49 protein-coding genes and 2 pseudogenes (1 of these 51 running past the window's edge) are annotated in these 57,671 nt (G+C 71.3%); 23 read left to right on the top strand and 28 right to left on the bottom strand.

Features of this window, described 5'->3' with window-relative positions; genetic code table 11:
* Both RB614_RS39060 and RB614_RS39055 read right to left on the bottom strand, forming a co-directional pair.
* Positions 1–399, bottom strand: the 5' portion of a protein-coding gene (locus RB614_RS39060) for an LOG family protein (protein WP_308717755.1). 192 nt of this gene lie to the left of the window's left edge; the window shows 399 of its 591 coding nt (coding positions 1–399); it begins with the start codon at positions 397–399; the stop codon falls past the left edge of the window.
* Between the two features lies 1 nt (position 400).
* Positions 401–1,252 carry an LOG family protein gene (locus RB614_RS39055; protein ID WP_308717754.1) on the bottom strand — a complete coding sequence of 284 codons (852 nt, stop codon included), beginning with the start codon at positions 1,250–1,252 and terminating at the stop codon, positions 401–403.
* 114 nt (positions 1,253–1,366) lie between these two features.
* On the opposite strand from RB614_RS39055, the gene RB614_RS39050 reads away from it, so the two are divergent.
* The gene (locus RB614_RS39050) at positions 1,367–1,507 is read left to right on the top strand and encodes a hypothetical protein (protein ID WP_308717753.1); all 141 of its coding nucleotides are present in this window, start codon (positions 1,367–1,369) and stop codon (positions 1,505–1,507) included.
* Here the strand turns inward: RB614_RS39050 and dapE are convergent.
* Positions 1,504–2,571: a succinyl-diaminopimelate desuccinylase gene (gene dapE / locus RB614_RS39045; protein WP_308717752.1), complete on the bottom strand. Its 1,068-nt coding sequence runs from the start codon at positions 2,569–2,571 to the stop codon at positions 1,504–1,506. The genes RB614_RS39050 and dapE overlap by 4 nt on opposite strands.
* A gap of 23 nt (positions 2,572–2,594) precedes the next feature.
* Between dapE and dapD the strand changes: the two genes are divergently transcribed.
* Positions 2,595–3,524: a 2,3,4,5-tetrahydropyridine-2,6-dicarboxylate N-succinyltransferase gene (dapD, locus tag RB614_RS39040; protein ID WP_308717751.1), complete on the top strand. Its 930-nt coding sequence runs from the start codon at positions 2,595–2,597 to the stop codon at positions 3,522–3,524.
* A 47-nt stretch (positions 3,525–3,571) separates the two neighbouring features.
* On the opposite strand, the gene RB614_RS39035 is transcribed toward dapD, so the two are convergent.
* From RB614_RS39035 to fdxA, 4 genes are all read right to left on the bottom strand, one after another.
* Entirely contained in the window at positions 3,572–6,886 is a 3,315-nt protein-coding gene (locus RB614_RS39035) for a S8 family serine peptidase (RefSeq protein WP_308717750.1), read from the bottom strand.
* A 278-nt stretch (positions 6,887–7,164) separates the two neighbouring features.
* A complete protein-coding gene (locus RB614_RS39030; RefSeq protein WP_308717749.1) occupies positions 7,165–10,254 on the bottom strand; it encodes an EAL domain-containing protein in 3,090 nt (1,029 codons plus the stop codon).
* Between the two features lie 177 nt (positions 10,255–10,431).
* The gene (gene dapC / locus RB614_RS39025) at positions 10,432–11,574 is read right to left on the bottom strand and encodes a succinyldiaminopimelate transaminase (protein ID WP_308717748.1); all 1,143 of its coding nucleotides are present in this window, start codon (positions 11,572–11,574) and stop codon (positions 10,432–10,434) included.
* Positions 11,575–11,576: 2 nt separating this feature from the next.
* Positions 11,577–11,903: a ferredoxin gene (gene fdxA / locus RB614_RS39020; protein ID WP_308717747.1), complete on the bottom strand. Its 327-nt coding sequence runs from the start codon at positions 11,901–11,903 to the stop codon at positions 11,577–11,579.
* 101 nt (positions 11,904–12,004) lie between these two features.
* On the opposite strand from fdxA, the gene RB614_RS39015 reads away from it, so the two are divergent.
* Entirely contained in the window at positions 12,005–12,958 is a 954-nt protein-coding gene (locus RB614_RS39015) for a GNAT family N-acetyltransferase (RefSeq protein WP_308717746.1), read from the top strand.
* On the opposite strand, the gene RB614_RS39010 is transcribed toward RB614_RS39015, so the two are convergent.
* The 3 genes from RB614_RS39010 to mshB all read right to left on the bottom strand — a co-directional run bounded on the left by RB614_RS39010 (position 12,955) and on the right by mshB (position 15,032).
* The gene (locus RB614_RS39010; protein ID WP_308717745.1) at positions 12,955–13,419 is read right to left on the bottom strand and encodes a hypothetical protein; all 465 of its coding nucleotides are present in this window, start codon (positions 13,417–13,419) and stop codon (positions 12,955–12,957) included. The two genes, RB614_RS39015 and RB614_RS39010, sit on opposite strands and share 4 nt — an antisense overlap.
* A 67-nt stretch (positions 13,420–13,486) precedes the next feature.
* On the bottom strand, positions 13,487–14,050 hold the full coding sequence (locus tag RB614_RS39005; RefSeq protein WP_428983199.1) for a hypothetical protein: 564 nt from the start codon (positions 14,048–14,050) through the stop codon (positions 13,487–13,489).
* 136 nt (positions 14,051–14,186) lie between these two features.
* Positions 14,187–15,032 (bottom strand): N-acetyl-1-D-myo-inositol-2-amino-2-deoxy-alpha-D-glucopyranoside deacetylase, encoded by an 846-nt coding sequence (mshB, locus tag RB614_RS39000; RefSeq protein ID WP_308717764.1) that lies wholly within the window; start codon positions 15,030–15,032, stop codon positions 14,187–14,189.
* Between the two features lie 143 nt (positions 15,033–15,175).
* Between mshB and RB614_RS38995 the strand changes: the two genes are divergently transcribed.
* Positions 15,176–17,293 (top strand): S9 family peptidase, encoded by a 2,118-nt coding sequence (locus RB614_RS38995; protein ID WP_308717743.1) that lies wholly within the window; start codon positions 15,176–15,178, stop codon positions 17,291–17,293.
* 180 nt (positions 17,294–17,473) lie between these two features.
* Here the strand turns inward: RB614_RS38995 and RB614_RS38990 are convergent, their stop codons facing one another.
* The 5 genes from RB614_RS38990 to RB614_RS38970 form a co-directional block, all read right to left on the bottom strand.
* Positions 17,474–19,198: an ABC transporter substrate-binding protein gene (locus RB614_RS38990; protein WP_308717742.1), complete on the bottom strand. Its 1,725-nt coding sequence runs from the start codon at positions 19,196–19,198 to the stop codon at positions 17,474–17,476.
* Positions 19,199–19,262: 64 nt separating this feature from the next.
* Positions 19,263–20,249, bottom strand: a complete 987-nt coding sequence (locus RB614_RS38985) for an ABC transporter permease (RefSeq protein ID WP_308717741.1) — start codon at positions 20,247–20,249, stop codon at positions 19,263–19,265.
* A 9-nt stretch (positions 20,250–20,258) separates the two neighbouring features.
* Positions 20,259–21,260, bottom strand: coding sequence for an ABC transporter permease (locus tag RB614_RS38980; RefSeq protein ID WP_308717740.1), 1,002 nt, complete (start codon positions 21,258–21,260; stop codon positions 20,259–20,261).
* On the bottom strand, positions 21,257–22,201 hold the full coding sequence (locus RB614_RS38975) for an ABC transporter ATP-binding protein (protein ID WP_308717739.1): 945 nt from the start codon (positions 22,199–22,201) through the stop codon (positions 21,257–21,259). Before RB614_RS38975 ends, RB614_RS38980 begins: the two co-directional genes overlap by 4 nt.
* Positions 22,198–23,202, bottom strand: coding sequence for an ABC transporter ATP-binding protein (locus RB614_RS38970; RefSeq protein WP_428983196.1), 1,005 nt, complete (start codon positions 23,200–23,202; stop codon positions 22,198–22,200). Before RB614_RS38970 ends, RB614_RS38975 begins: the two co-directional genes overlap by 4 nt.
* A 178-nt stretch (positions 23,203–23,380) precedes the next feature.
* Between RB614_RS38970 and RB614_RS38965 the strand changes: the two genes are divergently transcribed.
* The 8 genes and pseudogenes from RB614_RS38965 to RB614_RS44535 form a co-directional block, all read left to right on the top strand.
* Entirely contained in the window at positions 23,381–23,938 is a 558-nt protein-coding gene (locus tag RB614_RS38965) for a Uma2 family endonuclease (RefSeq protein WP_308717738.1), read from the top strand.
* A gap of 22 nt (positions 23,939–23,960) precedes the next feature.
* A complete protein-coding gene (locus RB614_RS38960; RefSeq protein WP_308717737.1) occupies positions 23,961–25,397 on the top strand; it encodes a TldD/PmbA family protein in 1,437 nt (478 codons plus the stop codon).
* A 57-nt stretch (positions 25,398–25,454) separates the two neighbouring features.
* Positions 25,455–26,819, top strand: a complete 1,365-nt coding sequence (locus tag RB614_RS38955) for a TldD/PmbA family protein (RefSeq protein ID WP_428983195.1) — start codon at positions 25,455–25,457, stop codon at positions 26,817–26,819.
* A gap of 179 nt (positions 26,820–26,998) precedes the next feature.
* Positions 26,999–27,595 carry a hypothetical protein gene (locus RB614_RS38950; protein WP_308717736.1) on the top strand — a complete coding sequence of 199 codons (597 nt, stop codon included), beginning with the start codon at positions 26,999–27,001 and terminating at the stop codon, positions 27,593–27,595.
* A gap of 155 nt (positions 27,596–27,750) precedes the next feature.
* Positions 27,751–28,554: a hypothetical protein gene (locus RB614_RS38945; RefSeq protein ID WP_308717735.1), complete on the top strand. Its 804-nt coding sequence runs from the start codon at positions 27,751–27,753 to the stop codon at positions 28,552–28,554.
* 12 nt (positions 28,555–28,566) lie between these two features.
* Positions 28,567–30,477, top strand: a complete 1,911-nt coding sequence (locus RB614_RS38940; protein WP_308717734.1) for a fumarate reductase/succinate dehydrogenase flavoprotein subunit — start codon at positions 28,567–28,569, stop codon at positions 30,475–30,477.
* Positions 30,477–31,229, top strand: a pseudogene (locus RB614_RS38935) (succinate dehydrogenase/fumarate reductase iron-sulfur subunit); the annotation flags it as partial. The gene RB614_RS38940 and the pseudogene RB614_RS38935, both read left to right, overlap by 1 nt.
* Positions 31,230–31,310: 81 nt before the next feature.
* Positions 31,311–31,490, top strand: a pseudogene (locus tag RB614_RS44535) (succinate dehydrogenase/fumarate reductase iron-sulfur subunit); the annotation flags it as partial.
* A 108-nt stretch (positions 31,491–31,598) separates the two neighbouring features.
* On the opposite strand, the gene RB614_RS38930 reads toward RB614_RS44535, so the two are convergent.
* Complete coding sequence (locus RB614_RS38930) at positions 31,599–31,982, bottom strand: (deoxy)nucleoside triphosphate pyrophosphohydrolase (protein ID WP_428983198.1); 384 nt, start codon at positions 31,980–31,982, stop codon at positions 31,599–31,601.
* Between the two features lie 203 nt (positions 31,983–32,185).
* Here RB614_RS38930 and RB614_RS38925 point away from each other — a divergent pair, with 203 nt between their 5' ends.
* Positions 32,186–32,506, top strand: a complete 321-nt coding sequence (locus RB614_RS38925) for a 4a-hydroxytetrahydrobiopterin dehydratase (RefSeq protein ID WP_428983197.1) — start codon at positions 32,186–32,188, stop codon at positions 32,504–32,506.
* A gap of 8 nt (positions 32,507–32,514) precedes the next feature.
* Here the strand turns inward: RB614_RS38925 and ychF are convergent, their stop codons facing one another.
* Positions 32,515–33,600: a redox-regulated ATPase YchF gene (gene ychF, locus RB614_RS38920; protein WP_308717732.1), complete on the bottom strand. Its 1,086-nt coding sequence runs from the start codon at positions 33,598–33,600 to the stop codon at positions 32,515–32,517.
* A 98-nt stretch (positions 33,601–33,698) separates the two neighbouring features.
* Here ychF and RB614_RS38915 point away from each other — a divergent pair, with 98 nt between their 5' ends.
* The 5 genes from RB614_RS38915 (at position 33,699) to valS (ending at position 41,887) form a co-directional block, all read left to right on the top strand.
* Entirely contained in the window at positions 33,699–35,102 is a 1,404-nt protein-coding gene (locus RB614_RS38915; RefSeq protein ID WP_308717731.1) for an AlkA N-terminal domain-containing protein, read from the top strand.
* Complete coding sequence (locus RB614_RS38910; RefSeq protein ID WP_308717730.1) at positions 35,099–35,599, top strand: methylated-DNA--[protein]-cysteine S-methyltransferase; 501 nt, start codon at positions 35,099–35,101, stop codon at positions 35,597–35,599. The genes RB614_RS38915 and RB614_RS38910 overlap by 4 nt, the downstream gene beginning before the upstream one ends.
* 110 nt (positions 35,600–35,709) lie before the next feature.
* Positions 35,710–37,461, top strand: a complete 1,752-nt coding sequence (locus tag RB614_RS38905) for an ABC transporter ATP-binding protein (RefSeq protein WP_308717759.1) — start codon at positions 35,710–35,712, stop codon at positions 37,459–37,461.
* Positions 37,445–39,277: an ABC transporter ATP-binding protein gene (locus RB614_RS38900; RefSeq protein ID WP_308717729.1), complete on the top strand. Its 1,833-nt coding sequence runs from the start codon at positions 37,445–37,447 to the stop codon at positions 39,275–39,277. The genes RB614_RS38905 and RB614_RS38900 overlap by 17 nt, the downstream gene beginning before the upstream one ends.
* Positions 39,278–39,358: 81 nt before the next feature.
* Positions 39,359–41,887 (top strand): valine--tRNA ligase, encoded by a 2,529-nt coding sequence (gene valS / locus RB614_RS38895; protein WP_308717728.1) that lies wholly within the window; start codon positions 39,359–39,361, stop codon positions 41,885–41,887.
* Positions 41,888–42,509: 622 nt separating this feature from the next.
* On the opposite strand, the gene RB614_RS38890 is transcribed toward valS, so the two are convergent.
* Entirely contained in the window at positions 42,510–43,121 is a 612-nt protein-coding gene (locus RB614_RS38890) for a hypothetical protein (RefSeq protein ID WP_308717727.1), read from the bottom strand.
* Between the two features lie 147 nt (positions 43,122–43,268).
* On the bottom strand, positions 43,269–44,030 hold the full coding sequence (locus tag RB614_RS38885) for a hypothetical protein (protein WP_308717726.1): 762 nt from the start codon (positions 44,028–44,030) through the stop codon (positions 43,269–43,271).
* Between the two features lie 53 nt (positions 44,031–44,083).
* On the opposite strand from RB614_RS38885, the gene RB614_RS38880 reads away from it, so the two are divergent.
* Positions 44,084–45,223 (top strand): DNA recombination protein RmuC, encoded by a 1,140-nt coding sequence (locus RB614_RS38880; protein ID WP_308717725.1) that lies wholly within the window; start codon positions 44,084–44,086, stop codon positions 45,221–45,223.
* Here the strand turns inward: RB614_RS38880 and RB614_RS38875 are convergent.
* Positions 45,215–46,180 carry a 4-hydroxy-3-methylbut-2-enyl diphosphate reductase gene (locus RB614_RS38875; RefSeq protein WP_308717724.1) on the bottom strand — a complete coding sequence of 322 codons (966 nt, stop codon included), beginning with the start codon at positions 46,178–46,180 and terminating at the stop codon, positions 45,215–45,217. The genes RB614_RS38880 and RB614_RS38875 overlap by 9 nt on opposite strands.
* Before the next feature lie 68 nt (positions 46,181–46,248).
* Between RB614_RS38875 and xseA the strand changes: the two genes are divergently transcribed.
* A complete protein-coding gene (gene xseA / locus RB614_RS38870; RefSeq protein WP_308717723.1) occupies positions 46,249–47,478 on the top strand; it encodes an exodeoxyribonuclease VII large subunit in 1,230 nt (409 codons plus the stop codon).
* 43 nt (positions 47,479–47,521) lie between these two features.
* Positions 47,522–47,725: an exodeoxyribonuclease VII small subunit gene (locus tag RB614_RS38865; RefSeq protein ID WP_308717722.1), complete on the top strand. Its 204-nt coding sequence runs from the start codon at positions 47,522–47,524 to the stop codon at positions 47,723–47,725.
* 20 nt (positions 47,726–47,745) lie between these two features.
* Here RB614_RS38865 and hpxZ read toward each other — a convergent pair whose 3' ends face one another.
* From hpxZ to RB614_RS38835, 6 genes are all read right to left on the bottom strand, one after another.
* The gene (gene hpxZ / locus RB614_RS38860) at positions 47,746–48,186 is read right to left on the bottom strand and encodes an oxalurate catabolism protein HpxZ (RefSeq protein ID WP_308717721.1); all 441 of its coding nucleotides are present in this window, start codon (positions 48,184–48,186) and stop codon (positions 47,746–47,748) included.
* Positions 48,187–48,233: 47 nt separating this feature from the next.
* On the bottom strand, positions 48,234–49,787 hold the full coding sequence (locus RB614_RS38855; protein ID WP_308717720.1) for a regulator: 1,554 nt from the start codon (positions 49,785–49,787) through the stop codon (positions 48,234–48,236).
* Positions 49,784–50,455 (bottom strand): cysteine hydrolase family protein, encoded by a 672-nt coding sequence (locus RB614_RS38850; RefSeq protein WP_308717719.1) that lies wholly within the window; start codon positions 50,453–50,455, stop codon positions 49,784–49,786. Before RB614_RS38850 ends, RB614_RS38855 begins: the two co-directional genes overlap by 4 nt.
* The gene (gene biuH / locus RB614_RS38845; RefSeq protein WP_308717718.1) at positions 50,452–51,144 is read right to left on the bottom strand and encodes a biuret amidohydrolase; all 693 of its coding nucleotides are present in this window, start codon (positions 51,142–51,144) and stop codon (positions 50,452–50,454) included. Before biuH ends, RB614_RS38850 begins: the two co-directional genes overlap by 4 nt.
* Positions 51,145–51,246: 102 nt before the next feature.
* A complete protein-coding gene (locus RB614_RS38840; RefSeq protein WP_308717717.1) occupies positions 51,247–51,912 on the bottom strand; it encodes a GntR family transcriptional regulator in 666 nt (221 codons plus the stop codon).
* Between the two features lie 5 nt (positions 51,913–51,917).
* Complete coding sequence (locus RB614_RS38835; RefSeq protein ID WP_308717716.1) at positions 51,918–52,451, bottom strand: DUF4245 domain-containing protein; 534 nt, start codon at positions 52,449–52,451, stop codon at positions 51,918–51,920.
* A gap of 147 nt (positions 52,452–52,598) precedes the next feature.
* Here RB614_RS38835 and glpX point away from each other — a divergent pair, with 147 nt between their 5' ends.
* Positions 52,599–53,624: a class II fructose-bisphosphatase gene (gene glpX, locus RB614_RS38830; protein ID WP_308717715.1), complete on the top strand. Its 1,026-nt coding sequence runs from the start codon at positions 52,599–52,601 to the stop codon at positions 53,622–53,624.
* Between the two features lie 515 nt (positions 53,625–54,139).
* Here the strand turns inward: glpX and RB614_RS38825 are convergent.
* Together RB614_RS38825 and RB614_RS38820 are read right to left on the bottom strand one after the other, a co-directional pair.
* A complete protein-coding gene (locus RB614_RS38825; protein ID WP_308717714.1) occupies positions 54,140–54,982 on the bottom strand; it encodes a phosphatidylinositol-specific phospholipase C/glycerophosphodiester phosphodiesterase family protein in 843 nt (280 codons plus the stop codon).
* 75 nt (positions 54,983–55,057) lie between these two features.
* Complete coding sequence (locus tag RB614_RS38820) at positions 55,058–56,026, bottom strand: NAD(P)/FAD-dependent oxidoreductase (RefSeq protein WP_308717713.1); 969 nt, start codon at positions 56,024–56,026, stop codon at positions 55,058–55,060.
* A 180-nt stretch (positions 56,027–56,206) separates the two neighbouring features.
* Between RB614_RS38820 and RB614_RS38815 the strand changes: the two genes are divergently transcribed.
* Positions 56,207–57,550 carry an IS701 family transposase gene (locus RB614_RS38815; RefSeq protein ID WP_308714810.1) on the top strand — a complete coding sequence of 448 codons (1,344 nt, stop codon included), beginning with the start codon at positions 56,207–56,209 and terminating at the stop codon, positions 57,548–57,550.
* Positions 57,551–57,671: the final 121 nt, after the last annotated feature.

Raw genomic sequence — 57,671 nt, 5'->3', positions numbered from 1 at the left:
CACGATCGCCACCGGCTTGCGGTGCAGGCCGAGCATCGCCGTGGTCCAGACCTCGAAGAGCTCGTCCAGCGTGCCAAGTCCACCCGGGAGGGTGAGGAACGCGTCCGACTTTTCGATCATCATCGCCTTGCGGTCGAACATGTCGTCGGTGACCACCAGTTCGTCGGCGGCCAGGTCCGCGATCTCGCGGTCGACCAGCGTCTGCGGGATCACGCCGAGCGTGTGCGCCCCGCCGGCCCGGGCCCCCTCCGCCACCGCGCCCATCATGCCGACCCGGCCGCCGCCGGAGACCAGCGTGTGGCCGCGCCGGGCGATCTCCCGGCCGGTGGCGTCGGCGAGGTCCAGCCACCGCTGCTCCAGCCGGCGGGACGACGCGCAGAAGACACAGATCGCCGCCACGTCAGGCCTCCGCCGCCTCGGCCTGGGCGGCCGCCGCCTCTTTCAGGGCCTCCTGCTCGGCGGCGAGCGCCGCGTCGGCGTCGACGATGTACTGCACGGCCTCGTCGACGTCGTCGGTCACGCACATCAGCTCGATGTCGGCCAGGCTGATCTTGCTCTCCGCCGCCATCGTGTCGCGCAGCCAGTCGAGCAGCCCGCTCCAGTACGCCGAGCCCATCAGCACCACCGGGAAGCGGGTCACCTTGCCGGTCTGCACCAGCGTCAGCGCCTCGAACAGCTCGTCCATCGTGCCGAACCCGCCGGGGAGCACGACGAACGCCTGCGCGTACTTCACGAACATCGTCTTGCGGGCGAAGAAGTACCGGAAGTCGATGCCCATGTCGACCCACTCGTTGATGCCCTGCTCGAACGGAAGCTCGATGCCGAGCCCCACGGAGAGCCCGCCCGCCTCGGTCGCCCCCCGGTTGGCCGCCTCCATCACGCCCGGCCCACCGCCGGTGATCACCGCGTAACCGGCCCGGGCCAGCGCGGCACCCAACCGCTGGGCCAGCTCGCACTCCGGGCTGTCCGGCTTGCTCCGCGCCGAGCCGAAGACGCTGATCGCCGGCGGAAGGTCGGCGAGTGTGTCGAAACCCTCCACAAACTCGGACAGAATCCGCAACGCTCGCCACGCGTCCTTCGTTTTCCAGTCGGCACGCTGGCGCGAGTCCAGAAGCCGCTCATCAGCAGTACTCCGGGGAATCGCCTCGCGACGCAGCGTGACCGCTCCCCGGTGATGTTCCGGGCTCCGCCGATCGGCGCTCAACGCGTTCGCGCTCGCGCCGGGAATGCGGCCACGGTTTATGTGGTTCATGGAATCAACCGTAGTGGTCCAGGACTCGTACTAACTGATGCAACCAAACCCGCGTGCGGGGCGTCATAGCTAACACATACTGGGTATCCACGGAACGGGGAGGGGACTACCGTGATGACCCGCAACGAGATGATCCGGCTCCGCCGGCAGATGCAGCGGCGGATCCAGGAGGTGGTGGCCGAGCGCCGCCTGGCCGCCAACCAGCGCGCCGCGGGGGCGTCCGAGACCGAGGGCTCGCCGGTCAAGGCCGCCTAGCTCAGCCAGCGGTGCAGCGTGGCGGCGCCATCGCGGATCTTACCGATCTCGACGTGCTCGTCCGGCGCGTGCGCCAGGTTGGGGTCGCCGGGGCCGAAGTTCAGCGCCGGTATCCCAAGCGCGGCAAACCGCGACACGTCCGTCCAGCCCAGCTTCGCCACCGGCGCCTCGCCGACGGCGGCGAGAAACTCCCGCGCGGGGGGCGCGGAGAGACCGGGCAGCGCGCCACCGGCCGAGTCGGCCACCTCGATCTCGAAGCCGTCGAAGACCTCGCGTAGGTGGGCGAGCGCCTCGGCCTCGCTCCGGTCCGGCGCGAACCGGTAGTTGACCTCGATCTCGCACAGGTCGGGCACCACGTTGCCGGCCACTCCGCCGCGGATTCGTACGGCGTTGAGCCCTTCCCGGTACGTGCAGGCGTCGATCGACACGGTCCGCGGCTCGTACGCCTGGAGCCGCCGCAGCACCTCGCCGGCCCCGTGGATCGCGTTGATCCCCCGCCACGAACGCGCCGAGTGCGCCCGCCGCCCGGTGATGCGCACCACTACCCGCATGGTGCCCTGGCAGCCCGCCTCGACCACCCCGTACGTCGGCTCGAGCAGCACCGCGAAGTCGGCCGTGAGCCACTCCGGATGCGCGTTGGCGACCAGGTTGAGGCCGTTGTACTGGGAGTCGACCTCCTCGGCCTCGTAGAAGAAGTACGTCACGTCGAACCGCGGCTCCGGCACGCTCACCGCCAGGTGCAGTGCGAACGCCACGCCCGCCTTCATGTCCGAGGTGCCGCAGCCGTAGATGAGGTCGCCCTGCAACGTCGCCGGGAAGTTGTCGTTGAGCGGCACGGTGTCGAGGTGGCCGGCGAGCACGACCCGCTGGGCCCGGCCGAGGTCGGTGCGGGCCATCACCGTGTTGCCGTACCGCTGGACCGACAGGTGAGGCGCCGCCCGCAGTACCTCCTCCACGCAGTCGGCGATCTCCTTCTCGTGCAGGGAGACGGACTCGATGTCGACCAGCGCGCGGGTAAGCGCGACCGGGTCGGCCATGACGTCGGGGGTCAGCGGGTTCGCCATGTCAGGCACGGTACCTTTTCGTCATGCAGAGTTTGCCGGCCTGGGGCCTCGGACTTGCCACCGTTACGACCGATGACCAGGTCCTCGACGCTTGGTACCCCGCAGGCAAGCTCGGCCTGAGCGTCGCGCCGGCGGACGAGACACCCGTCACCGTCGTCGGCGAGCGGTCACTCCCGCTGCTGCGCACTGTGACGATCCGCACTGAGATCGGCTCGCTGGAAGACCCGCCCAAGGACACCGCCGACGCCTACCTCCGGCTGCATCTGCTCTCGCACCGCCAGGTCCAGCCCAACGACATCAACCTCGACGGCATCTTCGGGGTGCTGCCCAACGTGGCGTGGACCTCGGCCGGCCCCTGCCCGCCGGACTGGGTCGACGAGCTGCGCCTGATCGAGCGCTCGGCCGGTCGCCATCTCACGATCTACGGGATCGACAAGTTTCCCCGCATGATCGACTATGTGATCCCCTCCGGCGTGCGGATCGCCGACGCCGACCGGGTGCGCCTCGGCGCCCACCTGGCGGCCGGGACGACGGTCATGCACGAGGGCTTCGTCAACTTCAACGCCGGCACGCTCGGCGCCTCGATGGTGGAGGGGCGGATCAGCGCGGGCGTCGTCGTCGGCGACGGCTCCGACGTGGGTGGCGGCGCCTCCATCATGGGTACGCTCTCCGGCGGCGGCAAGGAGCGCATCCGCATCGGCGAGCGCTGCCTCATCGGGGCGAACGCGGGCATCGGCATCTCGCTCGGCGACGACTGCGTGGTGGAGGCGGGCTGCTACGTGACCGCCGGGTCAAAGGTGACCTTGCCCACCGGCGAGATCGTCAAGGCGGCCGCGCTCTCCGGCCGGTCCGGCCTGCTCTTCCTGCGCAACTCGGTGACCGGCGCCCTGGAGGCCCGACCCCGCAAGGGCACCGGCATCGAGCTCAACGCCGCCCTGCACGCGAACGACTGAGCCGGCCGTTCCCCCGGACCCGGCGACGGTCCGGGGGAACGCTCACCTCACTTCAGCCGGTACGCGTGCACGACCGTCTGGGTGGCCGTGTTGCCGCCCGCGTCGGTCCCGCTGGCCCGCAGCGAGACGAAGCCGGCCGCGTCCGGGTGCTTCACCGTGGCCACCCATCCGCTGCCGTCCCGCCGTACCTGCGCCTTCTGCCAGGTCTTGCCGTCGTCGTACGACACGTCGACGGCCAGCGACCTGACCTTGCCGCCCGGCGCCCCGGCCGACCCCTGCACGGTGACCGGGATCTGGAACGACCGGCCCGCCGGAGCCGCGTTGTCGACGTCCAGGCGCGGCGTGAACCGGAACACCGACAGCGGCAGCGGGGTCAGCTCGTCTTCGTCGGGCACGTGCGCCGACTGGAACGTCCACACACCGCGCACCTCGGTCGTCAGGTCACCGACGCTCCTGGTGTCGGCCACCTCCACGCGGTAGTCGGCCGGCTCCGGCGGCACCTCGAAGAAGCCGTAGGCCGACTCCTCCGTCTCGCCGACGAGCTCGCCGCCCCGGTAGAGCGCGGTGCGGGACGTATCCGTGCGCGAGAACCCGGCGTGTCCGGCCCGGTCTCCGTAGAGCGGGACGTCGACGACGATCGTGTCGCCGGTGCGCCCCGCCGTAGGCAGCGCCGGGCCGAACGGCGCCGTGTACCAGGCGTCCTTGTACACCTGGCCCGGCCGGTACTTCACCGCCGGCTGGAAGAGCAGCGCCTGGACCTCCGGGAACCCCTCCGGATCCTCGCTCGGCTTGCTGATGTCCAGCTCCTGAGACCACCGGGCGCCGCGGGCGTAGAGATATTCGGAGCGGCTGCCCGGCAGGGCGGTGTCGAGGACGATCGCCGACGCGCCGCTGTCCGGCTCCAGCACGGGGAAGATGATCCGCTCGCCGAAGAGCCCTTCGGCCGCGCTGCCGAACTCCTGCCGTACCGTCGCCAGGTCGCCCCTGCGGACGTGCTTGACGTACCCGTTCGGCAGCCGCCCGACGAAGCTCTCCGCGATGCCGTAGAAGTACGGACTGCCGGCGAACGTACCGTCGGGGTTTTCCTTGGCCCACTGGCTCGCCACGTACGAGCTGAAGCCCTCCGCACGCGGTCCGATGTGGAGCGTGCTCACCTCGTCGAACGATTCCGCCCAGAGCCCGACGCCGTAGCCGAAGTCGCCCTGGTCCTGGGTGAACATGATGTCGACCAGCGCGGGCACCGCCGTACTCTCGGGGACCGTCGTGGTGACCGGCTTGCCGTCGCGCGCGTCGAACATGGCCGAGACGTCGCTCGTCACCTCGAACACCGGCCGCGCCTGGAGCGAAATGGCTGGCGCCACCTCCTCGCCGCGGTCGGTGAGGAGGAGTGCGGAGAGGTTGTAGCGCCCCTTGGGCACGCGCATGGTCGCCGTGCCGTCCTCGTCGTACAGGTCGATCCACCGGAACTCGTCCAGCGAGAGCAGGCTTGCCGAGCTGATCCCGGACGGGTTGCCGTCGTGGTCGACCAACGTGACGCTCACGTTGTAGCTCTCCACCTCCTTGTGCACGCCCAGCGGCGTACGCACGACGGCGGAGCCGCCGGTCGCGACCAACTGTCCGGAGTAGAGCCCGTCCGGCCCCGGCACCCGGGTGTCCGCGGTGACGGTCACCTGCGCCTGCCCGCCGGCCGGCACGGTCAGCGTCGTGGCGCTCGCCGTGAAGAGCCCGGCCACGGCCGGCTCCCCATCCGGTCCGGTGGCGGTGACGGCCAGATCGAGCGCCACGTCGGCGGTGCCGCTGTTGTGGTAGGTGACGGTCCGGGCGACCGGCTCGTCGTCGTTGTGCGGCCAGCGCGGCCGTCCATAAGAGACACTGACCGGGTCGGTGGTCACCCCCTGCGCGATCGCGCGGCCGACGTCGACCCGGCCAGCACCCTGCTGGTACGCGGTGAGCGCCGGGTTTGGCCGCGCCGACGCCATGAGCGTGGCCTTCAGACTGCCCGCCTTCCAGTCCGGGTGCTGCTGGACCAGGAGCGCGGCGGCGCCGGTCACGTGCGGGGTGGCCATCGAGGTGCCGGAGGCGGTGGTGTACTGCTCGCCGACCGGATCACCCATCGCGGTGCCCGCGGCGCGGGCGGCCACGATGTCGACGCCGGGCGCGGTGATGTCGGGCTTGAGGCCGTCGTCGCCGACCCGCGGCCCGCGGCTGGAGAAGCCGGCGAGCTCTTCTGACTTGTCCACCGCGCCGACGGTGAGTGCCGCCTCCGCGCTGCCCGGTGACTCGACCGTACCGTCGGCGGAGCCGCTGTTGCCGGCCGCGACCACGAAGAGCGTGCCGTGCTCGGCGGTCAGCGTGTTGATCGCCTCTTCGAGCGGGTCGATCTCCGGAGTGTCGCCGCCGCCGATGCTGAAGTTGACGACGTCGGCGCCCTTTTCGGCCGCGGCCCACTCCATGCCGGCCAGCATCGCCGACTCGGAGCAGAAGCTGGTCTCGCAGACCTTGCCGGAGAGCAGGGTGGCGTCCGGCGCCACGCCCTTGTACTTGCCGGCGGAGGCGGCGCCGCTACCGGCGATCGTGGAGGCGACGTGCGTGCCGTGCCCGACCGTGTCACCCGCCTCGGGCGTCTCGCTGAAGTTGCGCGACTCGGACACCTTTCCGGCCAGGTCGGGGTGCGCGGTGTCGATGCCGGTGTCCAGCACCGCCACGGTCACGCCCGCGCCGGTGTAGCCGGCCTCCCACGCCTCGGGCGCGCCGATCTGCGGCACGCTCTGGTCGAGCGAGATCTCGCGCTTGCCGTCGAGCCAGATCCTGTCGAAGCCCCGGTCCGCCTTTAGCGTGCCCCAGAGCCGCGACGCGCTCTCCTTTCTGGCGGCCACCGCGGCACCGTCCACAACGGACAGCTCGCGGGTCACCGTGGCACCGGCGGCGGAGAGCGTGCCGGCGGCGGACCGCGCGCTGACCGCGCCATAGCGCACCAGGAGCGGCAGCGTGTCGCGAACAGCGTCGTGGTAGCCCGCCCGCGCCAGCCCGCGCACGTCGAAGAGGCGCCGGTCCAGCTTGCCGGCGCGGATGAGCGGCTCGGCGTCGCCCGGGATCACGTAGAGCGAGTCGCGGTCGCGGTGCACCGTGAACCGCATCTCCTCCCGGCCCTTGGCTGGCTTGACCGCGACACCGCCGGCCACGACCGACGCGAGCGTGATGCGGTCGCCGGTCAGCAGCGTCACCGTGACGCCCTTGGCCGACCGCGCGGCCGGACCGGCCGCGTCCGTGGCACCCTTCGGCGCCGCCCATCCAGCCTGCGCCGCACCGAGCACGAGCCCGGTGGCGAGCGCGGCGGCTACGAACTTCCTTCGGAGATGCAACGCAACCTCCTTCATTGACGTCTATATAGACGTCGGGCCCCGTATGGATGGGGCCCATCGTTGCATACCGGGTATGTATCGCGCAGCCCCAAATAGCACCCGATGGATCCCACGGACCCGGAGTGGCAGGTTGTGAAACCGCGGAGCGTGAGGCTGCGGGAATGCACCCCAAGAAAACGCTCCGCTGCGCTCCACGTTTCCCCGGGGCCCCGCGCAACGGTCTGGACCACCGCGGACGTCGCGGTAGCTCAGAGTCTCTGTGCTTTTGAACTGGATCCTTAGCTCTTGGAGATCGCCGCCACCTCGGCGCCCACGGTGTCGCGCTCGAAGCGGAGCCACCCCGCGACCTCGTCCGGGCCGAGGGGTTGGGAGTAGAGGTAGCCCTGGCCGAACGGGCACTGGATGACGCGGAGCAGGTCGCGGTCGGCCTCGGTCTCGATGCCCTCGGCGACCACCTCGAGGTTGAGGGTCTGCGCGAGCCGCACGATGCCGTCCACAATGGCCTGCTGGCGGGCGGAGGAGGCGACCGTGGCGGTGAAGGTTTTGTCGATCTTCAGCACGTCGATCGGCACCTGCTGCAGGTAGCTCAGCGACGAGAAGCCGGTGCCGAAGTCGTCGATCGCGATCCGCACGCCCATCTCGCGCAGGCCGGTAAGGTCGAGCCAGACTTGCTCGTCGTCGCGGAGCAGCAGGCGCTCGGTGATCTCCAGCATCAGGCGCTCCGGTGGCAGGCCGGCGTCGGCGAGCGCCTTGCGGACCTTGTCGACGAAGCACGGCGCGCGGAACTGGCGGGCCGAGACGTTGACACTCACGTACGGCGCGCCGGGCCACCCGGTCGCCGTCGCGATGGCCTGCTGGAGCACCCAGTCGCCGATCGGCTCGATCAGCCCGGTCTCCTCGGCCACGTCGATGAACTCGTCGGGCGAGACCATGCCCAGCGTCGGGTGCCGCCACCGCACCAGCGCCTCGAAGCCGACCGTCTCGCCGTCGTCGACGCCGACGATCGGCTGGTACGCCACGGTGAAGTTGAGGTCGGCGACCGCCTGCTCCAGCGCCGCCCGCATCTCGATCCGCTGCAGCACCGCGCTGTGCAGGGCCGCCTGGTAGCGCCGCCACCGCCCCTTGCCGGCCCCCTTGGCCAGGCGCAGCGCGAGGTCGGCCTGGCGCAGCAGCTCGTCCACCGAGGACGCGTCGGCGGTGGTGGCGAGCCCGATGCTGGCCGAACCGCTGACCGTCGCGTCGCCCAGCCGGAACGGCTCGCCGAGCGCGGCCAGCACCTCGGCGGCGATCTCCTCGGCCGTGGCGGGGTCGGTGACGCCTTCGATCACGGCCGCGAACTCGTCGCCGCCGACCCGCGCCACGGTCTGGTGGTCGCCCAGCGTCGCCGCGATCCGCTGGCCCACCGCGGCCAACAACCCGTCGCCCGTGGCGTGTCCCGACGTGTCGTTGACCATCGTGAAGTCGTCGAGGTCGACCAGGAGCACGGCGACGCCGGCACCGCCGGCCACCGCCTCGCGCACCCGGTCGTGGAAGAGCACCCGGTTGGGCAGCCCGGTCAGCGCGTCGTGCAGCGCCTGGTGGCTTAGCTCGCGCTCCAGCCGGTCGCGGGTGGTCACGTCGCGCATGGTGACCACCAGCCCGCGTACCGTGCGGTCGCGGCGCAGGTCGCGGCAGCTCGCCTCGACCTGTATCCGGGCGCCGCCCGGGTGTTGCAGGCTCCACTGTGTCCACTCGCTGGCCGGCGCCTGCCCGGAGCGGGCCAGCTCGAACGTCTGCTCCACGGCCGCCCGGTCGTCCGGGTGGATCACCTCCCACAGCATGGTGGAGGTGCCCGGCTCGACCCCGAGCACGGCCGACGTGGACGGGCTGGCGTACCGGATCGAGTCGTCGTCGCCCACGATCAGGATCACGTCGGCGGTGCTCTGCACGAGGGTCCGGAAGTACGCCTCGCTCTGCCGCCGGTTGACCTCGTCGCTCAACGCGATCCGCTCCAGCGCCAGCGCGGCCTGCCCGGCCAGCACCTCCAGGGCGTCGCGGAGGCTGTCGAGGATCCCCGCCTCGGCGGAGACGATCAACGCACCCAGGCGGGGCGCGCCACCGGCCGGGGAGTCGAGCACGAGCGGGCACAGCACCGCGCCTTCGAAGCCGCCCAGCTGCTCGGCCAGGGCCGGGTGCAGCATCCGGACCCGGAGCGTGCGGGTGCGGCGGGCGGCGGCCGCGCCGCGGGCACCGTGCGGCAGCACCGGCGGCACGATCGTGGGACCCCAGATGCTCACCGCGGTGGCCGGTACGCCGTCGGCGTGGTGCACGGCGAAGACCAGCCGGTATCCGGTGTCCGGCGGGATGAGGCGGGCGACGGCGGCGCGCACCGCCCGGTTGACTTCGGCCGCGTCGGTGGCGGAGACGAGCGCGGCCATCGACTCCCGCATCCCGCGCTCGCGGCCGACCGTGTGCCGGTGCGCGAAGATCGAGTCGGTCAGCCGGCTCAGCACGGCGATGAAGACCACGCCGGAGGTGATCGCGATGAGCGGGGCGTCGCGGATCTCGCCGGCCATCGCCTGCACCAGCAGCGCGGTCGGCGGCACCAGCGCGGCCCCGCCGAGCAGCGCCAGCCAGAGCGTCTTGACCTCGCCGCGCCGCGCGTCGACCGGCGCGGTCAGCCCGGTCATCGACGGGTGCAGGGCCGCGGCGCCCCAGGCGGCGTAGAAGACCCACCAGCCGGTGTCGATCAGGCCACCGTTGTCGTACGCACCGTCCAGGCTGGTCAGTCCATAGAGGATGTCGGCGGTGAGCACGCCCGCCGAGCCGACCGCGAGCAGGACGACCGAGACGGTGCGCTGGTAGGTGGCGAACAGCCGGACGGTGATGGCGAAGACGACCAGGTTGCCCAACGCGTACGCCGCGAGGGCCGACTTTTCGAACGAGCTCACGGTCGGCGAGGTGAACTCGGGACCGACCCCGAACACCCAGAGCACCATCGCGCCGGCGGCGGCGAAAACGAGCAGGTCGAGCATCCTCGATCGATCACGAATCGTCAGGCTCGCCCGGGTGAACCCGTAATAGCCGGCGACGATCAACGGAAAGACGCTCAGATAGAGAATGTCGGCCAGAAGCGGCGGCTTGTCGTCCTTGGCGGCGATATTGAAAACGAGATCTCCGGCCGCGAAAACGGCGACCCCGCCGGCGAGAAACCACCACGGCGCCCGCCGCCTGGGCTTGTATCGAAGCACGCCGATGACGATCGCCGCGGTGCTGGTGGCGCCGATGGCGGCCCAGAAGTACAGGTGGAGGGAGGAAAGCGCGAACGCACCAGCCCCAAGGACCGCCATCCACAGCCCGTAGCAGGCCATGATCCGTCGAGCCGACACGAGCCTCCCCTTCGCGGCCTCGGCGCGCTGAACCGGCCCCGACCGGTCCGTTGAACGTTGTACCAGTCGCTGAAGCGGTTCGCCATAGTCCGTGGACTATGCTTTTCCGTCGATCACGGGCACATTCTCCCCGAACGAGGGGAAGCGACAGTTACGCGCGGAGAACGCGAAAGTGACTCAGATTTCCAGGCGCTCGGCGGCAGCCGCGACCCGTTCATCGGTGGCGGTGAGCGCCACCCGCACATGCCGCTCGCCAGCCGGCCCGTAGAAGGCGCCGGGGGCGACCAGGATGCCCCGCTCGGCAAACCAGTCGACCGTGGCCCAGGAGTCGTCGCCACGGGTGGCCCAGAGGTAGAGCCCGGCGCCGGAGTGCTCGATCTCGAACCCGGCCTTGACCAGGGCGGAGCGGAGCACGTCGCGGCGGGCGGCGTACACGGCGCGCTGGGCCGCCGCGTGCTCCTCGTCACCCAGCGCGGCGACCATCGCGGCCTGGACCGGATCGGGGACCATCAGGCCGGCGTGCTTGCGGACGGCCAGCAGCTCGGACACGATCTCGGGGTCTCCGGCCACGAAGCCGGCCCGGTAGCCGGCGAGGTTGGACCGCTTGGAGAGGGAGTGCACGGCCAGCACCCCGTCGAGCCGGCCGCCGTTGACCTCGGGCGAGAGCACCGAGACCGGCTCGTCCTCCCAGCCGAGTGTGATGTAGCACTCGTCGCTGGCCACCACCGCGCCCCGCTCGCGGGCCCAGTCGACGACCTTGCGCAGGTGGCCGGCGGGGAGCACCTTGCCGGTCGGGTTGGACGGGGAGTTGATCCAGATCAGCTTGGGCCGGGCCGGGCCGAGGGAGGTCAGCGAGTCGGTACGCACCGCCGTGGCGCCGGCCAGGCGCACCCCCGCCTCGTAGGTCGGGTAGCCGACCAGCGGGAGGACCACCGTGTCGCCGGGGCCGACGCCGAGCAGCGTCGGTAGCCAGGCGACCAGCTCCTTGGAACCGATCGTGGGCAGGACGCCGAGGCCTTGACCCAGGGCCGTGCTTGCCGCGCTCGGGCCAGACGTCGCCGGCGCCGGGGCGATGCAGGTGCGGACCGTCCACTCCGCGATCGCGGCCCGCAGCTCGGGCGTGCCGGCGGTCAGCGGGTAGCCGGGCGAGTCCGAGGCGGCGGCCAGTGCCTCCCGCACGACCGCCGGCACCGGGTCGACCGGCGTACCGATCGACAGGTCGACCAGGCCGCCGGGGTGTGCGCCAGCGGCCTGCTTGGCCGGTGCCAGCAGGTCCCAGGGAAAGTCGGGCAGCCGCTCGGAGAGGCGCCCGTCGACCACGCTCAGTGCTCGGTCTCGCGCGGGGGCTGTGCGGCCACGAAGGCGGCGTCCTTGTCCACCTTGCCGATCTTGGAGGCACCGCCCGGCGAGCCGAGGTCCTCGAAGAACTCGTAGTTGGCCGCCGTGTAGTCCTTCCACTGCTCGGGCACGTCGTCCTCGTAGAAGATGGCCTCGACCGGGCAGACCGGCTCGCACGCCCCGCAGTCCACGCACTCATCAGGGTGGATGTATAGCATCCGGTTGCCCTCGTAGATGCAGTCGACGGGGCACTCCTCGATGCACGCCTTGTCGAGCAGATCGACGCACGGCTCGGCGATGATGTAGGTCACGGGTCATCCTCTCCGCAAGCCACGCGGCTCTTGGGCCGCGTCAGTAGCAGCCTAGTATCTCGCCTTAGAGGCCTAGTATCTCGCCCTGGAGGGAGTGGTTGGTGCTCCGGCGGCAGGATGTGGGACACCGAGTCGTCGTGCGGCGAATTGTCGGGGTTCGTAACGATCGACCGCTCTACTCGGACGCGCTCGGCGAGCTCGTGGAGATAACCGAGACCGATCTCACGATCGCCACGTCGAAGGGGCCGCTCCGCGTACCACTGGATGAGATCCACCGCGCGAAGCGGGTGCCGCCGACGCGGCGGCCGAACGCGGCGGACGTCGTCGCCCTCGAGCTCGCGGCGAACGAGGCGTGGCCGGCGCCGGTGCAGGACCGGCTGGGCGGGTGGCTGCTGCGGGCGGCGGACGGCTGGACCGGCCGGGGCAATTCGGCACTGCCCGTCGGCGACCCCGACCGCCCGCTGGAGGCGGCGATCGACGCGGTCGAGCGCTGGTATCGGGCCCGCGGCGCGCAGCCCCTGGTCAACACGCCGCTCCCGCTGGCCGCCCCGGTCGCCGCGGCCCTCGACGCCCGCGGCTGGACCGCCCGCCCGCTCACGCTGGTGCAGACCGCACCCCTGCGGTCGGTGCTCGACGCCACGCCGTCCCGCGCCCGGGTCGAGCTCACCCGGACGCCGTCGGACGCGTGGCTGACGGTCGCCGCGGGGCGCAAGGGCGGCCTCCCCGACGCCGCGCGCCACATCCTCACCGCCGTGCGCCAGGTCCGTTTCGCCCACGTGTACGGCGAGAGCGGCGACCTGCTCGCCACCGGCCGCGGCACGATCACCGGCGGCCACTGGCTCGGCCTCGCGCTCATCGAGGTGGTGCCCGAGGCGCGCCGCGGCGGGCTGGCCCAGGACGTGGTCGGCGCGCTGGCCCGATGGGCCGCCGAGGCGGGCGCGAGCCGCGCGTTTCTACAGGTCGAGGAGCGCAACACGGCGGCGGTGGCGCTCTACGCCAAGCTCGGCTTCAGCACCCACCACAGCTACCTGACCCGCGAGGGCCCGAAACCTTAGCGGCGCACGACGCGGCGCGGCTTGGCCATCTTGGCCTCGGCGAAGCGCTTGAGCCCCTGCGACCGGTAGTCGAGGCCGAGCGCCACGAGGATCAGGAAGCCGACCAGCGAGCCGCCGATCGCGAAGGCCGCGTAGAGCCAGATCTGCGCGAAGAAGTCACCGGCCCCGCCCTCGAACGGCGAGTCGCCGCTCACGAACGGCCCGACGAAGATCGTCAGCAGCACCGCGACGATCGAGGCGGCGCCGATGTCGGCGATCCACCGGCCGGCCGGGTGGCGGCGACCCCACAGGAACGCCATGACCGCCAGGATCAGCCCGATCACCACGAACATCCCGAGCGAGACCCGATCCTGGGCCTCGCCGTCGTCGTTGAAGCCGAGCCGGGCGACCAGGCGCGCCGCCACGTTGACCGCGAACAGCACACCCGCGAGCACGCCGATCGGCAGCCAACGGTCTTTCATCGCACACCCTCCCCAACGACAGGTGAACAATCCTCGCCAGAGAAGAGTAGTGCCGGAGTGTCTACGGTCACACCCTCGGTTTGCTGGGAGGTAGCTGCCTGTTTCCTGAGTGCGGCGGTGGCTGCTTTCCCGAGGACGCCGGAGGGGGTGACGCCCGTCCCGGCAGCGGCGGCTGGGCGAGCATCAGCCGGAAGCCGACCACGGCGAATGCGACCGAGCCGGCCAGGATCATGAGGACGCCGACCCAGCTGTCGCCGTCCACCATCGCGCCGCCCTCCGGCCCGACCAGCAGCAGGTCGCCCTCGGAGGTACGCCCGGAGGCGGTCACCATCAGCACCAGCCAGGCGGCGGCGGGGAGCGCCACGGCCCACTTGCGCCCCACGGTCGTGGCCGCGAACCAGCCGAGCGCGAGGTTGGCCACCACGGTCGCGATCACGGCCACGCCGATCAGGTGACCCCCCACCCGCAGGGGCGCGATGACAAGCTCGGCGAGGGCGGTGACCAGGGCGGCCACCACGGCGATCACGCCGCCGGCCACCCGGAGGCCGGTCTGGAAGGCGCCGCTGAACCGGGACGGCGGCCGCGGCTCCACGACTGGCGTCTCGCTCTGCGCGCCCCCGTCGACGGGCAGGCTCGGAATCGACACCGTCACCGGGACCTCATGACGGGACGCCGGCTCCGCACGGCGGGCCAGCTCCCCGCAGCTGGCCGGCTCATAACGGCAGGCCGGCTCATGACGGCAGGCCGGCTCATGACGGCAGGCCGGCTCATGACGGCAGGCCGGCGAACAGGTCGCTCTCCCAGCCGTGCGGGCCGTCGCCCGGGCCGCGCTGGCCGGCGGCCAGCGTGTAGTACTCCACGCCCATGAACTCGCTGCCGAAGTTGCCGGCGATCGAGTACAGCCAGGAGGTGTCCGGGATCTGGGTGGCGTGCGCGCGCATCGCGGCCACCTTGGCCTCGTGCTGGTCGGTGGCGTCGATCCGGGCCGCGACCTCCGCGTCGGACGTGCCGAACGGGAAGTCTTCGACCTTGTCGAGCCCGGCGAACGGGTTGTCGGTGGACTGCGCGAACGCGGTGATGCCCGCCTCGAGCACGCTCCGGGGCACCGTGGTCCAGTAGATCTTGTCGGGGCCGAAGCCCTCCGCGGTCGCCAGCTCGGCCGCCCGCATCGCCACCCGGTGCGCCTGGATGTGGTCGGGGTGGCCGTAGAAGCCGTTTTCGTCGTACGTGATCAGGACCTGCGGGCGGACCTCGCGCATGATCTCCAGCAGGAGGGCCGCGGCCTCGTCGACGTCGGCCTGCCAGAAGCAGCGAGGGTGCTTGTTGGTCTCCAGGCCCATCATCCCCGAGTCGCGATAGCGCCCCGCGCCGCCGAGGAAGCGGTGGTCGGTGACCCCGAGGGCGGCACACGCGGCGTCCAGCTCGGCCAGCCGGTAGCCGCCCAGCTGGTCGGCCTCGGACGCGGCGAGCAGCGCCAGGTCGGGCACGTGGATCTCGCCTTCCTCACCCAGCGTGCACGTCACCAGCGTGATCGCGACGCCCCGGGCGGCGTAGTGCGCCATCGTCGCGCCCGTGCTCACCGTCTCGTCGTCCGGGTGGGCGTGGACCAGCATGAGTCGTCGTGCCACGCGTTGCACTCTACGCGCGCGGGATCCCACCCCCACGGCGTGCCGCGTCAAGCTGTCGAATCGGCGTTTACGTGCGGACACGCCGGACGTGGTCGGGCGGACCGATCAGGCGGATTTACGATCCGGGGGTGGAGTACCCGGAGCTGGCCGCCCGTACCCGGAGGTTCACCCGCGGAGCACCGCGGGCCGTGACAGTCGCGAGCGACGGCTCGCGGGTGGTCTTCTTGCGCTCGCCCGGCCCCGAAGACGGCGCCGAGGCGCTCTGGGTGCTCGACGTGGAGACCGCCGCCGAGCGCCTGATCGCCGAGCCGGCCGGGCTGCTCGCCGACGACCGCGGCGACCTGCCCGCCGAGGAGCGGGCGCTGCGCGAGCGGCTGCGGCTCTCGGTGAGCGGCATCGGGTCGTACGCGATGGATCCGGCCGCGCGGGTGGCCGCCTTCCCGCTCGGCGGCCGCCTCTTCCGGGCCGACCTGGTCTCCGGCGACGTCACCGAGGTGGCCACGACTGGGCCGGTCGTCGACCCTCGGCCCGACCCGACCGGCCGCCGGATCGCGTACGTGACCTCGGGCAACCTGCACGTCATCCACGCCGACGGCACCGACGCGCTGCTGGCCGGCGAGGAGGGGGACGTCACCTGGGGGCTGGCCGAGTTCATCGCGGCCGAGGAGCTGGACCGCTACCGCGGCTACTGGTGGGCGCCGGACGGCCGCTCGATCCTCGCCGCGCGGGTGGACGAGTCCCGGGTGCCCCGCTGGCACCTGCACGACCCGGCCCGCCCGGAGGTGGCACCGACCAGCGTGGCGTACCCGTACGCGGGCGCGGCCAACGCCGAGGTCACCCTCCACCTGCTCGACCTCGACGGCGGCTGGGTCGACGTGCACTGGGACCGGGAGACCTACCCGTACCTGGTGTCGGTGCACTGGGCCGAGGGCGGCCCGCTGATCACCGTGCTGCGCCGCCTCCAGCAGCACGGGCTGGTGCTCTCGGTCGACCCGCGCACCGGCGAGACCCAGGTGCAAGCCGAGCTGGCCGACCCGCGCTGGGTGGAGCCGGTCCTCGGCACGCCCAGCCACCTGCCCGACGGCCGGGTGCTGGTCGGCGGCGAGCTGGCCCACGACGGCTACGACGCCCGCTGCCTCTTCGCCGACGGCACGCTGCTGACCCCGCCCTCGCTCTACGTACGCCGGGTGGTCGGCCGCATGTCCGCCGGCGCCGGCGCGGGCTCGCCCGACCTGCTCGTGGAGGCCAGCGAGGGCGAGCCGAGCGAGCAGCACCTCTTCCGGGTCCGCACCGCGATCGGCGCGGGTGGTGCCGAGATCCGCCCGCTGACCACGGCACCCGGCTGGCACGCCGGCGCGGTCGGCGGCGACGTGCTCGTGGTCGGCTCCGCCTCGCTCGACCGGGCCGGCACGCACTGGACCGTGTGGCGCGCCGGCAAGCAGATCGCCGGGATCGCCTCGCACGCGGCGAAGCCGCCGTACGCGCCGCGCCCCCTGCTGGAGCGGGTCGCCGACCGGCGCCTGCCGGCCGCCGTGCTGTACCCGCGCAACCACGTGACCGGCCGCCGCCTGCCCGTGCTGCTCGACGTCTACGGCGGCCCGGGACACCAGGAGGTGCTGGCCACGCGGGCCCGGTGGCTGGAGCGGCAATGGTGGGCGGACGCCGGCTTCGCGGTGGTCACCGTCGACAACCGGGGTACGCCGGGCGTGGCCCCGTCGTTCGAAAAGGTGATCCACCGCCGGGTCGCCGACGTCGTGCTCACCGACCAGGTCGACGCGCTGGCCGCGCTCGCCGGCAAGCACCCCGACCTCGACCTGGACCGGGTGGCGATCCGCGGCTGGTCGTTCGGCGGCTGGCTGGCCGGGCTGGCGGTGCTGCGCCGGCCGGAGATCTTCCGCTGCGGTATCGCCGGCGCCCCGGTCACCGACTGGCGGCTGTACGACACCGCGTACACCGAGCGCTACCTGGGCCTGCCGAGCGAAAACGCCGACGTGTACGCCCACCACTCGCTGGTCGAGCTCGCCGCCGAGCCGGTCCGCGACGACGCCCGCCCGCTGCTGCTGATCCACGGCCTGGCCGACGACAACGTGGTCGCCGCGCACACCCTGCGCCTCTCGGCGGCGCTGCTCGCCTCCGGCCGCCCGCACTCGGTGATCCCGCTGACCGGCGCGACGCACATGACCTCGGGTGGCGTGGGTGAGCAGCTACTGCGCCTGGAGCTCGACTTCATCCGCCGTAACCTCTGAGCCCCCCGCCCCGGCGCCGCCGCAGCGCTCCCGCGCCGCCGCCGCGCCGCTCCGGCGCCGTTGCTGCGGTTGATCAGGGACTTTGTGCAGGGACACGCCGATCGACACGCCCACGAACTCCCTGATCAACACGCGCGTAGGGGTGTAGGCCGGCCCGGGGCGGGCCGGCCGGTTCAGGGGTTACTGCTTGACGAAGGCGTTGACGAAGGCGGGGTAGCCGAAGACGCTGCTGATGAAGACCCCGCCGGCCTTGGAGCCGTGCAGGTAGTAGGCGACGTCGACGAACATCGGGACGGCCGGGGCGAGCTCCTTCATGATCCGCTCGTCGAGCTTGGCCCACTCCGGCGCCTGGGCGGCCGGGTCGAGCGCGAGCACCCGGTCGAACTCGGCGTTGATGGCGTCGTTGTTGATCAACGACGTGTTGCTGTTGCCCTCAGCCTTGATCGAGCGGCCGTCGAAGAGCACCGGCAGGATGGCGGCGCCGCTCGGCCAGTCCGCGGCCCACTGGTCCAGGTAGAGGTCCCAGGGGTTGTCCTTCTTCTTGGTCTCGTCGAGCTTTGCGTCGGCCGGGATCGACTTCACCGTGATCTTGAAGCCGGCCCGCTCCAGGTTGCCCTTGAGCTGGGTGCCGTACTCGGGGTGGTCGTCACCCACGCCGAGCACCAGCTCGGGAGTCTTTCCGGCGAGCAGCTCCTTGGCCTTCTCCGGGTTGCCGGTCGGACCGGCCGGGTACGCGTCGTACTTCTGGTAGCCGATCGTCGCCGGCGGCATCAGCGTGGTGATCGGGGACGCCACCGCCTCACCGCCGACCGACTTGACGAAGCCGTCGCGGTCGATCGCGTAGTTTAGGGCCTGGCGCACGGAGAGGTCGGTCACCCGCTGGGTGTTGATGGTCAGCCGCCAGGCGCTCGGCGTCGGCGAGATGATCGAGCGCTCCTTGAGGGCGGCGTTGCCGGCGACCTGGGAGACGAGCGCGGACGGTACGCCGTTGAACGCGAGCGCGGACTGGTCCGGGCCGCTGTCGGCGATCACGCGGTTGGCACCCGCGTCCGGGTCGGGGCCGAACGTCCAGACGAACTTGTCCGGGTACTGGTGGCGGACCGGGTCGGTGGCCGGGTCCCAGTGCTCGTTGCGCTCCAGCACGAGCTCGACGCCGGGCGTGTGCTTCGTGATCTTGTACGGCCCGGAGGAGAACGGCTGGTTGTCCAGGTTGACGCCGGTGTCCTTGTCGGGCGGCAGCGGCGCGCTCGTCGGCAGCGACAGCGCGAACGGCAGATCGCAGTGCGCCTTGGCGAACTCGAAGCGGATCGTCTTGTCGTCCGGCGTGGTCAGGCCGGGCGGCAGCGCGCTCTTGTTGGCCTTGAAGTCCCACTTGGTGTCGTAGTCGGCGGTGTCGGCGAGCCACTCCTGCACGTACGTGGGGCCGCCGGTGAGGTCGGGATCGAACGAGCGGGCGATGCCGTACGCGATCTCCTTGGCGGTGATCGGGCGCCCGTCCTCGAACTTCACGCCGTCCTTGACCTTGAACTCCCACACCTTGCAGTCGTTGTTGACGTTGGTGCCGGGCGTCTGCGCGAGGTCGCCGACGAGCGTCAGGTTGCCCTTGCCGTCGTCCTTCCAGGTGGTCAGCGTGCGGGCGTAGAGCGGGGCGTTCATGAGGCCGGCGAACGAGTACACCCGCTGCGGGTCGAGGTGCGAGATCTTGACCTCGCGGATGACCGTGAACGTGCCGCCCTTGGTCGCGCCGGGCACCTCGGGGGCCGGGCCGAGCGAGTCCTTCGGGTCGGTCGCGATCACTCCGGTCGCGGTGCGCTGCTGGTCCGCGGAGGGACCGTCTTCGGTGGTCTCGCTACAGGCGCCGGCCACCAGAACCAAAGCGAGGGCGGCGGCCACTCGAGTTCGCATGTGATCCCTCCCAAAGTGAGTTGAAGGAAAGCTACAGCTTTAACGTCACCGTTCGGTAAAAAGTTCAGCCGAGTCGCACCCGCGGGTCGATGGCCGCGTAGAGCAGGTCGACCACGACGTTGGCCAGTACGACGAAGACCGCGGCGATCAGGACGGTCGCCATGATCATGGGGAGGTCGCCGCCGCGGACCGCGTACACGGCGGTGCGGCCGAGTCCCTGGATGCCGAAGGTCGTCTCCGTGATCACGGTGCCGCCGAGCGCCGCCCCCACGTCCAGGCCGGCGATCGTGACCAGCGGGGTGACCGCTGCGCGGAGGGCGTGCCGGCCGTACACCGTCCTCTTGGCCAGCCCCTTGGCCCGCGCCGTGCGGACGAAGTCTTCGGAGAGCGTCTCCAGCATCTGTGCCCGGGCCAGCCGCGCGTAGATCGCCGAGAAGAGGAACGCGAGCGCCACCCAGGCCAGCACCAGGCCCTTCGCCCAGTCGAGCGGATCGTCGAATATGGACGTGTAGTGCGGGTTGGGCAGGAGCTTGAGCTGGTAGACGAAGACGATCAGCAGTACCGCGCCGGTGAAGTAGAGCTGGAGCGACGCCCCGGTCAGCGAAAAGCCGATCGCCAGCCGGTCGACCCAGGTGCCCCGTTTGAGCGCGGAGAGCATGCCGAGCCCGACCCCCAGCGCCAGCCAGAGGATCGCGGCCGGGATCACGATGCTCAGCGTCACCGGGAGCACCCGGGCGAGCGTGTCGGTGACCGCCTCGCTGTTGACGTACGAGTAGCCGAGGCAGGGCGCGTCACACCGGCCGCCCTGGGCACTGCCGAGGTCGCGCCCGACGAAGATCCCCTTCATGTACGCGGCGTACTGCTCGATCTTCGGGTCGCGCAGCCCCAGCTCCTGGCGGACGCGTTCCAGCCGCTCGGGGTTGCAGTTCTTCGGGCACATGCCGGTGACCGGATCGCGCGGCAGCGCGAAGAACATCAGGAACGCCAGCACGCTGACCGCGAAGAGGGTGAGCATCGCGGATAGCAGCCGCTTGATCAGAAACCGTCCCACGACCGGCTCCTATCGCGAGGACTTCGGGTCGAGCGCGTCGCGCAGCGCGTCGCCGAAGAGGTTGAAGGCCAGTACGAGCACGAAGATCGTGATGCCCGGGAAGAAGACGTACGCCGGGTCGCCCTGGAGCCAGTCGATGCTCCGGAAGATCATCACGCCGAAGTCTGGCGTGGGGTCGCGGATGCCGATGTTGAGGAACGACAGCGCCGCCTCGCCGGTCACGTACGCCGGTACGGCCAGCGAGAACGACACCAGGATCGGCGCCCACAGGTTGGGCAGCAGCTGGCGGAAGAGCATGTGCCCCAGCCCGGCGCCGCTGGCCCGGGCCGCCTCGACGAACTCCCGCTCGCGCAGCGAGATCACCTGCCCGCGTACGAGCCGGGCCATGCTCGTCCAGCCGAACGTCGCGAAGATCGCGATCAGCACCGCCACCCGGAACCAGGTCGGCACCTCGTCGCGCGGGCCGTAGAAGCGCAGCTCCACAGTGGGCATCACGGCCAGCGCGAAGATGAGGAAGGGGAGCGCGAGCGCGAAGTCGGTGACCCAGCCGATCACCGAGTCGACCCAGCCGCCCAGGTAGCCGGCGAGGGTGCCGAGCGTGATGCCGATCAGCGAGGTGAGCAGAGCGGCGGTGATCGCGATGAACAGCGACGTGCGGATGCCGTAAACCAGGCGGATGAAGATGTCCCGGCCGGACCCCGGCTCGAGGCCGAACCAGTGCTCCCCCGAGATCCCACCCGCGTACCCGAGCGGCATGCCGTCGCTGCGCCGCAGCTTCTCCTGGAACTGGTCGTACGGCCCGACGCCGTACACCAGCTCGATCAGCGGGGCGAGGATCGCGACCAGCAGGAAGAAGACGAGCGCCCCGCCGCTGACCAGCGCGACGCGGTCGCGGCGCAGCCGGGCCCGGGCGAGCTGCCCCGGCGAGCGGCCGGCGACGTCCACCCCCGTGGGCGGTGGCGGTGCGTCGGGCGCGAGCTCGGGACCCACGATCTCGGAGGAGAGACTCATCCGGCACCACCCTCCGGGAAGTGGCACGCGACGCCGCCCGCCAGCGGCGGCTCGGTCGTCGCGCAGACCTCTCGCGCCTTCCAGCACCGGCCCCGGAAGCGGCAGCCGGACGGGGGGTCGAGCGGCGTCGGCACGTCTCCGGCCAGCCGGATCCGCCCGCTCGCCCGGGCGGGTGCGGTGACCTCGGGTACGGCGGAGAGCAGCGCCCGGGTGTACGGGTGGCGCGGCCGCTCGTAGATCTGCTCCCGGTCACCGATCTCCACGATCCGCCCCAGGTACATCACCGCGACCCGCTGGCAGAAGTGCCGTACCACCGCGAGGTCGTGCGCGATGAACACGAACGCCAGCCCGAGGTCGCGCTGGAGCCCCCGCAGCAGGTTGACCACCTGGGCCTGGATCGACACGTCGAGCGCGGAGACCGGCTCGTCCGCGACGATCAGCTTGGGGCGCAGCGCCAGCGCCCGCGCGATGCCGATCCGCTGCCGCTGCCCGCCGGAGAACTCGTGCGGGTACCGGTTGTAGTGCTCCGGGTTGAGCCCGACCAGCTCCAGCAGCTCGCGTACCCGCTGGCGGACGCCGCCCGGCGGCCGGATCCCGTTGACCTCCAGGGGCGTCGCGACGATCCGCCCGACGGTGTGCCGGGGGTTCAGCGAGGCGTACGGGTCCTGGAAGATGATCTGCAGGTCCTGCCGCAGCGGTCGCAGCCCGCGCCGCCCGAGGTGGCTGATGTCCCGCCCCTCGAAGACGATCCGGCCGCCGGTCGGCTCCAGCAGCCGCACGAGCATCCGGCCGGTGGTGGTCTTGCCGCAGCCCGACTCGCCCACCAGCCCGAGCGTCTCGCCGGGCGCCACCCCGAAGTCGACCCCGTCGACCGCGCGCACCAGCCCCCGCCCGCGTACCGGGAAGTGCTTGGTGAGTCCCTCGACCTGGAGCAGCGTCATGCCGCCACCCCCGGACGGTGGCAGGCCACGAGGTGCCCCTCGGCGACCGGGCGCAGCTCGGGCACCTCCGTGCGGGACCGCTCGTCCGCGTACGGGCAGCGGGGGTGGAAGGCGCACCCGGACGGCAGGTGGATCAGGCTGGGCGGGCTGCCGGGGATGGGCACGAGGTCCGCGGCCGCGTCACCGCGCAGGGAGGGCACGCTCGCCAGCAACCCCCACGTGTACGGGTGTTGCGGTCGCCGCAGCACCTGCTCGACGCTGCCGTGCTCGACCGCGCGACCGCCGTACATCACGAGGACGTCGTCGGCCACCTGGCTGACCACGCCCAGGTCGTGGGTGATCAGCACGATCGCCGAGTTGAACTCCTTCTGCAGGCCTTCGAGCAGGTCGAGGATCTGCGCCTGCACGGTCACGTCGAGCGCGGTCGTCGGCTCGTCGGCGATGAGCAGGTCCGGGTCGTTGACGAGGGCCATCGCGATCATCGCGCGCTGCCGCATGCCACCGGAGAACTCGTGCGGGTACTGCCGCGCGCGCCGGGCCGGCTGCGGGATCCCCACCCGGTCGAGCATCTGGACCGTGCGCTCGCGCGCCTCGGCCCGGCCGGCCCGCGGGTGGTGCACCCGGTACGCCTCGGCGATCTGCCGGCCCACCGGATAGTACGGGTGCAGGGCGGAGAGCGGATCCTGAAAGATCATCGCCATGTCGCGACCGCGCAGCCGGCGTACCTCCTCGTCCGGACGCCCCACGATGTCGCGGCCGCCGACGAGGATCTCGCCGGTGATGGTCGCGCGTTTGGGATCGTGCAGGCCGAGCACCGCGAGGCTGGTGACGCTCTTGCCCGAGCCGGACTCGCCGACGATGCCGAGCGTCCGCCCGCGCTCCACGGCGAACGACACCCCGTTGACCGCCCGCACCACCCCGTCCTCGGTGGCGAAGCGGACGCGCAGGTCACGGACCTGGAGATACGGGTCGGCGGCGGTCAATCCCACAGCACCTCGCATCCGTAGAGAACTTGCAACGCGCCAGTGAGGATGAAAATAAGCTACAAGGAGGCTCCCTGTCAGCAGCCGCTACCGTAATGAGACGCCAGCACGACCGATACCACGTTGTAGTGGGTATAACCAGATGGCAGGGTTGCGCCAGGACGCGCAGGGTCGAGACGCTCGGGAGGTGACGACGATGACCGCGGTGATCCCCACCGATCACCACTTTCCGTGGACGGAGGAGGAGTACCTTGCGCTCGGCGAGACCGAGGATCGGGTCGAGCTCTTTGAGGGCGACCTACACGTGAGTTCCTCCCCTACACCTCGGCACCAACGCATCTGCGGCAAGCTGTTCATGATCCTCGACACGCCAGCCGAGGCATGCGGCCTTCATGTCCACGGGGCAATCAATCTGCGACTAAAGCCGGGCACGATCGTGATTCCTGACCTCACCATCACGTCAACCATCGACTTCGACGCCCGCGTTGTTGCCGCTGACCGGGCGAAGCTGGTTTGCGAGGTCACCTCCCCGAGCAACGCCACGACGGACAAAGTGCTCAAAATGCACTACTACGCCGAGGCTGGCATCCCGTGGTATCTGCTGGTCGAGCATCAGACGGCAACGCTGCGACTCCACCGGCTGGAGAACAACGCGTACGTTCGGCACGCCACAGTCCGACCTGGTGACGTACTGCGACTCATCGAGCCGGTAACGGCCGAGATCAGGCCGGAGTCGTTGCTGCCTCCGCACTGATCAGCACATAGGGTCATTTCCCATGACCCACTTCGACGTGGCTACCGCCGCGGTGCAGGCCGCGCTGGACGCCGGGGCGCGTTACGCCGACGCCCGGGTGATGCACCGGCGCTACGAGGCGATGTCCGCCAGAAACGGCGAGATCGAGGACCTTTCCCAGAGCGAGGACGCCGGCATCGGCGTACGCGCGCTCGTCGGCAGCGGCTGGGGCTTCTACGCCGTACCCGACCTCTCCGACGCCGCCGCCCGTGCGGCCGGCACCAGGGCCGCGAAGACCGCGGCGGCCAGCGCGCGGGTGCCGGGGCCCGCGACGGACCTGACGCCGGTCGGTGCCGGGGCCGGGTCGTGGGCCTCGGCCTGCGAAGTCGACCCGCTCTCGGTCCCCCTCTCCGACAAGGGCGACCTGCTGGTGCACGCGACCAAGACGATGCGCGAGCACGGCGCGGACGTGGCCGAGGGGCTGTACCAGATCTGGGACACCGAGAAGTGGTTCGTCTCCAGCGAGGGGCACCGGATCGACCAGCACATCCGGGAGTGCGGCGCGGGCATCTCGTCCACGGCGATCGGCGACGGCGAGGTGCAGCGGCGCAGCTACCCGGCCTACCGAGGGCAGTACGGCACGCGTGGCTGGGAGCTGGTCCAGGAGCTCGACCTCGGCGCGCACGCGGCCCGTACCGCCGACGAGGCCCGGGCCCTGCTCACCGCCCCGCTCTGCCCGGCCGGCGAGACCACGCTGATCCTCGGCGGCGAGCAGATGGCGTTGCAGATCCACGAGTCCGTGGGGCACGCGATCGAGCTGGACCGGATCCTCGGCTGGGAGGCCGCGTTCGCCGGTACGTCCTGGCTCGACCTCGACCAGCTCGGCACCCTCCACTATGGATCCGAGTTGATGAACATCACGATCGACCCGACGATCCCGGGCGCGCTGGGCAGCTTCGGCTTCGACGACGAGGGCACCCCGGCCGCGCGGCGGGACGCGGTGCGCGAGGGGCGCTGGGTGGGCGTGCTCGCCGGGCGCGACTCGGCCGCGGTCGCCGGCCTCGACTACGCCGGCAGCGTGCGGGCCGACGGGTGGTCACGCCTGCCGATGGTGCGGATGACGAACGTGGGCCTCGAACCGGGCCCGCACACCCTCGCGGAGATGATCGCCGCCACCGACGACGGCATCTTCATGGAGACCAACCGCTCCTGGTCGATCGACGACAAGCGGCTCAACTTCCAGTTCGGCACCGAGATCGCGTACGAGGTCAAGAACGGGCGGCAGGGGCGGATGCTGCGCAACCCCACGTACACGGGGATCGGTCCGGTCTTCTGGCGCTCGATGGACATGCTCTCCTCGGAGAGCGTCGCGTGGGGTACGCCGAACTGCGGCAAGGGCCAGCCCGGCCAGGTCGGCCACACCGGCCACCCGGCGGCACCGGCCCGCTTCCAGAACGTGCGGGTAGGTGTCCGTGGATAAGGGTGAAGGAGCGCAGCGAGTGCACCGTTGTCCACCGGGTTCGGAAAGGCAGGGGGGATGATGAGGGACATCGCGCACCGGGTCCTTTCGATGGTGGGTCCGGGCGTCGAGGCGGAGGTCTTCGTCGGCCACACCGCGCTGGCGCTGACCCGCTTCGCCAACTCGTCCATCCACCAGAACGTCGCGGACGCCACCACCTCGGTACGCCTGCGCCTGCACGCGGACGGGCGGACCGCGAGCGGCTCGACCACCGTGACCACCGACGAAGGCCTCGCCGGGCTGGTGCGGCGGACCCGCGAGGCGACCCGCCTGCTGCCGCCGGACGCGGGCTGGCCGGGCCTCGCACCGCTGGCGCCACTGGCCGGCGAGGGCAACTGGGACGAGGCCACCGCCCAGGCCGCACCGGACGCGCGGGCCGATCGGGTACGCGCGTTCGTCGACGCCGCCGGCGGGCTGGAGACGGCCGGCTACTGCCGCACGATGCACGCGGCCGGCGCGTTCGCCAACTCGGCGGGCCAGTCGGTCACCGGCCGCACCGCCGAGGTGGCGATGGACGCGATCGCCCGGCTCGACGGCGCGGACGGCCTGGGGCGCCTCGCCAGCGGGCGGCTGTCCGAGGTGGACGGCGCGGTCCTCGGTGCCCGCGCCGCGGCGAAGGCCCGGGCCAGTGCCGGGGCGGTCGAGCTGCCGCCCGGTCGGTACGAGGTGGTGCTGGAGGCGCCGGCGGTGGCCGACCTCCTGCAAAACTTCGCGCTGTACGGCTTCAACGGCAAGTCGTACAACGAGCGCCGGTCCTTCGCCGAGCCCGGCGCGGAGCAGTTCGACCACGCGATCACGCTGGTCGACGACACGCTCGGCGCCGGCGGGCTGGGCCTGCCGTTCGACGCGGAGGGCACGCCGAAGCGGCGGGTCGCGTTCGTGTCGGGCGGCGTGACCGAGTCGGTGGCGCACGACCGCCGCACCGCCGCCGAGGCGGGCGCCGAGTCGACCGCCCACGCGCTGCCCAGCGGTGGCGCGTTCGGCGCGATCCCGGCGAGCATGCGGCTGGACCCCGGCCCGGCGACCGGCGAGGCGGCCGAGCTCGGGGCCGTCGTGGACCCGGCGGCCGCCGCACTGGTGGCCGGCGTCGAGCGCGGGCTGCTGGTGACCGACCTCTGGTACACGCGGGTGCTCGACCCGAAGAGCCTCGTGGTGACCGGCCTGACCCGTAACGGCGTGTGGCTGATCGAAGACGGTGAGATCACCACGCCGGTGCGAAACTTCCGGTTCACCCAGTCCTACCCGCAGGCGCTGGCGCCGGGTGCGGTACTAGGTGTCGGTGCCGAGGTAACAACGGTGCCCGACGGCTGGGGCGCCGCCTGGCGCACCACCCCCGCCCTGCGGCTCGCCTCCTGGAACTTCACCGGCGGCGCCTCGGGCTGAGTGTCCCTTCTGGCCGTTGATCAGGGACTTGGTGGGCGTGTCGAGCGGCGAGCCGCCCCACGAGATCCCTGATCAACGGCCGGAGGCGCCGCCGGGGGCGGGCGGCCAGCCGCCGGAGGCGGGCGGCGGGCGCGATCATGGGGTGGATCACATAGCGCGTCAGTGCTTGACTTGGCGCCGTGACGGACGACGACGCGCCCACCCCCGCGGAGACGCCCCCGGACAAGCCAGCCAGGGTGCCCGCCAGCGCGGCCGCCCGGCGGCAGCGCCGGATCCTCGCGATCGGCGGCGGGGTCCTCGCCGCCCTCCTCATCGCCGTCTGCGCCGGTGGCGTCGCGGTGATCAGCGGGATCGACAGCATCGTCGACCGCGCCGGGGAGAACGAGCGGGGCGTCGCGCGCACCGACGCCGCCTGCGTCGAGCTCGAGCGGCGGCTCAACCGCCTGATGCCGCCGGGCGCGGCCGAAGACCCGCGGGCCCGGGCCACCGCCGTCCGCAACGAGAACGCGGCCGTCCGCCCGTTCCTCGCCGAGCTCGACCAGCTGCCCGGCGACCGCGGCGAGCACCGGCAAGACTGGATCGACGCGTGGAGCCGGCTGGTCGAGGCCCGGTCCGCCTACGCCGGGGCGCTGGACCGCCAGGTCACCGGTGGCGAGCCGGCGTTCTTCGTACCGCCGCAGGGCCAGCGCGGCAAGCCGGTGGTGGAGCGCCTGGTGGACGCCGGTCCCGACTCCTGCGACGGGTCCGTACGGCGGCTGGCCAGCCCTGACCTCTGACTTACGTGACCCACGGGTAGTGAACTACTCCACAAGGCGCTGGACTTACGTAATCGCCCTGACACACGCAAGACTCCCATGCACGTGGCCGTCAACACGCGGCGTAACGTGTAGCACCGAAACCGCGCGGATGCGCCGTTAGGGAGACATAAAGAATGACGACTACGGCAACGAGGCCGGGTGCGCGGGCGCGCGCCGCCATCGCGGCGAAGACCCTGCGTACGGACCGGTGGTGGCTGGCTCCGCTCATCACCGTCATCGGGCTCGGCGGTTGGGTCGCGTACGCCACGGTGCGAGTGTTCATGCACAAGTGGTACTGGGTGGAGGACTTCCACTACCTCACCCCGTTCTACTCACCGTGCATCACCGACCGCTGCGTACCCGAGGCCGCGCACTTCGGCACCTACCTGCCGGGCTGGTGGATCATCCCGGAGGCCGCCTTCAGCCTCCCGTTCCTGCTGCTCTTCCGGCTCACCTGCTACTACTACCGCAAGGCCTACTACCGGGCCTTCTGGATGTCGCCGCCGGCCTGCGCCGTGCCGGACGGGCACAAGACGTACGGCGGCGAGACCCGCTTCCCGCTGATCTTCCAGAACGCCCACCGGTACGCGTTCTACGCCGCGGGCATCATCTCGCTGATCAACACGTACGACGCGATCCTGGCGTTCCACAGCCCCGACGGCTTCGGCTTCGGGCTGGGCAACGTCATCCTGGTCGGCAACGTGGTGATGCTCTGGGCGTACACGATCTCCTGCCACTCGTGCCGGCACATCATCGGCGGCCGGCTCAAGCACTTCTCCAAGCACCCGATGCGCTACCGCGCCTGGACGTTCGTCTCCAAGTTGAACGCGCGGCACATGCAGCTCGCCTGGATCACGCTGGGCACGCTCGCGCTGACGGACTTCTACGTCATGGCCGTGTCCGCGGGCTGGTTCTCGGACCTCCGGTTCATCAACTAAAGGCGCCCTGATATGACTACGCGAATCGAACGACACCACTACGACGTCGTCGTCATCGGGGCCGGTGGTGCCGGCCTGCGCGCGGCGATCGAGTCCCGGCTGGCCGGCAAGAAGACCGCGATCATCTCCAAGTCGCTCTTCGGCAAGGCACACACGGTGATGGCCGAGGGCGGCGCCGCCGCGGCGATGGGCAACGTCAACAGCCGCGACAACTGGATGGTCCACTACCGCGACACCATGCGGGGCGGGAAGTTCCTCAACAACTTCCGGATGGCCGAGCTGCACGCCAAGGAGGCGCCGGACCGGATCTGGGAACTGGAGACGTACGGCGCGCTGTTCGACCGTACGAAGGACGGCAAGATCTCGCAGCGCAACTTCGGCGGCCACGAGTACCCGCGGCTCGCGCACGTCGGTGACCGCACCGGCCTGGAGCTGATCCGCACGCTGCAGCAGAAGATCGTCTCCCTCCAGCAGGAGGACAAGGCCGAGACCGGCAGCTACGACTCGCGCATCCGGGTCTTCGCCGAGACCACGATCACCGAGCTGCTCCTCGACGGCGACCGGGTCGCCGGCGCGTTCGGCTACTACCGGGAGACCGGCGAGTTCGTGCTCTTCGAGGCGCCCGCGATCGTGCTGGCCACGGGTGGCGTCGGCCGCTCGTACAAGGTCACGTCGAACTCCTGGGAGTACACCGGCGACGGCCACGCGCTCGCGCTCCGCGCCGGCGCCACGCTGATCAACATGGAGTTCCTCCAGTTCCACCCGACCGGCATGGTCTGGCCCCCCTCGGTCAAGGGCATCCTGGTCACGGAGTCGGTCCGCGGCGACGGCGGCGTGCTGAAGAACTCCGAGGGCAAGCGGTTCATGTTCAACTACGTCCCCGACGTCTTCCGCAAGCAGTACGCGGAGACGGAAGAGGAGGGCGACCGCTGGTACACCGACCCGGACAACAACCGCCGCCCGCCCGAGCTGCTCCCCCGCGACGAGGTGGCCCGCGCCATCAACAACGAGGTCAAGGAGGGGCGTGGCTCCCCCGCCGGCGGCGTCTTCCTGGACGTCTCCAGCCGGCTCCCGGCCGAGGTGATCATCAAGAAGCTGCCGTCGATGCACCACCAGTTCAAGGAGCTGGCCGGCGTCGACATCACCAAGGAGCCGATGGAGGTCGGGCCGACCTGCCACTACGTGATGGGCGGCGTCGAGGTCGACCCGGACACCGCGGCGGCGGCCGGCACGGTGCAGGGGCTCTTCGCGGCCGGCGAGGTCTCCGGCGGCATGCACGGCTCCAACCGGCTCGGCGGCAACTCCCTGAGCGACCTGCTGGTCTTCGGCAAGCGGGCGGGCGAGCACGCCGCGACGTACACGGACGCGCTGCCCACCCGGCCCCGGGTGGCACAGTCCGACCTGGACACGGCGGTGGAGACCGCGCTGGCGCCGCTCCAGCGGGACGGCGGGGAAAACCCGTACACGCTGCAGCAGGACCTGCAGGCCGTGATGGGCGACCTGGTCGGCATCATCCGCCGCAAGGGCGAGCTGGAGGAGTCGCTGGTCCGCCTCGCCGAGCTGCGCGAGCGGGTCGGCAAGGTCAGCGCCGCCGGCGGGCGCCGGTACAACCCGGGCTGGCACCTCGCCCTCGACCTGCGCAACATGCTGGTCGTCTCGGAGTGCACGGCCAAGGCGGCGCTGGAGCGGGAGGAGTCGCGCGGCGGCCACACCCGCGAGGACTTCCCGTCGATGCGCCCGGAGTGGCGGCAGGTCAACCTGGTCTGCTCGCTCGACGGCGACAAGGTACAGCTGGAGCACAAACCCCTGCCGAAGATGCGGCCCGAGCTGATCCAGCTCTTCGACCGCACCGAGCTTTCCAAGTATCTGACCGATGAGGAGCTCGCCGAGTTCGACGCGCTCGCTGAGGAGGCTGCCAAGTAATGGGCGCGAAGCGTCGTTTCAAGGTCTGGCGGGGCGACGAGACCGGCGGTGACCTGAAGGACTACGAGGTCGAGGTCAACGAGGGCGAGGTGGTCCTCGACGTCATCCACCGGCTCCAGGCCACGCAGACGCCCGACCTGGCCTGCCGGTGGAACTGCAAGGCCGGCAAGTGCGGCTCCTGCTCGATGGAGATCAACGGTACGCCGCGGCTGGGCTGCATGACCCGGATGTCCACGTTCACCGAAGACGAGACCGTCACCGTCACTCCACTGCGGACGTTCCCGGTGATCCGCGACCTGGTCACGGACGTCTCCTTCAACTACGAGAAGGCTCGGCAGACGCCCGCGTTCGCGCCGCCGGTCGGCGTGCCGCCCGGCCAGTACCGGATGCAGCAGGTCGACGTCGAGCGCTCGCAGGAGTTTCGCAAGTGCATCGAGTGCTTCCTGTGCCAGAACACGTGCCACGTGGTACGTGACCACGAGGAGAACAAGCGGGCGTTCGCCGGGCCGCGCTACTTCATCCGCGCCGCCGAGCTCGACATGCACCCGCTCGACGCCAAGGAAGACCGCAAGGAGTACGCCCAGGCCTCGATGGGAATGGGGTACTGCAACATCACCAAGTGCTGCACCGAGGTCTGCCCCGAGCACATCAAGATCACCGACAATGCGATCATTCCCATGAAGGAGCGGGTGGTCGACCGCCGGTACGACCCGCTGGTGTGGCTGGGCCGGAAGATCTTCCGGCGCGACCAGCTGGACGGCGCGGGCCAGGCCGCGGGGACCCCCTCGCTCGTGGGAGCACGCACGGAAGGGTCCGAAGTGGAGCAGCACCATGGGCTCAACTGGCACCGCGAGATTCCGCCGCCGCAGGCCGCCCCGGTGGACGAGACCGGCCGGCTGCCGATTTCCGAGATCACGGCCGACCGGGCGGGCGGGCCGTCGCCGTTCGGCGACGACCAGACGTTCCCCCTGCCGCCGGAGGGCCTGAACTACGCCCACCCCGAGCGGGACTGAGCGGTGTTTTCGCATGCTGAGGGCGCCCTTCGGGGCGCCCTCAGCGTTCTCCGGCTCGCGCCGTCGATCGGGGAGCTCGCGGGCGGGTCTGATCCACCCCTGTGGGGGTCAGCGCTTCAGGAAGGGGGGTAGGGCGGCGACGATCGGGGCGTCCGCCGGCAGCCACTGGACGGAGAGCAGCTCTTCCGTGCCGAGCCAGCGCAGCTCCTCGTGCTCCAGCGCCTGGGGTACCCCGCCGTCGAGCAGCTCGGCCGTGAAGACCCGGAGCAGGGCGCGCCCGTGGCCGAGGAGCACGTCCTCACCGACCCGCTCGCCGACCGCGACCCGGACGCCGAGCTCTTCCTCGCACTCCCGGACGAGCGCCTCGACGTCGGACTCGCCCGGCTCGACCTTCCCGCCGGGAAACTCCCACATACCGGCCATCTCGGGCGGATCAGATCGAGCGCAGGCCAAAACCTTCCCATTTACGATGATCGCGGCGCCGACGATGATCCTTTGGTTAATCCGTTCGGACTGCACGGCCGACCAGCCTTCCAGATCAATAAGGAATTCGGGTGCCTGAGCCGTCCCGTAGGGCACCAGAAGACGGAAATGTGGGCGTGGACACACCAGCCGCTTAGCGGCAAGACTGGGGGGCACCGAACGATGACGAGATGGCGACGATTTGGCCACAAGCCGGCAACGACGCCTGGGAGGTGTGGCATATGCGTGCTCTGTGGGGAAGCAGGGCTAGCCGTGACTACCTCAGCGACGCCCTGACCCTGCTGCCCGGCTGGACCCGCGAGGGTCGGCAGATCAAGCGCACGCTGGTAATCGATGATTCACAACACGCGGCACTCACCGAGCGTATCAAGGTGGTCGCCGATGCGTTACACCTCCAGCCGGAGGTCCGGCGCCTCGATGGACACACCCAGATCCGGCTGACGCCACGCGACGGCGAGACCATCACCGAGGGTGAAGTCACGCTCGCCGCCCGCATCGAAGACGCATACCGGACCGTGACCAGCAGCGCGTAGCCAACCGACTACACATTGAAGCGAAACTCGACGACGTCACCGTCGCGCATCACGTAGTCCTTGCCCTCCATGCGCACCTTGCCGGCCGCCTTGGCCGCCGCCATCGACCCCGCCGCCATCAGGTCCTCGTACGAGACGATCTCGGCCTTGATGAAGCCGCGCTGGAAGTCGGAGTGGATCACACCCGCGGCCTCCGGTGCGGTCGCCCCGACCGGGATGGTCCAGGCCCGCGCCTCCTTCGGCCCGGCCGTCAGGTACGTCTGCAGCCCCAGCGTGCGGAAGCCGACCCGGATCAGCTGGTGCAGCCCCGGCTCCGGCTGGCCGATCGACTCCAGCAGCTCGCGGGCCTCCTCTTCGGGCAGGTCGATCAGCTCGGACTCGACCTTGGCGTCCATGAAGACCGCCTCGGCGGGCGCGACCAGGGCGCGCAGCTCGTCCAGGAACTCCGCGTTGGCCAGCTCCTCCTCGTCGACGTTGAAGACGTAGAGGAACGGCTTCGTGGTGAGCAGGTGCAGCTCGCGCAGCTCGGCCACGTCGATACCGGCCGTGGCGGCGCCGGCGTAGAGCGTGGTGCCCTCGTTGAGCAGCTTCGCGGCGGCGGCCGCCGCGGCGGCGACCGGCGCCCGCTCCTTGCGGAGCTTCGCCTCCTTCTCCAGCCGGGGCAGCGCCTTCTCGAGCGTCTGGAGGTCGGCGAGCATCAGCTCGGTGTTGATCGTCTCGATGTCGTCGGCGGGCGAGACCTTGCCGTCGACGTGCACCACGTTCGGGTCGGAGAACGCGCGGACGACCTGGCAGATCGCGCTCGCGTCGCGGATGTTGGCGAGGAACGCGTTGCCCCGTCCCTGCCCCTTCGACGCGCCGCGGACCAGCCCGGCGATGTCGACGAACGACACCGGCGCGGGGATCAGCTTCTGCGAGCCGTACATCTCGGCGAGCTTGCCCAGCCGGGGATCGGGCAGGCCGACGACGCCGACGTTCGGCTCGATCGTGGCGAAGGGATAGTTGGCGGCGAGGACGTCGTTTTTGGTCAGCGCGTTGAACAGCGTGCTTTTGCCGACGTTGGGCAGGCCGACGATGCCGATCGTGAGACTCACGGCCCGCCAGTCTACGCGCCGGCCGCAGGCGCCCCGCGCCGACGCTCATGTCCGAAACCCGCGAGCATCCGGTGGCGACCCGGGGCACGATCGATGGCGTGGAGTTGGACTTCGAGCGGTGCTACCGGGCCGTCGACAGCCGCGACGGGCGGTTCGACGGCTGGTTCTTCACGGCTGTCACGTCGACCGGCATCTACTGCCGGCCGTCCTGCCCCGCCGTCACGCCAAAGCCGGAAAACGTGCGCTTCTACCCGTCCGCCGCCGCCGCGCAGCGGGCCGGGTTCCGGGCCTGCCGGCGGTGCCGCCCGGACGCGGCGCCCGGCTCGCCGGAGTGGGACGTCCGCGCGGACGTCGTCGGCCGGGCGATGCGGCTGATCGCCGACGGCGTGGTGGACCGCGCCGGCGTACCGGGGCTGGCCAGCCGCCTCGGCTACACCGAGCGGCACCTGCACCGGATGCTCACGGCCGAGCTCGGCGCCGGGCCGCTCGCGCTGGCCCGGGCACAGCGGGCGCAGACCGCGCGCATCCTGATCGAGACGACCGACCTGGGGCTGGCCGAGATCGCGTTCGCGGCCGGGTTCGGCAGCGTACGGCAGTTCAACGACACGATCCGCGAGGTCTTCGGGTCGGCGCCGTCGGCACTGCGCAAGACGAAGCGGGAGCGAGCGCCCGAGCCCGGCGCGATCCACCTGCGCCTGGCGTACCGGCCGCCGCTGCACGCCGAGTCGCTGCTGGAGTTCCTGGCGCTGCGGGCGGTGCCGGGCGTGGAGGAGGCGGACACCACGACGTACCGGCGAGGGCTGCGCCTGCCGCACGGCTCGGCGACGGTGGAGCTGACCCCGATGCCCGGCTACGTGGCCGCCCTGCTCCGCCTCTCCGACGTACGCGACCTGGCGCCGGCCGTGGCCCGCTGCCGCCGCCTGCTCGACCTGGACGCCGACCCGGTGGCGGTGGACGCCGCCCTCGCCGAAGACGAGGCGCTCGCGCCGGTGGTGGCGAAGGAGCCAGGCGTACGGGTGCCCCGCTCGGTGGACAGCTTCGAGATGGCGGTACGCGCGATCGTCGGCCAGCAGATCTCGGTGGCCGCCGCGCGCAAGGTGCTCGCCAAGCTGGTGCCGGCCGGCGAGACGCTGTTTCCCGGCCCGGAGGAGATGCTGGCGCTGCCGGACGAGGCGTTCAAGATGCCGGCCGCGCGGCGGGCCACGATCCGCGCGCTCGCCTCCGCGGTCGCCGGCGGTGAGCTGGACCTCGACCCGGGGGCGGACCGGGAGGAGGCCGTCCGCAACCTCACCAAGCTGCCCGGCGTCGGCTCGTGGACCGCCGGCTACGTCGCGATGCGGGGGATCGGCGACCCCGACTCGTTCCTCCCGACCGACCTGGGGGTGCGCCGGGGCGCGAAGGCGCTCGGGCTCCCCGACGATCCGAAAGCGCTCGACGCGCACGCGGCCCGCTGGGCGCCGTGGCGCTCGTACGCCCTGATCCGACTCTGGAGACAAGCATGAACAGCACCACCATCGCCACGCCGGCCGGCCCGTTTACGATCCTCGCGAGCGACGCCGGCGCGGTACGGGCGGCCGGCTTCACCACCGACGAGGGCGAGCTGCTCGCGCTCGTACACCCGAGCCTGCGGGCGGAACCGCGGCCGCGACCGGACCTCGGACCGGTGAGCGCGGCGGTGCTGTCCTATTTGGACGGTGACGTCTCCGCGATCGACGACGTGCCGGTCGAGCAGCGCACCGGTGGGCCTTACCTCGCGCACGCCTGGGACGTGCTACGCGAGGTGAAGCCGGGCGAGCCGGTGACGTACACCGAGTTCGCGCAGCTGTCCGGCCGGCCCGAGGCAATCCGGGCGGCGGCGAGCGCCTGTGCCCGCAACGCGGTCGCGCTCTTCGTTCCATGCCACCGCGTCGTGGGCACCGACGGCACGCTTCGCGGCTACCGCTGGGGCCTGGACATCAAGAAGTGGCTTCTGGCACACGAGCGGACAACAAACTCGTAAACGTCAGACGTAACAGCTACCGTCACTGTGTGCACTACGACGGTGACCGGCGCCATCCGGTGCACAACTTGTGGCGCATCCGCCGTTATGTCCGCCCTTATCTCGGTCTGATGGTGTGGCTGGTGCTCGCGGCCTTCGCGGCCACGGGCGCCAGCATCGCGGTGCCGCTGGTGGTCCAGCGCGTGGTCGACGGCCCGATCGTCGACGGCGACGCGACCGGCCTGTGGTGGCTCGGCGGGCTCGCGGCGGTGTTCGGCCTCATCGAGGCGGGGCTCATCTTCATCCGGCGGTGGACCCAGGCGGCGTCCGCGCTCGGCATGGAGACCACGATCCGTAACGACGTCTACGCCCACCTCCAGCGCCTCCAGATCGGTTTCCACGACCAGTGGCAGTCCGGGCAGCTGCTGTCGCGGGTCACCGCCGACCTGTCGGTGATCCGGCGGTTCCTCTCGTTCGGGCTGGTCTTCCTGATCGTCAACACCGCGACGTACGTCACGGTGGTCGCGCTCCTCATCCACCTGCGGTGGCCGCTCGGGCTGCTGGTGGCGGCGAGCGCGATCCCGCTGTTCATCATGAGCCGGCGCTTCTCACGGGCCTACATCGCGGCGTCCCGGCGGATGCAGGACGAGCTTGGCGACGTCGCCACGCTGGTCGAGGAGTCGGCGCAGGGGCTGCGCACGATCAAGGCGTTCGGGCGCCGGCCGTTCATGGCCAAGCGCTTCGGGCGGGAGGCGCGCCAGCTGCACGACACCGCGATCGGCAAGGGGCGGCTGCTCGCGCTCAGCTCGGCCCGCTTCGACCTGGTGCCCAACCTGACGCTCGCCGTGGTGCTGGTCGCCGGTGCCGCCACGGTCGCCGCGGGCGGGATGACGCTGGGGCAGCTCGTCGCGTTCGTCTCGCTCCAGCTGATGCTGATCTGGCCGATCGAGTCGCTCGGCTGGATCATCGCCAACGCGCAGGAGGCGATGACCGCCGCCGACCGCATCTACGAGGTGCTCGACACACCACCCTCCATCGTGGACAGACCGGGGGCGGTCGCGGTGGCCGAGGCCCGCGGCCGCGTGCGGTTCGAGGCGGTGTCGTTCACCTACCCGGGTACGGAGACGCCGGTGCTCCGCCGCATCGACCTCGACGTGTGCCCGGGCGAGACGCTGGCGATCGTCGGCGCCACGGGATGCGGCAAGACCAGCCTCGTCTCGCTGATGCCCCGCCTCTACGACGTCACCGGCGGGCGGATCACGCTCGACGGGCAGGACATCCGTGACATCCAGCTCGGCTCGCTGCGGCGTCTGGTGGGTGTGGCGTTCGAGGATCCGACGCTCTTTTCGATGTCGGTGCGGGAAAACCTGGCCCTCGGCCGGCGCGAGACCACCGACGACGAGATCCACGAGGCGTTGGGGGTGGCGCAGGCCGAGTTCGTGTACGACCTGCCGTGGGGGCTCGACACCCGCATCGGCGAGCAGGGGCTCTCCCTCTCCGGCGGGCAGCGGCAGCGGCTCGCGCTGGCCCGCGCCGTGATCGGCCGCCCGCGGGTACTGGTGCTGGACGACCCACTCTCCGCGCTCGACGTGCACACCGAGGCGCTGGTCGAGGAGGCGCTCGCCCGCGTGCTGCACGGCACCACCGCTCTGCTCGTCGTCCACCGACCGTCCACAGTGGCCCTCGCCGACCGGGTGGCGCTCCTCGCCGGCGGCGAGGTCGCCGCGGTCGGCACCCACTCCGAACTGCTCGAGACCGTGCCGGCCTACCGCGCCGCGCTCTCCGCCGAGGCCGACGCCGACGCCGAGCCGGGCCCCGGCGGAAACGTGGAGCGCAGCGGAGCGTTGTCGTTGGGTGGAATCGACGATGTCTTCAGCCGATAGCTGGCGTGGCCGGGCACCCGACCAGGCGGCGGACCAGACCCTCGCGGAGACCGGCTCGGTGGTCCGGCTCCGGGCCCGCAGTCGGGTGCTGCTCGCCTCGCTGATCCGCCCGCACCGACGGGCACTCGCCCTCGCCGTCGGGCTGCTGCTACTGCAAAACGCCGCCGGCATGGCCGGCCCGTTCCTGGTCATGCTCGGCATCGACAAGGGCATCCCACCACTGCGCGACGACGGCGACGCCAGCGTCCTGATCGCGATCGCCACCGCGTTCCTCGCCGCCGCCGCCGGCGAATACCTCGGCAAGCGCGGCTTCCTCATCCTCTCCGCCCGCATCGGCCAAGCCGTCCTGCTCGACTTACGCCAGCGCGTCTACGACCACTTCCAGCGCCTCTCCGTCGACTTCCACGAGCGCTACACCTCCGGCCGCGTCGTCGCCCGCCTCACCAGCGACATGGACTCCATCGCCGAACTCGTCGACGGCGGCATCGACGACCTCGTACTCGCCGGCCTCTCCGTACTCTCCGTCGCCGGCATCCTGCTCTGGCTCGACGCCCCACTCGCCGCCGTCACGCTGCTCGCCTTCCCGTTCCTGCTCTTCCTCTCCCGCTGGTTCGCCCGCGCCTCCGCCCGCGCGTACCGCCGCACCCGCGAAGCCGTCGCCCTCGTCATCGTCCACTTCGTCGAGTCCCTCGGCGGCATCCGCGCCGTCCAAGCCTTCCGCCGCGAGCCGCGCAACCAGCAGATCTTCGAAGACCTCAACGACGACTACCGCCGCGCCAACCTGCACGCCTTCCGCCTCATCGCCATCTACTCCCCCGGCATCAAAGTCATCGGCAACATCGCCATCGCCGTCGTCCTCACCTACGGCGGCTGGCAGGTCATCCAAGGCCACACCGAAATCGGCGTACTCGCCGCGTTCCTGCTCTACCTGCGCCGCTTCTTCGAACCCATGCAGGAGCTCAGCCAGTTCTACAACGCGCTCCAGTCCGCCACCGCCGCGCTGGAAAAGCTCGCCGGGGTACTCGACGAAAAGCCCTCCGTGCCCGCACCGGCCACACCCGTGCCACTACCGGTCAGCGCCGGCGGCGCGCTCACCTTTCACTCCGTCACCTTCCACTACCGCCCCGACCAGCCCATCCTCCCCACCCTCGACCTCGACGTCCCAGCCGGCCAGACCGTCGCGCTCGTCGGCGCCACCGGAGCCGGCAAGTCGACCATCGCCAAGCTCGTCGCCCGCTTCTACGACCCCGTCGACGGCACCGTCACCCTCGACGGCGTCGACCTGCGCGACCTCGCCGACACCGACCTACGCCGCGCCGTCGTGATGGTCACCCAGGAAAACCACCTCTTCTCCGGCACCGTCGCCGACAACATCCGCTTCGGCCGCCCAGAATCCACCGACGACGAGGTAGCCGAGGCGGCCCACGCCATCGGCGCGCACGCCTTCATCGACGCCCTCCCCCAGGGCTACGACACCGACGTGCACCGCCGTGGCGGCCGCCTCTCCGCCGGGCAGCGCCAACTCGTCGCGTTCGCCCGCGCCTTCCTCGCCGACCCCACCGTGCTCATCCTCGACGAAGCCACATCCTCACTCGACGTGCCCAGCGAACGCCTCGTCCAGCACGCCCTCCGCACCATCCTCCGCGAACGCACCGCCCTCGTCATCGCCCACCGCCTGTCCACAGTGGAAATCGCCGACCGCGTCCTGGTGCTCGAAGCCGGCCGCATCGTCGAAGACGGCGCCCCGGCCAACCTCATCGCCGGCGGCGGCCGCTACGCCGACCTGCACCGCCAATGGCGCGACTCGCTCGTCTAACCCCACGTCCGTGATCGGCCACCGGCGCGGACGGGTGGATATCTCAGTGCCTGGGGGTGCGGGCGTCCGTAGGCTCTACGCATGACTGATACGGTGCGGACCGCGCGCCCCGGTCTCCCGGACCGTCCCACGCTGGACGGGCTGGAGGCGAAGTGGGCGCGCCGCTGGCAGGAGGAGGGTACGTACGCGTTCGACCGGTCGAAGGATCGGGCGGACGTATACGCGATCGACACGCCTCCGCCGACCGTATCGGGCGAACTGCACATGGGGCACGTCTTCTCCTATACGCACACCGACCTCGTGGCCCGCTTCCAGCGCATGCGCGGCAAGATGGTCTTCTACCCGATGGGCTGGGACGACAACGGCCTGCCGACCGAGCGCCGCGTGCAAAACGTCTTCCAGGTGCGCTGCGACCCCTCGCTCCCCTACGACCCCAAGTGGGCGCCGAGCGGCGAGCCGGAGAGCATCTCGCGGCGTAACTTCATCGAGCTGTGCGAGCGGCTCACGGCCGACGACGAGCAGGCGTTCGAGGCGTTGTGGCGGCGGCTGGGGCTGTCGGTGGACTGGTCGCTGACGTACACGACGATCGGGCACCGGGCGCGGCTCGTGTCGCAGCGGGCGTTCCTGCGCAACCTGGCACGGGGTGAGGCCTACACCGCCGACGCGCCGACACTCTGGGACGTGGGCTTCCGCACTGCGGTGGCCCAGGCGGAGCTGGAGGACCGCGAGCGGCCCGGGGCGTACCACAAGCTCCGCTTCCACGGCGGAAGCGGCCCGGACGACGAGCCGGTCTACATCGAGACCACCCGGCCGGAGCTGCTGCCGGCCTGCGTGGCGCTGGTGTGCCACCCGTCCGACGAGCGGTACGCGGCGCTGGTCGGACACTCCGTGCGGACGCCGCTGTTCGGCGTCGAGGTGCCGGTGCACGCCCACCCGCTCGCCGACCCCGGCAAGGGCACCGGCATCGCGATGGTCTGCACGTTCGGCGACCTGGCGGACGTGACCTGGTGGCGGGAGCTCCAGCTGGACACCCGCGTGGTGATCGGGCGGGACGGGCGGCTGCTGCCCGAGCCGCCGGCCGGCGTGCCGACCGGGGCGTACGCACCGCTCGCCGGCCTCACCGTCAAGGCGGCGCGCAAGGCCGTCGTCGAGCGCCTCGGTGACGACCTCGTCGGCGAACCACGGCCGGTCACCCACCCGGTGAAGTTCTACGAAAACGGCGAGCAGCCGCTGGAGATCGTGGGGACCCGCCAGTGGTACATCCGCAACGGCGGCCGCGACCCCGCCCTCCGGGACGCGCTGCTCGCGCGGGGGCGTGAGCTCCGCTGGGTGCCGGAGCACATGCGCCACCGGTACGAGCACTGGGTGGGTGGGCTCAACGGCGACTGGCTGATCAGCCGCCAGCGGTTCTTCGGGGTGCCGATCCCCGTCTGGTACCGGCTCGACGACGCTGGCGAGCCGGACCACGACCACCCTCTCACACCCAGCGAGGCGCTACTACCGATCGACCCGTCCACGGACATTCCCGCCGGGTTCACGGCGGAGGACCGGGGGCGGCCGGGCGGCTTCATCGGCGATCCGGACGTCATGGACACCTGGGCCACTTCTTCGCTTTCGCCCCAGATCATCGGTGGCTGGGAGGCGGATGCCGACCTGTTCGCGCGGGTCTTCCCGATGGACCTGCGCCCGCAGGGGCAGGAGATCATCCGCACCTGGCTCTTCACCTCGGTGGTCCGCGCCCACCTGGAGCAGGGCGTGCTCCCGTGGCGTACCACGGTGCAGTCCGGCTGGATCCTCGACCCGGACCACAAGAAGATGTCCAAGTCCAGGGGAAACGTGGTCACCCCGATGGGGTTGCTGGAGGAGCACGGCGCGGACGCGGTGCGCTACTGGGCGGCCAGCGGGCGCCCCGGCACCGACCTCGCCTACGAGCCCCGGCAGATCAAGGTGGGGCGGCGGCTGGCGACAAAGCTGCTCAACGCGTCCAAGTTCGCCCTCGGGCTGGGCGCGGCCGACTCGCTGCGGGCGCGAGTGACCGAGCCGCTCGACGCCTCGATGCTGGCCGGCCTCGCCACGGTGCTGCGTACGGCCACGAGCGCCCTCGACGACTACGACCACACCGGCGCACTGCAGGCGACCGAGGCGTTCTTCTGGACGTTCTGTGACGACTACATCGAGCTGGTCAAGGAGCGGGCGTACGGGTCGGGCGAGGGCGCCGAGTCGGCCCGCGCCGCGCTGGCGACCGCGCTCTCGGTGCAGTTGCGGCTGTTCGCGCCGTTCCTGCCGTACGCGACCGAGGAGGTGTGGTCGTGGTGGCGGTACGGCTCGGTGCACCGCGCGCCCTGGCCGTCCCGGTACGAGCTGAAGGACGACGGCGACCCCGACCTGCTGCGGGTGGCCAGCACGGCGCTGACCCAGGTGCGGCGGGCCAAGTCGGAGCGGCGGCTCTCGATGCGGGCGGAGGTGCCGCTGGCCGAGGCGCTCGGCCCGGCGGAGCAGCTCGACCGGCTGGCCCGGGTCGCCGGCGACTTCAAGGCGGCCGGGCGGATCGAGCGGCTCGACCTGCTGCCCGACCGCACGCCCGAGCTGGTCATCGCCTGCGCCTTCTGAAGCAGGGCGGGTCGTGCTCGCCGGTCGCAGCCGGTCCACGGTGCCGGGGCCGGCCGCGCCCCGGCCTCCAGGGCGCTTTCGGAGTCGGGGCGATGAGCTTCGATCACCGGCACGCCGATACCTGGCTGGTGATCGAGATCGGGTCGCGGAATCAGATCGTGGTACCTAAGTGCCTCCAGAGGGGCACTGAAATACCACGATCACCGCTTTCGGACGGGATTTTCCGCCTCAGCTTTGGATCGCACGCGCGGGGCCCCGGGGGGAACGTGGAGAGCAGTGGAGCGTTTCTTGGGATGCTTTCCTGCGCGGCACCGCTTTGGCCGGCGGATCCCCGGGCCTCCGCTGCCGGCTCCGCGGGCAAGCCCAACCCAGGGGGAGCACAGACGGGGCAGCTCGAGAGCTTCCCGCACACACACATCCGCCCCGGCGGCGGCGCGGTGGTGAGGTGTCGTGGAGGCACAACCCCAGACGGCCGCCGGCTCCCCGCAGGGGCCGGGGTGAGATAGCGGGTCGCGGAGGGTGAGGCCGCGGGAGCGACGGTCCGGACCACCGCGGAGGTCGCGGTAGCCCACATTCTCTTTCGGGTTGGATCCGGGCCGAAGCACTCTGATTTCGAAGCTCGCTAGAACTCGGCCGGCCAGTCACCGCGGATGAAGCGCAGGCCGAGCAGGAAGACGATCAGGGCGGGAAAGACCGCGAGCGTGGCCGCCTGGAGCCGGTACTCGATCTGGTGGCGGAGCAGCGCCAGCCCGTTGAGCGCGACGGCCACGGCGGCCGCCATCATGAAGCCGCCCCACCAGTCGGTGTCGCCGAAGTCGACCACACCGGCATTCATCAGCAGAAACAGCACACCGAGCGCGGCGCCGCAGAGCGCCAGCGTGGCGATCGTGCGGTGGAACGCACGGGCGAGCGGGTGCTGCGGGCGCCACACGTACGTCCCGGCGACGGCGAGCGTCGGCAGGACGATCATGAGCGGCCAGCCGTCGGTCATCACGCCGAACATCAGCATGGCGCCCACGGCGAAGACGATCACGCCCACCCACGCGATCAGGTAGCCGGTCAGGGCCCGCCCGCCGCCCCGGATCAGCAGCGGCGCGCCCGCGGCGGCGATGAACGCGGCGGGCACCAGCACGAACCCGGCCCACCAGTGGAAACGCCCGGTGGCCTGCGCGGTCGCCGTCACGGCCGCAGCCCCGAACGCCAGCGCGGCGACCGCGAACCACCAGGCCCGCACCGGCTGGACCCCAGACCGAGATTGCGTCGACACACTCACACCAAGCACTCTGCCCCGGTCCCGCCGGAACCACCATCCAGCTACCCCTACCAAGCCCCCGGGGGCTGCCCGCCCTCTTTCCCGGCTACGGGGAGCGCGCAGCGCGGGTTAGAAGTCGCCGCCGCCGAAGTCGCCGCCGCCGAAGCCGGCGTCGCCGCCCCAGTCGCCGCCGCCGTAGTCGCCGCCATAGGCGTCTCCGGTGTCGCCGGCAGCCGAGCCGTCGTCGAAGCCCTCGGCGTACCCGGCGTCGTAGCCGTACCCGGGGTCCGCGAACGCGGGCGAGAAGAGCGCGTCGAAGATCAAGATGCCGCCGACCGCACCGGCGGCACCGGCCAGGGCCGGCTTCCACCAGGGCTGCGAGTACCAGCCGGCCGGCACCGGGCGCCCCTGCACCCGCCCACCCGGGTAGTAGTACGGCGTGTCGTTGCCCGGCTGCGGCCCCGCCTTGAAGTGCTGGCCCTGCACGTTGACCTCGCGCTCCACGGTCAGCTGCCCGGCACCCTGCGCGGCGGCCAGCGGCGGCAGGTCCGGGCCGGGGTCAAGCCCGAGCGCCAGCCGCGCCGCCCGCGCGTAGGCGAGCCCCTCCAGCGCGGTCTCCCGGGCCAGCGCGAACTGCCGTACCGTACGCGCCTGCTCAAGCTGGCTGCCCGCGGCCGTGTACCGCTCACCCGCGTCGACCAGCGCCTGCCGGACGGCCGGCTCGTCGCCGTGCAGGTTCATGACCTGGCCACCCAGCCGCTCGTACCACCGCTGCGCCTCCGCCCGGGCGTCCGCCAGGTCGCGAGCGTGCCGCGCCGCGCTCGCCCGGCGCAGCCAGAACGCGCTCCCGGCGATCAGCACGATGAGCACGACCAGCAAAAACCACTCCATGTCCCGACGGTACCCGGCCCGTTTCGTCGTACTCGTTTGGCAAGCTCACGGACGTGGACATTTCGACGCTGGCCGTGGTGGTCGTCTGTCTGGCCGCCGGTGGCGCCGTGGGGTGGCTGGCGGCACGGGCCCGGGCCGGCGCGGAGATCGCCCGCCTCGACGCCACGCTGCGCGCCACCCGCGAGGGTGAGGAGCGGCTGGAGCAGTCGATGCGGGCACTGTCCTATGAGGCCACCGCCCAGTCCCAGGAGGCGGTCGCGCGGGCGGTGGCGCCGCTGCACGAGTCGCTGCGCCGCTACGAGCTGCGGGTGACCGAGCTGGAGCGGGAGCGCGTCGATGCCTACGCGGAGCTGCGCGAGCAGGTGCGCTCGATGTCCACCGTCTCGGGTGAGCTGCGCACCGAGACCAAGCAGCTCGTCGCCGCGCTGCGGGCGCCGCAGGTGCGCGGCCGGTGGGGCGAGCACCAGCTCCGGCGGATCGTCGAGGCGGCCGGCATGCTGGAGCACTGCGACTTCGCCGAGCAGGTGACGGCGGTCAACGACATCCAGGGCGTCCGCCCCGACCTGGTGGTCAAGCTCCACGGTGGACGGTCCGTGGTGGTCGACGCCAAGGCGCCCTTCGAGGCCTACCTGGCGGCGATGGAGTCGCGCGACGAGCGGGGGCGCGACACCCATCTCGACGCGCACGCCCGCCACCTGCGCGGCCACGTCGACGCGCTGGCGGCCAAGTCGTACTGGAGCGCGTTCGAGCAGACGCCCGAGTTCGTGGTGCTCTTCGTGCCGGCCGACCCGTTCCTCGACGCGGCGCTCCAGCGCGACCCGGCGCTGCTGGAGCACGCGTTCGCCCGCAACGTGGTGCTCGCCACCCCGGCGACGCTGATGGCGCTGCTGCGCACCGTGGCGTACGTGTGGCGTCAGGAGGCGCTGGCCCGCAACGCGCTGGCGGTGCACACGCTCGCCCGCGAGCTGTACGGGCGGCTCTCCACGCTGGGCGAGCACGTGAGCCGGCTCGGTGGGGCGCTGGGTGGCGCGGTCAGCGCGTACAACCGGGCGGTCGGCTCGCTGGAGGCGCGCGTGCTGGTCAGCGCCCGCAAGCTCGCCGAGCTGGGCGTCTCCGACGACGACCTGCCACCGCCGCCCCAGGTGGAGCTGGCGCCTCGCCAGCCCCAGGCGCCGGAGCTGGTGTCAGAGTGAGCGGGCGGCCTTCATGTCGCGCTTGAGCTCCTGCGGCAGCGAAAACGTCAGCCGCTCGTCGGCGGTGGTCACCTCGGAGACGTCGGCAAAGCCGCGCGCGGCCAGGCGCTCCAGCACCTGCGTGACCAGCTCGTCGGGCACGCTGGCGCCGGACGTGACGCCGACCGTGGTGGCCCCCTCCAGCCACTCGTCGGCGATCTCGTGCGCGTAGTCGACCAGGTGGCCGGCCCGCGCACCGGCGTCGAGGGCCACCTCGACCAGGCGCACCGAGTTGGACGAGTTGCGCGAGCCGACGACGATCACCACGTCGCACCGGGGCGCGATCTCCTTGACCACGTGCTGGCGGTTTTGCGTGGCGTAGCAGATGTCGTCGCTCGGCGGCGACTGGAGCAGTGGGAGCCGCTGCTTGAGCCGGGCCACGGTCTCCATCGTCTCGTCGACCGAGAGCGTGGTCTGGGAGAGCCAGACCACCTTGGCGGGGTCACGCACCGTCACCTTGTCGGCGTCCTCGGGGCCGTCGACGAGCTGGACGTGCGCGGGCGCCTCGCCGGCCGTGCCGATGACCTCCTCGTGACCCTCGTGGCCGATGAGCAGGATGTCGTAGTCGTCGGCGGCAAACCGCTTTGCCTCGTGGTGCACCTTGGTCACGAGCGGGCAGGTGGCGTCGATGGCCTTGAGCGAGCGCGCCTTGGCCTGCTCGTACACCTCCGGGGCCACGCCGTGCGCCGAGAAGATCACGGTGGATCCCTCGGGGACCTCCTCGTTTTCCTCCACGAAGATGGCGCCCTTGGCCTCGAGCGTCGACACCACGTGCTTGTTGTGCACGATCTGCTTGCGCACGTAGATCGGCGGCCCGTAAAGCTTGAGCGCCTCCTCCACGGTCTGCACGGCGCGGTCGACGCCGGCGCAGTAACCACGGGGCCTGGCCAGCAGCACGCGCTTGCGGATCTCGGTCACCCCGCCATCGTACGTGGCTCGCCGCCACCCTCCCCCCGCTGCGACCGGGGACACATAGGCTGGCCTGCGTGACGCAGCCGGAAACTCCCAAGAGCACGCCCGAGGAGCCCTGGCCGGTACGGGTGGTCAGCCAGAAGATCGGCTCGTGGGTTTCCAAGCTGGGCTGGGTGTGGGTCGACGGCCAGGTGGCCCAGATCAGCCGCCGGCCGGGCGCGAGCACGGTCTTCCTCACGCTGCGTGACCCGTCGGCCGACCTCAGTCTGACCGTAACGACAAACCGGGACGTACTGGATATTGGCGCACCAGAGCTCGACGAGGGGGCGCGCGTCGTCCTGCACGCCAAACCGGAGTTCTACGCCGCCCGGGGCACGCTCAGCCTCCGCGCCGACGAGATCCGCCAGGTGGGGCTCGGCGAGCTGCTGGCCCGGCTGGAAAAGCTCAAGAAGCTGCTCGCCGCCGAAGGGCTCTTCGCGCGCGAGCGCAAGCGGCGGCCACCGTTCCTGCCCGGGCGGATCGGGCTGATCACCGGCCGCTCCTCGGCCGCCGAGCGAGACGTGCTGACCAACGCCCGGCGCCGGTGGCCGGCCGTGGAGTTTCGCGTGGTCAACGTGGCCGTGCAGGGCCCGAGCGCCGTACCGCAGATGGTCGACGCGCTCAAGGTGCTCGACGGCGACGACACGATCGACGTGATCATCATCGCCCGGGGCGGCGGGAGCGTGGAAGACCTGCTCCCCTTCTCCGACGAGGCGCTGTGCCGGGCGGTCTTCGACTGCCGCACCCCGGTGGTCAGCGCGATCGGCCACGAGACCGACATCCCGCTGCTCGACTACGTCGCCGACGTGCGCGCCTCGACCCCCACCGACGCCGCCAAGCGGATCGTGCCCGACCTCGCCGAGGAGACCCGACTCATCGGCCTCGCCCGGCAGCGGCTGGGCCGCGCGGTGACCGGCCTGCTCGACCGCGAGCAGCACCGCCTCGACGCGGTCCGCTCCCGCCCGGTCCTGGCCCGCCCGCAGGTCATGATCGAACAGCGGGCCACCGAGGTGGTCGCCCTCCGCGACCGCGCGGCGCGCTGCCTCGACCACAAGCTCGCCGCCGCCGCCGGCGACCTCCGCCACACGCTGGCCCGCCTCCGCGCGCTGTCACCCGCCGCGACACTCGAGCGCGGATACGCGATCGTCCAGCGCGCCGACGGCCACGTCGTGCGCTCCCCCGCCGACGTGGCCAAGGGCGACGAGCTCCGGGTACGGCTGGCGGCGGGTGACCTGTCCGCGGCGGTGACCGACTCACCGGGGTGACGTGATCGGGCTGGCCGCCGTCGCGCGGGTAGGGTGACCGACCATGAACGAGCCCCAGTTGAGCTACGAGCAGGCCCGCGCGGAGCTGGCTTCCGTCGTGGAGCGGCTGGAGGCCGGCGGCGGCTCGCTGGAGGAGTCGCTGGCGCTGTGGGAGCGGGGCGAGCAGCTCGCCGACATCTGCCAGCAGTGGCTCGACGGCGCCCGCGCCCGCCTCGACGCGGCCCGCGCCGCCCGCGAGGACGCCTAACCCCCGCCTAGCTCTGTTGATCAGGGAGTTCGCGGGCGTGCCGGTCGGCGCATCGCTGCATAAACTCCCTGATCAACCGCAGCGGAGGCGGCCGGCTCGGAGACGTGCGCGGCCACGATGCGCCAGCCCGACGGGAGGCGTACCCAGGTCTGCGACTGCCGGCCCACGACGGTGCCGCCGGGGTACTCGAAGAGCGTGTTGACCACGGCGTAGTCGGCGCCGAACGTGGCGATCTGGGTCTCCCGCAGCCGCCGCCCAGCGGGGAGCGGCGGCTGCGCCCACCGCCAGACCCGCTGCTCCTCGATGCCCACCTGCTGGTCGGCGATGCCGTAGCGGACGGTCCGCGGCGACTGCCAGAAGAAGTCCACGATCCGGTCCGGCTCGCCGGCGACGAGGGCCGCCTCGTACGCGGCGAAGGCGGCGGCCACCTCCGCCACCACGTCGGGCCGGTTGATCTCCATAGGGTGTGTCCTCTCGCGGGGTGGGGCGGCGGCGCCCCACGCAGTGGTCAGGCGGCCGCCTTCTCGATCTCGGACGCGCGCACCTCGACCGCGTCGGGCTCCCGGGGTGGCACCTTGGCGAGCGCGAACGCGACGCAGACCAGCGCCACGAACGCGTAGCCGAGCGCGACCTGCCCGTTCGCGTTCCACTCGACCTTCTCGCCGTGGATGAGGCCGATGAACGACAGCACCGCCCCCGAGCCCGCGAAGATCGCGGCCTGCCAGAAGCGCTTGTCGATGACGAACGCGACCAGCGCGCCGAGCACCAGCCCGGCCAGGATCGCGCCCTGCCCGAGCACCAGCAGGCCGTGGTAGAAGACGCCGGCCCCCTCCAGCGCCGCGTCGCCGACCTGGGCCGCCGAGGTGCCGGCCGCGGCGAGCGCGTTGTCCATCTGCCCGCTCGCCCACGACGCGATGTTGGGTATCAGCGCGGCGACCACCGCGGCCGCGTGCGCCCGTGGCGTCGCCTGGAACGCCTGCGCGCCGATCAACAGTCCTATGTAGAGCAGGATGGGCACGATGGCGGGTGTGGGCAGCAGCGCACCCAACAGGCCGAACATGCCGAGGAAGCAGAGCAGCGCGATGACCACGCCGGTCGCCATCGAGTACCCGGTCCGGCCGCCGGCCGCCTTCCACCCCGGGTGTCCAACGTAGACAGCCGGCGGGAAGGGCGAGCCCAGCGCCGAGCCGATGACCGCGCCCGCGCCGTCGGCGAGCAGTACGCTGCGCAGGTTGTAGCTGTCTCCCGCGGTCGCCGCACTCTCCACATTGGTCATCGCCTCGGTGAAGTTGTAGACGCCCAGCGGGATCGCGGTCGCCAGCAGCGGCGCCATGTCGCCCAGGCCGTCGAAGAGCAGGCCGAGCTTGAGGTCCGGCACCGCCACGGCGATGTCGCCCGCGGCCGACTCGACGTCCGGCACCGACATGGCGCCGCCGATCCAGCCGATCGCGGTACCCAGCAGGAGCGCGGCGAGGCCGATCGGGATGTTGCCGGGGAGCTTGACGTCGGTGAGCAGGCCGACGAGGAGCAGCGCGAAGACCGGCAGCGCGATCCACGCCATGTCCCACATGCGGGCGGCTGGGTTCATCGAGATGAACGTGATGGAGATGCCGGCGAGCGTGCCGAGCAGCGCGGCGCGCGGCGCGTACCGGCGGATGTAGGGGCCGACGAACGCTCCGATGAGGACGATCACGCCGATGATGAACGCCCACGCCAGACCCGCCTGCCACGCCCGGATCGGGTCGTCGGTGCGCAGGTAGATCGGCAGCATGATCACGAAGATCACGATGAACATGTGCGGCACGCTCGGCCCGTACGGCATGGCCGTCACGTCCGCGCGGTTTTCCTTCCGGGCCAGCCGCCGCGCCAGGTACGTGTAGTAGATGTTGCCGAAGACGAGGGCGATGCCGAGCGCCGGCAGGATCGTGCCGAAGACGTCGCCGGACGCCATGTGTACGACGCCGATGCAGAGCCCGGTCAGCGTGAGCACGTTGACCAGTACGTTGACGCCGAAACCGAAGAAAGCGTTGGTGTCCCCGCGCACCCAGTACGGAAGTTTCACGACTCCTCCTGAAGAGCCCTGAGCACGTCGGTCGAGTCGGCGACCCAACCGAATATCCCGCCCTGTGCGGCGATCATGTCGAGCCCGACCCGCTGGAACTCCGGGAAGTAGGACCCGACGCAGTCGGCGAGCACGAGGCACTCGTACCCGCGGTCGTTGGCCTCGCGGACCGTGGTGTGTACGCAGACCTCGGTCGTCACACCGGTGACGACGAGGCTGGCCACCTTCTTCTCGTCGAGCAGCGCGCCGAGGTCGGTGGCGTAGAAGGCGCCCTTGCCCGGCTTGTCGATGACCGGCTCGCCCGGCGCGGGTGCGAGCTCGTCGACGATGTCGTGGCCGTACTCGCCGCGGATCAGGATGCGCCCCAGCGGCCCCTCGTCGCCGATCCGCATGCTCGGCGCGCCCCGGGCGAGCTTGGCCGGCGGGCAGTCGGAGAGGTCGGGCAGGTGCCCCTCGCGGGTGTGGATGACGGTCAGCCCGGCGGCGCGCCACCCGGCGAGGAGGGCCGCCAGCGGCGCGATCGTGCGGCGGAGCTGGCCGACGTCGTTGCCGAGCGTCTCGCCGAACCCACCCGGCAGCAGGAAGTCCCGCTGCATGTCGATGACCAGCAGGGCCGTGCTGGCCGGCTCGAAGCTGAACGGCGCCGGCCGCGCCGCGACCACGCTCACGACGTCGCCTCGATCACCGCGTCGGAGGTGGCGACGCAGCCGAAGACGCCGCCCTGCATGGTCACCATGTGCAGCGCGGCGGCGTGGTTGCCCGCGTCGGTGGCGCCGGTGCAGTCGGAGAGGATCAGGCACTCGTACCCGCGGTCGTTCGCCTCCCGCATCGTCGTGTGCACGCAGACGTCGGTCGTGATGCCGGTGAGGATCAGGTGCGTGATGCCGTGGGTGCGCAGTACGAGATCGAGGTTGGTGGCGTAGAAGGCGCCCTTGCCGGGCTTGTCGATCACCACCTCGCCGGGTGCGGGAGCGACCTCGGGCACGATCTCCCAGCCCGGCTCGCCCTTGACCAGGATCCGGCCGCACGGACCGGCCGAGCCGATCTCCGCGCCGATCTGGGCCGAGCGCCAGCGCTTGTTGGGCGGCAGGTCGCAGAGGTCGGGATCGTGCCCCTCGCGGGTGTGTATGACCAGCATGCCGAGGTCGCGGACGTGCGACAGCAGCCGCTGGGTCGCGGGCAGGCCGGCCCGCGTCAGTGCGATGTCGTAGCCCATGCTGTCGACGTAGCCACCGGGACCGCAGAAGTCGGTCTGCCAGTCGATGCAGAGCAGGGCGGTGCGCGCGACCGGGGCCGCGCCGTCGTACGGCCAGAGGTAGGGGTCGGCCTTGACAGGTCCGATGGTCGTGCCTGGCATACAGTCGATTGTCGACCGAACAGTTTCCCGCCAGAGTCGCTCGAGTAACGGCGAAATTACCGAGCCCCGGCGGAGCGAAGCGGAGCATCCTCGTCGGGTGGTTTATGCCAGGTAGGAGCGGGCGCCGTGGGCCGCCAGCTCGGTGAGCATGGCCTCCTGGTCACCCGCCGCGGCCGCCGCCAGCAGCCGCTCGTGCCGGTGTACGCCGTCTTCCGGCTGGGCCACCTCCGCCTCGCGGCTGAGGTTGCGCGCCATGTAGAGCTGGAGCTTGACCAGGATCGACTCGTAGATCGCGGTCAGCTGGCTATTGCCGGCGAGCGCCACGACCGCGACGTGAAAGCGGCGGTGCGCCTCGGCGATCTGCAGCCGGTCACCGGCCTTGGTGGCCTTTCTCATCTGCTCCAGTGCGGCGCGCAGCCCGACCAGGTCAGTGTCCCGCGCCAGCGGCAACGCGCTCGCGACCGCGTGCCGCTCGAGCACGTCACGGACGTCGTAGAGCTCCTGGACGTCGCGGTCGGAGAGGGTGGCCACCCGTACGCCCCGGCGGGGCACGTGCTCGACCAGCCCCTGCTCGGCCAGCCGGCGCAGCGCCTCCCGCAGGGGCGCCCGGCTGATCCCGAGGCGGCGGGTGAGCTGCTCCTCGACCAGACGCTCACCCGGATCGGTGCGGCCGCTGAGGATCTCCCGGCGCAGGCGCAGGACGGCCAGCTCCACGAGGCTGAAGCTCTCCAGCTCGCCCTCGACGGAAGCGGCTCCGAGATCGGTCACGACATTCAGCGTACGGCGGCGGCGAGCTCGCGCTGCTCCTGCTCGTGGGCACCACCCACGATCACGATCGTGCGATCGCGCTCCAGCAGCACCAACGCCCGCTCGCCGGGACGCGCCGTGTATCGCTGCCAGCCCTGCCCGTCGATCTTGACCGTGCCCTCGGCCCGGCCGCTCTTGGTCAGCTCGGCGGGGAGCAGCTTTTCCGGCGGCACGTCGCTCTGGATCAGCTGCAGGCCGGCGCCGTCCGGCGTCACGTATCCCAGCCGGAGGATCTGGCCACCCTCCGCCTTTTGGAACGCGGCGCTGATCGTCCGCCAGTCGTCGGAGAGCCCCACCGGCTCGGCGACCGGAAACGAGTTGGCCGAGCGGGCCTGCGCGATCGCCGGCGCGGTGTCGACCTCGACCGGCTGGTCGCCGCCCTGGACCACCCGGTAGATCAACACGACCAGCAGCACGGGAACGAGCAGCACGATCAGCGACAGCACCATGTCGCGCGGGGTGCGCGAGTGGGTGGCGGGCGGCGGCGACGGCTGATCCACGTAATCATCTTCTCAGTCCGCCTCCGGAACGGGCGCCGAGCCCCCGGTCATGGAAAGATTTGGGCAGGCCAACGGCCGCTGGGCGGCGCGCGAGCGAGAGCGAGCGCCACCAGACAAGAGCCCCGCAACGTCGCGAGGAGGACCGCCATGGCGCCGGACCGTATCCCGCAGGACCTCGACCGTAACCTCGCCCTCGAACTGGTGCGCGTCACCGAGGCGGCGGCCATGGCGGCCGGCCGCTGGGTCGGCCGCGGCGACAAGGAAGGCGGCGACGGAGCCGCCGTCGACGCGATGCGCAAGCTGATCAACTCGATCCAGATGCGCGGCGTCGTGGTCATCGGCGAGGGCGAAAAGGACAACGCCCCGATGCTCTTCAACGGCGAGCACGTCGGCGACGGCAGCGGTCCGGAGGTCGACGTCGCGGTCGACCCGATCGACGGTACGACGCTGATGAGCAAGGGCATGCCGAACGCGATCGCCGTGCTGGCCGTGGCCGAGCGGGGCGCGATGTTCGACCCCAGCGCGGTCTTCTACATGGAAAAGCTCGCCGTCGGCGCCGACTGCGCCCATGTGATCGACATCAACGCCGGGGTAGCGGAAAACCTCCGCCGCGTCGCGAAGGTCAAGAACTCCGGCATATCGGATGTCACGGTCTGCATCCTCGACCGCCCCCGCCACGAGGAGCTGGTCCGCGAGGTACGGGACACCGGCGCCCGGATCCGCTTCATCTCCGACGGCGACATCGCCGGCGCCATCTCGGCGGCGAGCGAGCAGTCCGATGTGGACGTACTGGTGGGCATCGGCGGCACCCCCGAGGGCATCACGGCCGCCTGCGCGCTCAAGTGCATGGGTGGGGCGATGCAGGCCAAGCTCTGGCCGCGCGACGACGCCGAGCGGGAAAAGGCACTCGCCGCCGGCCACGACCTCGACCGCGTACTCACCACGGACGACCTCGTGACCGGCGACAACTGCTTCTTCGTGGCCACCGGCATCACCACCGGCGACCTGCTCAAGGGCGTGCGCTACCGGGCCGGCGGCGCATACACCCAGTCGATCGTCATGCGCTCCAAGAGCGGCACGATCCGCGTGATCGACTCGTACCACCGCCTGGAGAAGCTGGCCCTCTACTCGGCCGTCGACTTCGACGGCCGACCGCTGGCCGAGCTCACCTGACCCGCCGTTCCGGCACCGTTGCCTCCGCGGCCTCACCCTCGGCGGTTGGCCTGCCCCGCAGGCGGCGCCTGCGCTCGATGGTTGTGAATCTAGAACGCTTAGGGCGGATATAGAACCCTAAACGTTCTAGATCGGCTTCGGATCTGCTCCCGCGGGGCCCCCGACCCCGGGTTCACGGCTCAGCGGCGGACCGTCCCAGCAGATCGTGGTACGAATCCGCCCACCCGAGGGCACCTACCAACCACGATCTCAACGACCGCCCGTGAGCGCGGTCCGGCCCGCCCGGGCCGGGTCTACGGTCTGGCGGTCCCGAGCGTGCCCAGCTCACAGCGGGGAACCCCCGCGGGGCTGGCAGCGGAGGCCGGGGAATTCGGCGAGCGCTGGCGAGCCGCCGGCCGTAGCGGTGCCCGCGGGAATGCACCCCAAGAAAACGCTCCGCTGCGCTTCACGTTGCCCCGGGGACCCCGCGCAAACGGCCTGCGACTGGCGCGGACCGGGGCAAATATGTCTTGGCTCTAGGGTCGGGCGGCGCGGAGGAAGGCTTCCAGGCCGGCGAGGTCGTCGGTGTTGATGTGGTCGACGTCGGCCGCGATCAGCTCGCGCCACACGGCGTCGCGCTCGGGGCCGGGCAGGTCGGGTGTGGCCCAGAAGCGCACCCGCTGGCCGTTGGCGTGTGCGGTGGCGACGGCCTGGTGCAGGAACGCCCGCTCGGCGGTCGGCATCGGTCCGACGCCCTGCCAGGTGAAGACGCCGGTCCAGTTTTCGCTGATCAGCGGCATGAACGAGGCCGGCGCGCCGGCGCCGAGGTCGGGGCCGCGGCCGTCGAAGAAGGCGTAGCGGACGGTCTGGGCCTCCATCAGCTCGCGCGGGCGGTCGCCGCTGATCACGACGGTGACGGCGTCCTGGTGCACCCGGCCGTGCGTGTACGTGGTCAGCATCGACCGGTAGCGGCGCAGCACCTTGTCCAGCTCGGTGTAGGTGGCGACGCCGGTGTTCTTGATGTCGACCAGGAGCTGGAGCTGCTGGCGGCTGCCCCGGAAGACCGTGCCGTGGTTGGCCCGGACCCGGCGGGCCAGCGGGTCGAGGTAGAGGCTCTGCAGGGTGCGGCCGGGCACGACGTCTTCGGGGTCGTGCGCGACGAGCAACTCCCCGTCGACCAGGTAGATGTCGGCCTCCACGCTGGTGAAGCCATGGCTGAGCGCGTCGAAGAGCGGCCGCTCGTGCTCGTAGTCGTTGTGCGCGTGGGCCCGCGGCAGCGGCCGCTCGGGCCGCCCGTGGCCGCCAGCCTGCGCGGCGGGTGCCGCCATCGTGACGAGCGCGCCGGCCACGGCCAGCACGGAGAGGGCGCGTCGGAACATCGAGATTCTCCCCCGCATCGATGGGTACCAACAGAACTGGGACCCTAGGGGGCGAAGGTGAATCTACGGTGACGATCAGCCCGCGTCGGAGGAGTGGCCGGGGAAGAGGTGGGCCCCGGGGTCGATCGCGACGGCCGCGTTGTTGACCGCGGTGGCCGCCTCACCGAAGCCGGTCGCGATGAGCCGCACCTTGCCCGGGTATTCGGCGATGTCGCCGGCGGCGAAGACCCGCGGGCGGTTGGTGAGCATGGTGCTGTCGACCTTGATGTGCCGCTTGTCCAGGTCGAGCCCCCACTCGCCGAGCGGTCCCAGGTCGGCGGTGAAGCCCAGCGCGGCGACGACCGTGTCGACCGGGATCGTCTCGGCGGTGCCGCCTTTGACCGTGATGTCGGCGTGGGTCACCCGCTCGTCGCCGTGAATCTTGGTGATCTCGGCGTTGACCACGATGCGTACCGGCAGGTCCTGCACCCGGGCCACGGTCGCCGCGTGCGCCCGGAACTTTTCCCGGCGGTGCACGAGCGTGACCGACTTGGCCAGTGGCTCCAGCGCGAGCGCCCAGTCGAAGGCCGAGTCGCCGCCGCCCACGATCAGCACGTCGTGGCCGTCGAGCTCGGCGAGCCGGGGAACGAAGTAGACCAGGCCCTCGCCGCCGAACGCCCCGGCGGCCGGCAGCGGGCGCGGGCTGAAGCTGCCCAGCCCGCCGGTGATGATGATGGCGCCGCAGAGCAGCTTTTCCCCGCCGCCGAGCGCGAGCAGCGGCCGCCCATCCACATAGGACAGCTCCTCGGCGCGGGCGCCCAGCAGGTACTCCGGGTTGTAGGGCGCGGCCTGCTCGACCAGGTTGGCCACCAGGTCCCGCCCCTTGATCATCGGGAAGCCGGCGACGTCGTAGATCGCCTTTTCCGGGTACATCGCCGTGACCTGGCCACCCGGCTCGGGCAGCGCGTCGATGACCGCCACCGAAAGCCCCCGGAACCCGGCGTAGTACGCCGCGTAGAGCCCCGTGGGTCCGGCTCCCACTATCGCGACATCGATCTCGCGCATGCGCACACCGTAACCCTTCAGTAGGGACCCAACTGGTCCAGACGGTATGCATACCGGGGACGGCCCGGCAAGGACCGGTCCCGCCCCTTGGGCCACCGCCCCCTCCCTCTGCCTAGTAGTGCTTTGTTAGGTCGGCGTGTCGTGGGGTCGTCGGGGTGGTGCGGGTAGTTTCATGCTTCGGTGACTCCGGATGAGCTTTCGGTTGTGCGGCAACGCCTGGAGGCGTTCGCGGCGGACGTGTTCACGCCCTTGGCCCGGTCTGACCAGCGGGTCAAGGGCGAGACGTATCTGCGGGGGCTGTTGCTGGACGGGCGGCGTAAGTCGATGCAGCCGATGGCGGCCCGGCTCGGCGTGGATCATCAGGGGCTGCAGCAGTTCGTGACCACGTCGACGTGGGACACCATGGCGGTGCGGGCGCGGCTGGCCGAGCGGGCGGTAGAGTTGATCGACCCGGTCGCGTGGGTGTTCGATGACACCGGGTTCCCGAAGGACGGCACCGGCTCGCCCGGGGTGGCCCGGCAGTACTCCGGCACCCTGGGCAAGGTCGCCAACTGCCAGATCGGGGTCAGCGTCCACGCGGTCACCGATACGGCGTCGTGCCCGCTGGACTGGCGGCTGTTCCTGCCGGAGTCCTGGGACGCCGCCAAGGCCGGACCGGCCGCGGTCAAGGCGGCCAAGGCCAAGCAGCGTAAGACGTTGACGAATGCACCGCGGGCCACCGCGTCTGTCGAACCGGCCGAGGTCGATGTTGATGCGGTCGCCGCTGCCGCGACCGAGACCGCGCGGCGGCGGCGCCGCAAGGCCGCGATTCCGGAGGATGAGGGCCACCGTCCGAAGTGGATACTGGCAATCGAGATGATCGACGGGCTCGCTGCACACGGATTGCGACCACCCCTGGTCACCGCCGACTCCGGCTACGGCGACAGCGGCCCGTTCCGGGCCGCGCTCGACGAACGCGGCATCCTCTACAGCGTCCAGGTCAAAGGCGAAACCCTCGCCCACCGGTCCGACGCGGAACCCGCGCCACCCACGTGGTCCGGGCACGGCCGCCCACCGACCCGCCCGGACTACCCCGACGACGCGGCCAGCATTGCCCGGCACGTGCTCGACGCCGGCCGCGATGCCGCGACCACGGTCACCTGGCGCGAAGGCAGCAAAGGCATCCTCAGCTCACAGTTCGTGTTCCTACGGGTCCGTCCGGCTGGGCACCGCATCCCCCGCAACCCCGACGGCAGCCTGCCCGAGCGGTGGCTGATCGCGGAATGGCCCGACGACGAGGCCGAACCGGTCACCTACTGGCTATCCAGCCAACCCGCCGACACCGACCCCGTCGACCTGATCCGCACCGCGAAGATCCGCTGGCGGATCGAACACGACTACCGCGAACTGAAAACCGGCCTCGGCCTGGACCACTTCGAAGGCCGCTCCTTCACCGGCTGGCACCGCCACGTCACCCTGGTCACCGCCGCGCACCTGTTCATCACCCTGCTGCGACACGACCCAAAAGCGGCTGCGCCGGCCTGACCCTCTACAAGGTCATCCGCGAGCTGCAATACCTCCTCGCGACCTGGACCGGCGCCTGCCCCACATGCCACCAAACCGTGAAACCCTTACACCACAACCAATCTCGAGTTACCTAACAAAG

The organism is Phytohabitans maris (assembly GCF_031085175.1).
GTDB lineage: Bacteria > Actinomycetota > Actinomycetes > Mycobacteriales > Micromonosporaceae > Phytohabitans > Phytohabitans maris.
Note: the sequence above shows the minus strand (reverse complement) of the source record. Positions and strands in the feature narration are given on the sequence as shown.

What these genes read in the sequence shown, in the direction of transcription:
- RB614_RS39055 (WP_308717754.1), bottom strand. Translation starts at nt 1,252, where the DNA reads ATGAACCACATAAACCGTGGCCGCATTCCCGGCGCGAGCGCGAACGCG.
- RB614_RS39050 (WP_308717753.1), top strand. Translation starts at nt 1,367, where the DNA reads ATGACCCGCAACGAGATGATCCGGCTCCGCCGGCAGATGCAGCGGCGG.
- dapE (WP_308717752.1), bottom strand. Translation starts at nt 2,571, where the DNA reads ATGGCGAACCCGCTGACCCCCGACGTCATGGCCGACCCGGTCGCGCTT.
- dapD (WP_308717751.1), top strand. Translation starts at nt 2,595, where the DNA reads ATGCAGAGTTTGCCGGCCTGGGGCCTCGGACTTGCCACCGTTACGACC.
- RB614_RS39010 (WP_308717745.1), bottom strand. Translation starts at nt 13,419, where the DNA reads ATGAAAGACCGTTGGCTGCCGATCGGCGTGCTCGCGGGTGTGCTGTTC.
- mshB (WP_308717764.1), bottom strand. Translation starts at nt 15,032, where the DNA reads ATGCTGGTCCACGCCCACCCGGACGACGAGACGGTGAGCACGGGCGCG.
- RB614_RS38990 (WP_308717742.1), bottom strand. Translation starts at nt 19,198, where the DNA reads ATGCGAACTCGAGTGGCCGCCGCCCTCGCTTTGGTTCTGGTGGCCGGC.
- RB614_RS38980 (WP_308717740.1), bottom strand. Translation starts at nt 21,260, where the DNA reads ATGAGTCTCTCCTCCGAGATCGTGGGTCCCGAGCTCGCGCCCGACGCA.
- RB614_RS38975 (WP_308717739.1), bottom strand. Translation starts at nt 22,201, where the DNA reads ATGACGCTGCTCCAGGTCGAGGGACTCACCAAGCACTTCCCGGTACGC.
- RB614_RS38970 (WP_428983196.1), bottom strand. Translation starts at nt 23,202, where the DNA reads ATGCGAGGTGCTGTGGGATTGACCGCCGCCGACCCGTATCTCCAGGTC.
- RB614_RS38965 (WP_308717738.1), top strand. Translation starts at nt 23,381, where the DNA reads ATGACCGCGGTGATCCCCACCGATCACCACTTTCCGTGGACGGAGGAG.
- RB614_RS38960 (WP_308717737.1), top strand. Translation starts at nt 23,961, where the DNA reads ATGACCCACTTCGACGTGGCTACCGCCGCGGTGCAGGCCGCGCTGGAC.
- RB614_RS38955 (WP_428983195.1), top strand. Translation starts at nt 25,455, where the DNA reads ATGATGAGGGACATCGCGCACCGGGTCCTTTCGATGGTGGGTCCGGGC.
- RB614_RS38945 (WP_308717735.1), top strand. Translation starts at nt 27,751, where the DNA reads ATGACGACTACGGCAACGAGGCCGGGTGCGCGGGCGCGCGCCGCCATC.
- RB614_RS38940 (WP_308717734.1), top strand. Translation starts at nt 28,567, where the DNA reads ATGACTACGCGAATCGAACGACACCACTACGACGTCGTCGTCATCGGG.
- RB614_RS38910 (WP_308717730.1), top strand. Translation starts at nt 35,099, where the DNA reads ATGAACAGCACCACCATCGCCACGCCGGCCGGCCCGTTTACGATCCTC.
- RB614_RS38905 (WP_308717759.1), top strand. Translation starts at nt 35,710, where the DNA reads ATGGTGTGGCTGGTGCTCGCGGCCTTCGCGGCCACGGGCGCCAGCATC.
- RB614_RS38900 (WP_308717729.1), top strand. Translation starts at nt 37,445, where the DNA reads ATGTCTTCAGCCGATAGCTGGCGTGGCCGGGCACCCGACCAGGCGGCG.
- valS (WP_308717728.1), top strand. Translation starts at nt 39,359, where the DNA reads ATGACTGATACGGTGCGGACCGCGCGCCCCGGTCTCCCGGACCGTCCC.
- RB614_RS38885 (WP_308717726.1), bottom strand. Translation starts at nt 44,030, where the DNA reads ATGGAGTGGTTTTTGCTGGTCGTGCTCATCGTGCTGATCGCCGGGAGC.
- RB614_RS38865 (WP_308717722.1), top strand. Translation starts at nt 47,522, where the DNA reads ATGAACGAGCCCCAGTTGAGCTACGAGCAGGCCCGCGCGGAGCTGGCT.
- hpxZ (WP_308717721.1), bottom strand. Translation starts at nt 48,186, where the DNA reads ATGGAGATCAACCGGCCCGACGTGGTGGCGGAGGTGGCCGCCGCCTTC.
- biuH (WP_308717718.1), bottom strand. Translation starts at nt 51,144, where the DNA reads ATGCCAGGCACGACCATCGGACCTGTCAAGGCCGACCCCTACCTCTGG.
- glpX (WP_308717715.1), top strand. Translation starts at nt 52,599, where the DNA reads ATGGCGCCGGACCGTATCCCGCAGGACCTCGACCGTAACCTCGCCCTC.
- RB614_RS38825 (WP_308717714.1), bottom strand. Translation starts at nt 54,982, where the DNA reads ATGTTCCGACGCGCCCTCTCCGTGCTGGCCGTGGCCGGCGCGCTCGTC.
- RB614_RS38820 (WP_308717713.1), bottom strand. Translation starts at nt 56,026, where the DNA reads ATGCGCGAGATCGATGTCGCGATAGTGGGAGCCGGACCCACGGGGCTC.